This window comes from Photobacterium sp. ABD4_091 (genome assembly GCF_056160145.1).
The window spans coordinates 975630-1033101 of record NZ_JBSWWQ010000002.1 but is presented as its reverse complement, the minus strand read 5'-3'; the positions used below and the strand labels follow the sequence as shown (position 1 = coordinate 1033101).

Annotated in this window: 57 protein-coding genes and 1 riboswitch (2 of these 58 only partly in view); of the genes, 22 read left to right on the top strand and 35 right to left on the bottom strand. The window is 44.6% G+C overall.

Features of this window, described 5'->3' with window-relative positions; genetic code table 11:
* Positions 1 to 376: the end of an IS481 family transposase gene (locus ACXAGQ_RS19105; RefSeq protein WP_475250925.1), read on the top strand. 665 nt of this gene lie to the left of the window's left edge; the window shows 376 of its 1041 coding nt (coding positions 666-1041); its start codon lies off the left edge, out of view; its stop codon occupies positions 374 to 376.
* A 98-nt stretch (positions 377 to 474) separates the two neighbouring features.
* Here ACXAGQ_RS19105 and ACXAGQ_RS19100 read toward each other — a convergent pair.
* The 8 genes from ACXAGQ_RS19100 to ACXAGQ_RS19065 form a co-directional block, all read right to left on the bottom strand.
* Positions 475 to 1625 (bottom strand): IS3 family transposase gene (locus ACXAGQ_RS19100; protein WP_475250914.1). Its coding sequence is split into 2 segments (ribosomal slippage): positions 475 to 1388 and positions 1388 to 1625, totalling 1152 coding nucleotides; the frame shifts between segments, so codons are not numbered across the junction.
* Between the two features lie 272 nt (positions 1626 to 1897).
* Entirely contained in the window at positions 1898 to 2938 is a 1041-nt protein-coding gene (locus ACXAGQ_RS19095) for an IS481 family transposase (RefSeq protein ID WP_475251940.1), read from the bottom strand.
* 113 nt (positions 2939 to 3051) lie between these two features.
* Positions 3052 to 3585 carry a MaoC family dehydratase gene (locus ACXAGQ_RS19090; protein ID WP_475255968.1) on the bottom strand — a complete coding sequence of 178 codons (534 nt, stop codon included), beginning with the start codon at positions 3583 to 3585 and terminating at the stop codon, positions 3052 to 3054.
* A gap of 58 nt (positions 3586 to 3643) precedes the next feature.
* Complete coding sequence (locus ACXAGQ_RS19085) at positions 3644 to 4333, bottom strand: RraA family protein (RefSeq protein ID WP_475255967.1); 690 nt, start codon at positions 4331 to 4333, stop codon at positions 3644 to 3646.
* 11 nt (positions 4334 to 4344) lie between these two features.
* A complete protein-coding gene (locus ACXAGQ_RS19080; protein ID WP_475255966.1) occupies positions 4345 to 5613 on the bottom strand; it encodes a TRAP transporter large permease in 1269 nt (422 codons plus the stop codon).
* Positions 5610 to 6110: a TRAP transporter small permease gene (locus tag ACXAGQ_RS19075; protein WP_475255965.1), complete on the bottom strand. Its 501-nt coding sequence runs from the start codon at positions 6108 to 6110 to the stop codon at positions 5610 to 5612. Before ACXAGQ_RS19075 ends, ACXAGQ_RS19080 begins: the two co-directional genes overlap by 4 nt.
* 49 nt (positions 6111 to 6159) lie before the next feature.
* Complete coding sequence (locus ACXAGQ_RS19070) at positions 6160 to 7143, bottom strand: TRAP transporter substrate-binding protein (RefSeq protein ID WP_475255963.1); 984 nt, start codon at positions 7141 to 7143, stop codon at positions 6160 to 6162.
* 1268 nt (positions 7144 to 8411) lie between these two features.
* Positions 8412 to 10061: a P-loop domain-containing protein gene (locus ACXAGQ_RS19065; protein WP_475255961.1), complete on the bottom strand. Its 1650-nt coding sequence runs from the start codon at positions 10059 to 10061 to the stop codon at positions 8412 to 8414.
* Between the two features lie 203 nt (positions 10062 to 10264).
* Here ACXAGQ_RS19065 and ACXAGQ_RS19060 point away from each other — a divergent pair, with 203 nt between their 5' ends.
* The gene (locus tag ACXAGQ_RS19060; protein WP_475255960.1) at positions 10265 to 10504 is read left to right on the top strand and encodes a hypothetical protein; all 240 of its coding nucleotides are present in this window, start codon (positions 10265 to 10267) and stop codon (positions 10502 to 10504) included.
* A gap of 99 nt (positions 10505 to 10603) precedes the next feature.
* Here the strand turns inward: ACXAGQ_RS19060 and ACXAGQ_RS19055 are convergent, their stop codons facing one another.
* Genes ACXAGQ_RS19055 through ACXAGQ_RS19045 form a run of 3 tightly spaced genes read right to left on the bottom strand, consistent with a single transcriptional unit; the run spans position 10604 to position 12934 of the window.
* Entirely contained in the window at positions 10604 to 11941 is a 1338-nt protein-coding gene (locus ACXAGQ_RS19055; protein ID WP_475255959.1) for an ATP-binding protein, read from the bottom strand.
* Entirely contained in the window at positions 11931 to 12590 is a 660-nt protein-coding gene (locus ACXAGQ_RS19050) for a response regulator transcription factor (RefSeq protein WP_475255958.1), read from the bottom strand. Before ACXAGQ_RS19050 ends, ACXAGQ_RS19055 begins: the two co-directional genes overlap by 11 nt.
* Entirely contained in the window at positions 12587 to 12934 is a 348-nt protein-coding gene (locus ACXAGQ_RS19045) for a PepSY domain-containing protein (protein ID WP_475255956.1), read from the bottom strand. Before ACXAGQ_RS19045 ends, ACXAGQ_RS19050 begins: the two co-directional genes overlap by 4 nt.
* A gap of 270 nt (positions 12935 to 13204) precedes the next feature.
* Between ACXAGQ_RS19045 and ACXAGQ_RS19040 the strand changes: the two genes are divergently transcribed.
* Entirely contained in the window at positions 13205 to 15091 is a 1887-nt protein-coding gene (locus tag ACXAGQ_RS19040) for a methyl-accepting chemotaxis protein (protein WP_475255955.1), read from the top strand.
* Positions 15092 to 15166: 75 nt separating this feature from the next.
* Here ACXAGQ_RS19040 and ACXAGQ_RS19035 read toward each other — a convergent pair whose 3' ends face one another.
* Positions 15167 to 16819, bottom strand: a complete 1653-nt coding sequence (locus ACXAGQ_RS19035) for an AMP-binding protein (protein WP_475255953.1) — start codon at positions 16817 to 16819, stop codon at positions 15167 to 15169.
* 640 nt (positions 16820 to 17459) lie between these two features.
* On the opposite strand from ACXAGQ_RS19035, the gene ACXAGQ_RS19030 reads away from it, so the two are divergent.
* Both ACXAGQ_RS19030 and ACXAGQ_RS19025 read left to right on the top strand, forming a co-directional pair.
* Complete coding sequence (locus tag ACXAGQ_RS19030) at positions 17460 to 17921, top strand: TetR/AcrR family transcriptional regulator (protein WP_475255951.1); 462 nt, start codon at positions 17460 to 17462, stop codon at positions 17919 to 17921.
* Between the two features lie 114 nt (positions 17922 to 18035).
* Complete coding sequence (locus tag ACXAGQ_RS19025) at positions 18036 to 18227, top strand: YtxH domain-containing protein (protein WP_475255950.1); 192 nt, start codon at positions 18036 to 18038, stop codon at positions 18225 to 18227.
* A 62-nt stretch (positions 18228 to 18289) separates the two neighbouring features.
* Here the strand turns inward: ACXAGQ_RS19025 and ACXAGQ_RS19020 are convergent, their stop codons facing one another.
* From ACXAGQ_RS19020 to ACXAGQ_RS19005, 4 genes are all read right to left on the bottom strand, one after another.
* A complete protein-coding gene (locus tag ACXAGQ_RS19020) occupies positions 18290 to 19621 on the bottom strand; it encodes an NCS2 family permease (protein WP_475255949.1) in 1332 nt (443 codons plus the stop codon).
* Positions 19622 to 19660: 39 nt separating this feature from the next.
* Positions 19661 to 20761 (bottom strand): adenosine deaminase family protein, encoded by a 1101-nt coding sequence (locus tag ACXAGQ_RS19015; protein ID WP_475255947.1) that lies wholly within the window; start codon positions 20759 to 20761, stop codon positions 19661 to 19663.
* 153 nt (positions 20762 to 20914) lie between these two features.
* Positions 20915 to 21838, bottom strand: a complete 924-nt coding sequence (locus ACXAGQ_RS19010) for a LysR family transcriptional regulator (protein WP_475255946.1) — start codon at positions 21836 to 21838, stop codon at positions 20915 to 20917.
* A 72-nt stretch (positions 21839 to 21910) separates the two neighbouring features.
* Complete coding sequence (locus ACXAGQ_RS19005; protein ID WP_475255945.1) at positions 21911 to 22702, bottom strand: M48 family metallopeptidase; 792 nt, start codon at positions 22700 to 22702, stop codon at positions 21911 to 21913.
* Positions 22703 to 22795: 93 nt separating this feature from the next.
* Between ACXAGQ_RS19005 and ACXAGQ_RS19000 the strand changes: the two genes are divergently transcribed.
* From ACXAGQ_RS19000 to ACXAGQ_RS18985, 4 genes are all read left to right on the top strand, one after another.
* Entirely contained in the window at positions 22796 to 23230 is a 435-nt protein-coding gene (locus tag ACXAGQ_RS19000; RefSeq protein ID WP_475255943.1) for a hotdog fold thioesterase, read from the top strand.
* Positions 23230 to 23463, top strand: coding sequence for a DUF3389 domain-containing protein (locus ACXAGQ_RS18995; RefSeq protein ID WP_475255942.1), 234 nt, complete (start codon positions 23230 to 23232; stop codon positions 23461 to 23463). The genes ACXAGQ_RS19000 and ACXAGQ_RS18995 overlap by 1 nt, the downstream gene beginning before the upstream one ends.
* A gap of 219 nt (positions 23464 to 23682) precedes the next feature.
* Positions 23683 to 24591, top strand: a complete 909-nt coding sequence (locus tag ACXAGQ_RS18990; protein ID WP_475255940.1) for a phosphotransferase — start codon at positions 23683 to 23685, stop codon at positions 24589 to 24591.
* Between the two features lie 141 nt (positions 24592 to 24732).
* Complete coding sequence (locus tag ACXAGQ_RS18985; RefSeq protein WP_475255939.1) at positions 24733 to 25365, top strand: putative ATP-dependent zinc protease; 633 nt, start codon at positions 24733 to 24735, stop codon at positions 25363 to 25365.
* A 73-nt stretch (positions 25366 to 25438) separates the two neighbouring features.
* Here ACXAGQ_RS18985 and ACXAGQ_RS18980 read toward each other — a convergent pair whose 3' ends face one another.
* Positions 25439 to 26260 (bottom strand): DUF2797 domain-containing protein, encoded by an 822-nt coding sequence (locus tag ACXAGQ_RS18980; RefSeq protein WP_475255937.1) that lies wholly within the window; start codon positions 26258 to 26260, stop codon positions 25439 to 25441.
* Between the two features lie 87 nt (positions 26261 to 26347).
* Here ACXAGQ_RS18980 and ACXAGQ_RS18975 point away from each other — a divergent pair, with 87 nt between their 5' ends.
* Positions 26348 to 26854 carry a GNAT family N-acetyltransferase gene (locus tag ACXAGQ_RS18975; protein WP_475255936.1) on the top strand — a complete coding sequence of 169 codons (507 nt, stop codon included), beginning with the start codon at positions 26348 to 26350 and terminating at the stop codon, positions 26852 to 26854.
* Between the two features lie 137 nt (positions 26855 to 26991).
* Positions 26992 to 27438 carry a c-type cytochrome gene (locus tag ACXAGQ_RS18970; protein ID WP_475255935.1) on the top strand — a complete coding sequence of 149 codons (447 nt, stop codon included), beginning with the start codon at positions 26992 to 26994 and terminating at the stop codon, positions 27436 to 27438.
* Between the two features lie 63 nt (positions 27439 to 27501).
* Here the strand turns inward: ACXAGQ_RS18970 and ACXAGQ_RS18965 are convergent, their stop codons facing one another.
* Entirely contained in the window at positions 27502 to 28176 is a 675-nt protein-coding gene (locus ACXAGQ_RS18965) for a cytochrome b/b6 domain-containing protein (protein WP_475255934.1), read from the bottom strand.
* Between the two features lie 300 nt (positions 28177 to 28476).
* Between ACXAGQ_RS18965 and ACXAGQ_RS18960 the strand changes: the two genes are divergently transcribed.
* On the top strand, positions 28477 to 30138 hold the full coding sequence (locus ACXAGQ_RS18960) for a hypothetical protein (protein ID WP_475255932.1): 1662 nt from the start codon (positions 28477 to 28479) through the stop codon (positions 30136 to 30138).
* A gap of 73 nt (positions 30139 to 30211) precedes the next feature.
* Here ACXAGQ_RS18960 and ACXAGQ_RS18955 read toward each other — a convergent pair whose 3' ends face one another.
* From ACXAGQ_RS18955 to ACXAGQ_RS18945, 3 genes are all read right to left on the bottom strand, one after another.
* Entirely contained in the window at positions 30212 to 32590 is a 2379-nt protein-coding gene (locus ACXAGQ_RS18955) for a fatty acid cis/trans isomerase (protein ID WP_475255931.1), read from the bottom strand.
* A 937-nt stretch (positions 32591 to 33527) separates the two neighbouring features.
* Positions 33528 to 35024 carry a winged helix-turn-helix domain-containing protein gene (locus ACXAGQ_RS18950; RefSeq protein ID WP_475255930.1) on the bottom strand — a complete coding sequence of 499 codons (1497 nt, stop codon included), beginning with the start codon at positions 35022 to 35024 and terminating at the stop codon, positions 33528 to 33530.
* A 201-nt stretch (positions 35025 to 35225) separates the two neighbouring features.
* On the bottom strand, positions 35226 to 35678 hold the full coding sequence (locus ACXAGQ_RS18945; RefSeq protein ID WP_475255928.1) for a DUF3069 domain-containing protein: 453 nt from the start codon (positions 35676 to 35678) through the stop codon (positions 35226 to 35228).
* Between the two features lie 318 nt (positions 35679 to 35996).
* On the opposite strand from ACXAGQ_RS18945, the gene ACXAGQ_RS18940 reads away from it, so the two are divergent.
* From ACXAGQ_RS18940 to ACXAGQ_RS18920, 5 genes are all read left to right on the top strand, one after another.
* Complete coding sequence (locus ACXAGQ_RS18940) at positions 35997 to 36944, top strand: GGDEF domain-containing response regulator (protein WP_475255927.1); 948 nt, start codon at positions 35997 to 35999, stop codon at positions 36942 to 36944.
* A 250-nt stretch (positions 36945 to 37194) separates the two neighbouring features.
* A complete protein-coding gene (locus tag ACXAGQ_RS18935; protein WP_475255925.1) occupies positions 37195 to 37863 on the top strand; it encodes a YceH family protein in 669 nt (222 codons plus the stop codon).
* Positions 37864 to 37929: 66 nt separating this feature from the next.
* Positions 37930 to 38259, top strand: a complete 330-nt coding sequence (locus ACXAGQ_RS18930) for a GIY-YIG nuclease family protein (RefSeq protein WP_475255923.1) — start codon at positions 37930 to 37932, stop codon at positions 38257 to 38259.
* Positions 38260 to 38410: 151 nt separating this feature from the next.
* Positions 38411 to 38950: a YaeQ family protein gene (locus tag ACXAGQ_RS18925; protein ID WP_475255922.1), complete on the top strand. Its 540-nt coding sequence runs from the start codon at positions 38411 to 38413 to the stop codon at positions 38948 to 38950.
* A 144-nt stretch (positions 38951 to 39094) separates the two neighbouring features.
* Positions 39095 to 39739, top strand: coding sequence for a YdcF family protein (locus ACXAGQ_RS18920; RefSeq protein ID WP_475255920.1), 645 nt, complete (start codon positions 39095 to 39097; stop codon positions 39737 to 39739).
* Between the two features lie 64 nt (positions 39740 to 39803).
* On the opposite strand, the gene tenA is transcribed toward ACXAGQ_RS18920, so the two are convergent.
* The 6 genes from tenA to ACXAGQ_RS18890 all read right to left on the bottom strand — a co-directional run bounded on the left by tenA (position 39804) and on the right by ACXAGQ_RS18890 (position 44924).
* Positions 39804 to 40469 carry a thiaminase II gene (gene tenA / locus ACXAGQ_RS18915; RefSeq protein WP_475255919.1) on the bottom strand — a complete coding sequence of 222 codons (666 nt, stop codon included), beginning with the start codon at positions 40467 to 40469 and terminating at the stop codon, positions 39804 to 39806.
* 32 nt (positions 40470 to 40501) lie between these two features.
* Positions 40502 to 41461, bottom strand: coding sequence for an ABC transporter substrate-binding protein (locus tag ACXAGQ_RS18910; protein WP_475255917.1), 960 nt, complete (start codon positions 41459 to 41461; stop codon positions 40502 to 40504).
* A gap of 52 nt (positions 41462 to 41513) precedes the next feature.
* Positions 41514 to 42350 (bottom strand): ABC transporter permease, encoded by an 837-nt coding sequence (locus ACXAGQ_RS18905; RefSeq protein WP_475255915.1) that lies wholly within the window; start codon positions 42348 to 42350, stop codon positions 41514 to 41516.
* Entirely contained in the window at positions 42343 to 43077 is a 735-nt protein-coding gene (locus ACXAGQ_RS18900) for an ABC transporter ATP-binding protein (protein ID WP_475256637.1), read from the bottom strand. Before ACXAGQ_RS18900 ends, ACXAGQ_RS18905 begins: the two co-directional genes overlap by 8 nt.
* 74 nt (positions 43078 to 43151) lie before the next feature.
* Positions 43152 to 43979, bottom strand: coding sequence for a bifunctional hydroxymethylpyrimidine kinase/phosphomethylpyrimidine kinase (gene thiD / locus ACXAGQ_RS18895; RefSeq protein WP_475255914.1), 828 nt, complete (start codon positions 43977 to 43979; stop codon positions 43152 to 43154).
* A 75-nt stretch (positions 43980 to 44054) separates the two neighbouring features.
* A riboswitch (TPP riboswitch) is annotated at positions 44055 to 44153 on the bottom strand.
* 198 nt (positions 44154 to 44351) lie between these two features.
* On the bottom strand, positions 44352 to 44924 hold the full coding sequence (locus ACXAGQ_RS18890) for a PhnA domain-containing protein (RefSeq protein ID WP_475255912.1): 573 nt from the start codon (positions 44922 to 44924) through the stop codon (positions 44352 to 44354).
* Between the two features lie 244 nt (positions 44925 to 45168).
* Here ACXAGQ_RS18890 and ACXAGQ_RS18885 point away from each other — a divergent pair, with 244 nt between their 5' ends.
* The gene (locus ACXAGQ_RS18885) at positions 45169 to 45657 is read left to right on the top strand and encodes a hypothetical protein (protein ID WP_475255911.1); all 489 of its coding nucleotides are present in this window, start codon (positions 45169 to 45171) and stop codon (positions 45655 to 45657) included.
* A 205-nt stretch (positions 45658 to 45862) separates the two neighbouring features.
* Positions 45863 to 47083: a trypsin-like serine protease gene (locus ACXAGQ_RS18880; RefSeq protein WP_475255909.1), complete on the top strand. Its 1221-nt coding sequence runs from the start codon at positions 45863 to 45865 to the stop codon at positions 47081 to 47083.
* Between the two features lie 46 nt (positions 47084 to 47129).
* Here ACXAGQ_RS18880 and ACXAGQ_RS18875 read toward each other — a convergent pair whose 3' ends face one another.
* Both ACXAGQ_RS18875 and codB read right to left on the bottom strand, forming a co-directional pair.
* Complete coding sequence (locus ACXAGQ_RS18875) at positions 47130 to 48416, bottom strand: cytosine deaminase (protein ID WP_475255908.1); 1287 nt, start codon at positions 48414 to 48416, stop codon at positions 47130 to 47132.
* Between the two features lie 11 nt (positions 48417 to 48427).
* Complete coding sequence (gene codB / locus ACXAGQ_RS18870; protein WP_475255907.1) at positions 48428 to 49669, bottom strand: cytosine permease; 1242 nt, start codon at positions 49667 to 49669, stop codon at positions 48428 to 48430.
* An 804-nt stretch (positions 49670 to 50473) separates the two neighbouring features.
* Here codB and ACXAGQ_RS18865 point away from each other — a divergent pair.
* Positions 50474 to 51139: a response regulator transcription factor gene (locus ACXAGQ_RS18865; RefSeq protein WP_475255905.1), complete on the top strand. Its 666-nt coding sequence runs from the start codon at positions 50474 to 50476 to the stop codon at positions 51137 to 51139.
* Positions 51140 to 51176: 37 nt separating this feature from the next.
* Here ACXAGQ_RS18865 and ACXAGQ_RS18860 read toward each other — a convergent pair whose 3' ends face one another.
* The 3 genes from ACXAGQ_RS18860 to ACXAGQ_RS18850 all read right to left on the bottom strand — a co-directional run bounded on the left by ACXAGQ_RS18860 (position 51177) and on the right by ACXAGQ_RS18850 (position 52693).
* Positions 51177 to 51440 carry an Lpp/OprI family alanine-zipper lipoprotein gene (locus ACXAGQ_RS18860; RefSeq protein ID WP_036821101.1) on the bottom strand — a complete coding sequence of 88 codons (264 nt, stop codon included), beginning with the start codon at positions 51438 to 51440 and terminating at the stop codon, positions 51177 to 51179.
* Positions 51441 to 51617: 177 nt separating this feature from the next.
* Positions 51618 to 52211 (bottom strand): SCO family protein, encoded by a 594-nt coding sequence (locus ACXAGQ_RS18855; RefSeq protein WP_475255903.1) that lies wholly within the window; start codon positions 52209 to 52211, stop codon positions 51618 to 51620.
* Positions 52208 to 52693 (bottom strand): hypothetical protein, encoded by a 486-nt coding sequence (locus ACXAGQ_RS18850; RefSeq protein ID WP_475255902.1) that lies wholly within the window; start codon positions 52691 to 52693, stop codon positions 52208 to 52210. The genes ACXAGQ_RS18855 and ACXAGQ_RS18850 overlap by 4 nt, the downstream gene beginning before the upstream one ends.
* A gap of 331 nt (positions 52694 to 53024) precedes the next feature.
* Here ACXAGQ_RS18850 and ansB point away from each other — a divergent pair, with 331 nt between their 5' ends.
* Positions 53025 to 54086, top strand: coding sequence for an L-asparaginase 2 (gene ansB, locus ACXAGQ_RS18845; protein WP_475255900.1), 1062 nt, complete (start codon positions 53025 to 53027; stop codon positions 54084 to 54086).
* A 521-nt stretch (positions 54087 to 54607) separates the two neighbouring features.
* Here ansB and ACXAGQ_RS18840 read toward each other — a convergent pair.
* Positions 54608 to 55519, bottom strand: coding sequence for a polyprenyl-phosphate transporter (locus ACXAGQ_RS18840; protein WP_475255899.1), 912 nt, complete (start codon positions 55517 to 55519; stop codon positions 54608 to 54610).
* A gap of 158 nt (positions 55520 to 55677) precedes the next feature.
* On the opposite strand from ACXAGQ_RS18840, the gene ACXAGQ_RS18835 reads away from it, so the two are divergent.
* Positions 55678 to 56115, top strand: a complete 438-nt coding sequence (locus ACXAGQ_RS18835; protein ID WP_475255898.1) for a GtrA family protein — start codon at positions 55678 to 55680, stop codon at positions 56113 to 56115.
* On the opposite strand, the gene ACXAGQ_RS18830 is transcribed toward ACXAGQ_RS18835, so the two are convergent.
* Both ACXAGQ_RS18830 and ACXAGQ_RS18825 read right to left on the bottom strand, forming a co-directional pair.
* Positions 56063 to 57367 (bottom strand): sensor histidine kinase, encoded by a 1305-nt coding sequence (locus tag ACXAGQ_RS18830; RefSeq protein ID WP_475255897.1) that lies wholly within the window; start codon positions 57365 to 57367, stop codon positions 56063 to 56065. The genes ACXAGQ_RS18835 and ACXAGQ_RS18830 overlap by 53 nt on opposite strands.
* 2 nt (positions 57368 to 57369) lie before the next feature.
* Positions 57370 to 57472 carry the 3' portion of a response regulator transcription factor gene (locus tag ACXAGQ_RS18825; RefSeq protein WP_475255895.1) on the bottom strand. Its footprint extends 572 nt past the window's final position, so 103 of the gene's 675 nt are visible here — the last part of the coding sequence; the start codon falls outside the window, past its right edge — the gene reads right to left on this strand; its stop codon occupies positions 57370 to 57372.

Here is a 57472-nt window from a genome sequence, read left to right as displayed (position 1 = left end):
GACTCACGAGTTGCCAATGCTGCGAATCTTGACTGACCGGGGTACTGAATACTGCGGTCGAGTTGAGCAACATGACTACCAACTTTACTTAGCCATCAATGATATCGATCACACTAAAACTAAAGCCATGTCGCCACAGACAAACGGGATCTGCGAGCGCTTCCACAAGACCATATTGAATGAGTTCTACCAAGTGACGTTCAGAAAGAAACTGTATGGCTCAATGGATGAGTTGCAGAAAGATCTGGACGAATGGGTGGACTACTACAACAATCATCGTACCCATCAAGGAAAAATGTGCTGTGGCAGAACGCCCATAGAAACATTAGAGGATGGGAAATCAATCTGGGCCGAAAAGAATCTAGCCCAGATATAATCTGACAGGCACCAAGTCGAAAGTGGGTAACTGTCAGATCGGGTCTGAATTAGTACAATTACTCTCAGGGCCTGCCTTTACTTTGAATAGCCACTAATTCAGTAGACACTAGTTAGCCTCTCTTTGTACTGCTTTTCATACTCTACAGGCGACAACTGGTTATTGGAACCGTGTCTACGTTTAACGTTGTAGAACATCTCTATATATTCGAAGATATCCGTCCGAGCTTCTTCTCGAGTGGCGTATATCTTCCGCTTAATTCTTTCTCTTTTTAGCAGTTGGAAAAAGCTTTCGGCGACGGCATTATCATGGCAGTTGCCTCGGCGACTCATACTTGATTCAAGTCCATGTTGTTTTAAAAAACTATCCCAATCATGGCTCGTGTACTGGCTTCCTTGGTCTGAATGCACAAGTACATTTACTACCGGCGAGCGCCGCCATATAGCCATTAGAAGTGCATCCAGAGCTAACTCTTTAGTTATTCTGCTCTTCATTGACCAACCAATTACCCGTCGAGAGAAAAGGTCAACTACGACGGCTAGGTATAGCCAACCCTCGTGAGTTTTTATATACGTAATATCAGTGACCCAAGATTGATTCGGAGCGGAAGGGTTAAACTCTCTAGCCAATTTATTAGCAACCACAACATTTTCACCACCTGCTTTCGCTCTGGGTTTTCGGTAGCCTCTCTGCGACTGTATGCCTTCTCGTTTCATCAAGCGGTGAACCTGGTTAATTCCACAGAACTCACCTTCATCACGCAGATCACTGTATATCTTCCGGTAACCATAAACTCCGCCAGACTCCAGCCAAAACTGTTTGATCAGCCCGAGAAGGTATTTGCGCCGCTTTTCCTGTCTACTGTCGGGCTGCTTAAGCCAGGCATAATATCCGCTGGGATGTATGCCAAGCACTTTGCACATGCGCCGAACAGACCAAGTAGGTTGGTTGGCTTTAATAAAGGCGTACCTCAGTCGGACTGGCTTGCGAAGTACACCGCGGCTTTTTTTAATATGTCTCGCTCTTCAGTGACTCTTTGTAATTCCTTTTTGAGTCGGCGGATTTCTGCACTTTCATCAGACTGGGCTTGGTATTGGGAGGAGTCAGGACCGTAGCGCTTGATCCAAGCATAAAGGCTATGGGTCGTTGTCCCTAAACGATTCGCAACATCGGCCACGCTATGGCCTTTTTCTGTAACCTGTTTTACGGCTTCAATTTTGAATTCTTCTGGGTATCGTTTGCTGTTCATAAGCACCTCTTTATTAGTCATTTTGTCTAACTAAAAGGTGTCTATCAAGTCGGTGGCTATTCAGACTAACTCGTTAAAGTATACTGATAGGTAGTTGACTACACTCCCACTTGAAGGAGGGGGGATTTTCGCCGATTTTGGTAATAACTAAACAGGCTCGGCTTAGGTGAAAACTAAAGCCGAGCCTGTTATTCAGAGTCTTTAATGTGTTTAACTGTACTAATTCAGACCCGATCTGACAGTTACCCACTTTCGACTTGGTGCCTGTCAGATTATATCTGGGCTAGATTCTTTTCGGCCCAGATTGATTTCCCATCCTCTAATGTTTCTATGGGCGTTCTGCCACAGCACATTTTTCCTTGATGGGTACGATGATTGTTGTAGTAGTCCACCCATTCGTCCAGATCTTTCTGCAACTCATCCATTGAGCCATACAGTTTCTTTCTGAACGTCACTTGGTAGAACTCATTCAATATGGTCTTGTGGAAGCGCTCGCAGATCCCGTTTGTCTGTGGCGACATGGCTTTAGTTTTAGTGTGATCGATATCATTGATGGCTAAGTAAAGTTGGTAGTCATGTTGCTCAACTCGACCGCAGTATTCAGTACCCCGGTCAGTCAAGATTCGCAGCATTGGCAACTCGTGAGTCTCGAAGAACGGTAGAACCTTGTCATTCAACATATCTGCTGCGGTGATAGGTGTTTTTGTCGTATAGAGCTTAGCGAAAGCAACTTTGCTATAGGTATCAACGAACGTCTGCTGATAGATGCGTCCAACACCTTTCAGATTGCCAACATAGAACGTGTCTTGAGAGCCGAGATAACCTGGGTGTGCAGTTTCTATCTCACCACAGGCCTCATCATCATGCTTCTTGCGCTCAAGGGCAGCGACTTGCTCGTCCGTTAGGATTATACCGTCCTCTGCGACCTGTTTTTCCAGTGCGATAAGACGTTTCTTGAAGTTTTCTAGGTCATTGCGGAGCCAGATTGAGCGTACGCCACTTGGAGAGATAAACACGCCTAGTTTACGCAGTTCATTGCTTGTTCTGACTTGTCCATGCGCAGGGAAGTTGATGGCGTATTTGAGCACAGCCTGCTCAGTCTCACTATCGACACGATTCTTTAAGTTTGGTGTTCTGCGGCTTTGATTAATCAGAGCATCGATACCACCTGTTTCTACCAACTCTTGATAACGATAGAAAGTGTCTCTTGAGACACCCATGACTTTACAAGCTTTTGATACATTACCGAGTTCTTCTGCAAGATTGAGAAGCCCAGCTTTGTGTTTGATGATTGGATTGCTAGTATGAAGCATGAGAGTTACCTCTTATTGTCTTTGATTACGGATTCAGCACCTTTAATCAAAGTGGGTAACTCTCTTCATTTCAATTGAAGTGTCAGATCTAGTCGGAACTAATACAGTTTAACTTACCTTACCGCTAATTCATCGATAGACTTACTCTCTTTTACACCGCTTGGATCTCGATACTTCACTGTTTGTAAGTGCTCAGCGTATAGCACTAATTCACCATCGTTTTTGAAGATCTCGTAGCTCACAGTGATGATTCCCATTAAATCATTTTTCGGCTTTTTCTCTTTGTGTGTGCGAACCGTGTAGATGGTGTCACCGATAAACACTGGGCGGATAAATCTTAGCTTGTCGTAGCCGTAACTAAAGGTATTCACGTTATTATTTGCCATTAAGCCAAGGCCATAAGCAAACACCTGAGCACCAGCAACCAGTCGCTTACCAAACATGCCCTCATTTTCTGCAAACCCTTGGTCGCCAACGTAAGGGTGCATGTCTAGTACCAAAGAGTTGAATAACATAGCCTCACCTTCGGAGATGGTGCGGCTGATAGATTTTACTTTCTTACCAATTTCAAAGTCTTCATAGAGCCAGTCTTCAGTATTGTATTTTTCGAGTGTTGAGTGTTCTTCCTTTGGGGTTTTTACGACCATAGTTTGTTCCTCTGAGTATTTAATTAGTATGTTGAGATTAGTGGTTGAAAGTATGCGATCACATCACCCCAAACTTTTTGTATGCCTCGACGGTTGTCATGCCTTGTTGTAAGGCGAGTAGTACCTGGTTCTCTTTTGTTGCCTTCTCAAAGGCGCCTTGGAAAGCGTCAACCTCAATCTCTTTAGGTATGATCAGGATTCCGTCTCTATCTCCAAAAACAATGTCGCCATCCCTAACTAGGATGCCGTCGACTTCAATTGGTACACGCCAATCAATCACCTTGCCACGTACGCCTTGGTCTTGTGCGTAACTCCCAAACGAAGCAATGGGAAAGTTAAGGCGCTCAATTTCATTGGTGTCGCGGTGGAACCCATGTACAACGGCACCTGCCGCACCACATTGGATAGCTCGGGTAGACATTAATCCGCCCCAAAGAGCATATCGGTGAGAACTGCCTGAGCAGATATAGATTTCATTTGATTTAAGATCATCGAGCGCTTCAAACATGCGGCCGAACGGCATTTCACTGATCGATGATTGGCCAGGGTGATCACCAAAAAAGTCAGCTTCCAGAACCGTCATGGCACGGCCAATAATCACCATGTCAGATCGAATTGGTTTAAGGTTGGGAGAAAGAAACTGGTGTGTATAACCCAGCGAATCGAGAACATCGCCAACAAGAGCCACAAACAGATGCTCTTTTGCCAAAGCAAATAGCTCGTCATCGTTTTTCCATTTCATTTTCATTCAGAGGGCTCCTAGTTAGTAAATAGAGTGGAAAGTTGAGGGAATATGATGAGCAGTACACCCACGCACATAACCGTCAATATGTAGGGCATGATTGCTCTAATACATTTATCAATTCTGACACCTGTGACCGAACAGGCCGTGAACATCACAACACCTACTGGCGGACTGACACCGCCCAAATGAGTCATGAACACAAACACGATGCCATAGTGGATGAGGTCAACTCCCATAGCTTGCATTACCGGTATAAACATTGGGCCAAGAATCAATACCAAAGCGGTACCCTCAATGAACATCCCCAGTACCAAAAGCAGAAGTGCAAGCAGTGCCAAGGTTAAGGTAGGGCCTGCGTTTAGACTAATAAGGAAGTGGCTTATCTGTTGAGGGATTTGCTCGAACGTCACAACCCAACTGAACGCGGACGAAGCAACTAGAACCAATATAATTGCTGAAGTTGCGAAGGCTGTGTTCTGTAGGATCTTGTATAGGGGTTTAGCTTCAAGGGTGCCGTATCGCCAGCAAAGGTATAGGCAATATACGACTGCCACTGAGGCGGCTTCGGTGGGAGTGAACACACCAAACCGAATGCCAATTACGATAAAGACAGGCAACACAATAGCGGGCAGAGCCGCTACAAACGTACTTGCTAATCCCTGGCTGACTTCCTGCTCACATCCTACGAGTTTGAACTTTTTGATTTTAACGTAGAAGTGAGTGGTTACCATCAGACCGATAGCCAACAAGATTCCTGGGATGATTGCTGCGATAAACATTTGGCCTATTGAAACATTGGCCGCAAATCCAAACAGGATCAGACATATACCTGGGGGAATCATAGGCGAAATTAGTGCTGAAGCTGCCGTCAGTGCAGTTGCAAATTCCAGTGGATAGCCTCGTTTTACCATTTGAGGGACGAGGAACTTGGCTTGCATAGCGGCATCGGCATTGGATGAACCCGACATCCCAGCAAGAAGGCACGAAAGTAGAATATTGGTTTGGGCCAGTCCTCCTGTCATTTTTCGGGTAAGAACGGCGCAAAATGCCATTACTTTATTTGATATACCAGACAGGTTCATTAGCTCTCCCACTAGAATGAACAGTGGGACCGCCAGCAATGGAAAGGATTGAGCCCCCAGAATAATGCGCTGTGCCAGTACAAAATCCATTAAAGCCGGATTATTGACTACGCAATAGACGGAAAGTGCGAAAATAATGAAGGCTATAGGTACGCCGAGAAATAGCATTGAGAAAAAAATTGCAGGTAAGGCCATTGTCATAGGTTTGCTCCACTTTGTTTGGTGAGTGAAGCTGACTTTTTACCTTTTACGAGTTGGTAAAGTAGCTGCACAACAATCACGAAGGCTAGCAGTCCAAAGCCTATTGGTACTGCAAGATAGAGATATTTGGCTGATATACCCACCGAGTTCAGCTGTAAGCGAGTCCCCATTGCAACAGGCCACGAAATCCAGCTGATATACGAGCTGATGCCAGCCACGATAAGAGAGCGTAGTGTTTTGATGAACGAAAGTTGCTTTGGAGATAGGTAGTTGTCGATTACATCCAGCCCTAAGTGTCCGCCTTTGAGATATGTATGCGCCATACCGAGGAATACAATCCAAACAAAAAGCGCAGTCGTTACCTCAAATGAGAAAAGCAAAGGCTTGTTGAAGCCATAGCGATAAACCACAGCGATAAAAACTAACAAGGTCATCACTGTGGTTAGGGCAGCGAGGGCGGCATTGACGAGTTGTTTGGATAGCCGAAAAAAATTCATAAGACCTCCTAGAAGGAGGGTTATCAACCCTCCCTAGTTTTAGTGAAAACTAACCCCTAATTTCTGCGACTATTTGTTGTGCTTCTTTGTAAAGACCTTCGCGCCATTCAGGGAATGCTTTGTAGATCTCTTGAGAGTTCTTCTCGAAAGCGGCTCTATCTACATCTGTAATGATTTCAACCCCAGCCTCTCTTAATTCATCTAGTTCAGCTGCATAGCTGTTTTTTACGCTTTCGGTAATCCAGTTGCAGGTATTTTCGAACTCTTCATCCAGAATTTTCTGATCTGCCTTTGTAAGAGATGAGTAGACTGTTGCGGGCATTGAAAACGTAGATATGTCGTGAATATGGTTGGTAGTTGAGTAGTACTTGATATGCTCGTAGTGCTTTTGATCAAGCATCGCTGAAGGTGGTGCTTCGGCAGCGTCAATAATGCCGTAAGAAAGAGCATTGTATACGTCTGTCCAGGGCATTGGTGTTGGTACAGCTGTAAACGACTGTCTCGCTAGTTCCACGTATAGCGTTACAGGCTGCTCGCGAATCTTCATGTTACGCATATCTTCTGGAGAACGAATTGGGGTGTTGCGTGAGTAGACATCACGTACACCAAAAGCGAAATAGCACATAACCTTTAGGTTGTTTTCTTTTTCAACTTGTTCCTCCATTGATTTGACTAAGTCACTTCCCATAAAAACCATTGCTTCATCAAAGTCTTGAAACAGGAATGGGTAGGTAGTGACATGATAATCAGGTAAAAAGTCACCAACGTTTGGAGTACCAAAGTGACCTACTATTGGGCTTCCCATAGTAATGAGCTCTGCTACTTGAGCATTAGAGCCCAGTTGGCCGGATGGAAATAGGTTTATTGTCACTCGCCCCTCTGAGCGAGAGTTTACTGCTTGTTGTAATTTCTGCGCACCAAGATGAACTGAGTGGGTCTCAGAGTTCATGTGCGCGAGATTAAGACTTGTAGCATGTGACAAAGATGCAAGAACCAAAGTGGCTATCGCGACAGCAAGTTTTCTTAATTGCATAGCTAATCCCTATCTTGGTAGTACCACACTCCATGGTGCTACCATGGTAGGTGAATAGCTGTTTAGTTACTAGCCTAAAAGGTACTAATGTGCTCATTATCATCAATTTTGATTATGATTTAGCTGAAGCTAAGAGGTCTGTCACATATGTAATTGAGCCTGAAATTATACTGATTGTGAGCTATATCACTAAAAGTGGAGTTTAATAATCTTTGTTAATGGTTTTCTCAATACCATGATCTTTTTTGGCAAAATTCAATTTCCTGGTAGTACCACTGGTGAGGGTTATTGATTGGTATGATTTTGCGCATCACGATAATTCACAAAATAACAGAGCCCCAAAGGCCACCAAAGATTACGATGCCAGCAAGTGAGTCGGTGACTATGAGGGGGGGCCTAGCACTGGGCATAGGTCTGAGAAGGTGGTGGTAAGAGCACACCACCATATATATGATTCGCACCGATGCTACAAAGTGGATTTTTTCAAAGGGGAGTGTCCATGGCTTCGTTGATCTGATGGGCGCCTTATAGCTCCCATATTCGGGGTAAATTATGGCAACAATACAATACGCTTTAGCCAAAATGGCAATGAGAGTCGGAAAGAGGTTGGACATTACACTTTCGTGATCAGCGTACTCTTCGCACTATAGTGGGCATCTAAGTTGACATTTTACGCAACATACACCTGTATATCTCCCTATGGGAAAGCAGCCTGTGAAGGTTGCCAATAGGTATGCAGGTAAAGGAGGTTAGAAAAAGCGAATGCTACTTTGTAATGAAGTGGATACAGGTTTATATCTGGCGCGAAAGCGAGCTGACTTCTAACTGGTCTCCCGTTGCGAGGTAGCTTGAAGAACTTTATTAAAGAAGAAAAGCAAATGATGATTTCGAATGAAATTAGTGCGCCTTCTGACAACGAACCGTGGTTTCTTATTCACTGAGTGACCATTGGGGCAGTTTTAAAGCTTTAAGTGTGTATCGCAAAGGTAATTTAATTACTGGGTGCTTAACGGTGCCTTTGTGGAGGCTTGAGCCGTATGCTGTGAAAGTTGCACGTCGGTTCTGTGAAGGGAAGCACCTGGCAACAGGTGCCGCCTATCCGACACATATGAGTTCCACTACCAGTAAACTGGCTTAAGATTTAGTCGCACCAAATCAGCAGAAGTGCAAGCTTGGATAGCTAGCGCACCTCACGCTTTCTAGATATAAAAAGCCCACAACATTTTCATGTTGTGGGCTTTTTGACAAAGTCGAACTGAGTTTGAAACTTACTTAAATTCAGCTTTACGCATGCGGTTTAATACAGCCATAACCTCAATAACACGAGGTTTAGCGATATCACCATAGTTTGGCATGGTTCGGAACCATTCATCACTGGCTAGCATTTGGCTGAATGCCTTGCTAGGTGCTTTTTCCCAGCCTTTGCCTTGTGCAATCTGGAACCACAACCAACCGATAGCATGAAGCTGGCTTGAATCTGCAATCTGCTCCAAGGCTTGAAGATCGATGAACTCACGGCCAAAACGCATAGACGTTTTATCTTTGACCTGAATTCGGAACTTACCGTCTTCAAGCTGTGCTTTCAGTCCTGCGCGGTTTAGCTTACGCGTACGCGGGCGAGTGATCTCAGTGCTGCCTTCAAGCTGACGGCGGGTAGGGTGCGATGCAACGACTTCTTTCGCTTTTTTTGTAACGTCCAGTGCTTGGTAGTTGTGCATTTGAATGACGGTGTCTGCAACATCTAAGTAGTCACCAGAGCCGCCCATTACCAGCAGTACAGACACATCAAGCTGATCGCGAAGTAGAGAGATGCGATCGACCAGCGGCGTAATTGGCTCGTCATTTTTAGCAATCAAAGCCTGCATACGCTCATCACGGATCATAAAGTTCGATGCCGAGGTATCCTCATCGATCAGCAATGCATTGGAGCCTGACTCGATGGACTCTTGTAGCCATGATGCCTGAGAGGTTGAGCCCGATGCGTTCTGGGTAGAGAACATGCTGGTGTCCTTGCCCATAGGCAAGTTGCTGATGTATGGGGTCAGGTCGACATTGTGTACGCAACGACCGTCTTCAGCACGGATTTTTGATGCTGATTCATCAGTAACAATGTACTCGCGGCCATCACCTGGAATATGGTCATAAACAGAGTTCTCGATTGCATTCAGCAGCGTTGATTTACCATGGAAACCGCCACCGACAATCATGGTAATGCCTTTCGGCACACCCATACCACGGATCTTGCCACGGTGAGGCGCTTCAAGCTCAACGGCTAGGCTTTCAGGGCTGACAAACGGGATAGCATCAGCCATTGGCAAATCACTGTTACCCGCTAGACGCGGAAGAACGCTGTCGTCAGCAACAAATGCCATTAAGCCTTTATCTGCTAACTGCTTGCGTAGGGCAACCTGGTCTTCAACGGTTTCACAGTGGCGCTTCAGCTCATCCATTGGCAACTCACGAGCAATCGTGGCGCGGCGGATGATTTTAGGCATGGTGAATGTCAGTAGGTTTGCTGTTTTCTTGGCAATGATGGTGCGGCCGTCTGACGGCAGGTTCACACGGAAGCGAAGCTCTAGTGCATCGTCATCAAACACAACAGCAGTGCGGTCTAATACAGCCTGGCCCGGGCGGTCAATTTGAATCTCATTGATTTGCTGTGCTAATTCAGCGAAATGGCGGGCGATAAAGTCGCGGGCTGCTCGCTGGTAAACAGGAGACTGTTCTTTTAACCACTCAAGGTCGGTCAAAGACCATTTACGGCGAGCACGTACTCGTGATGCCGGGGCAAATGGATCAGATTGAGTGATATCAATGAAGAAATCGAAGTCAACGAAATGGTATTCACCGCGTAAGCTGGAGTAGCTACGGTAATTATGACGGTCAATTTTATGTAGTTTTGCTTCGAGTAATTGCATGTCGCCTCGATACCTTCGTTAGAAATTCCGGGGGCAGGATTCTACACTAAACGCCTTGAATAAGCATACAAACTTTGATGCTAACGGCTTTTTTTCTTCAATTTGGCGAGGTGGAGATAACGGGACCTCTACCATGGTCTAATTGAGTATTGTAAACATATGGCATTAAATCAGAGTGTAGATGATGAAAAAGGGAGTACACCATGCTGCAGGTATCAATGACAGTGGCTGAATATGTATTAATTTTGGCTGGCTTAGTCTTGGTCGGTAACGGAATTATTTTATATGGCCGCCGCACCAGTGATTGGACGGGGGTGTTGAAAATGTTTTACAACCGTATAGGAATGTCGGCCGCAGAGTTCAAATGGTATCGGCTTGGTGTAGCTGCGTTGGTGCTGGGAGTGATTGTCAGGATCGTTAACCTCACTTTTTGGCCTGCCTAGACAGATTGACTAGACAGATTGACTAACCAGATTGAAGTATGGGCAATTGGAGATAATTGCCCACTAGTACCGCAAATTATGTGTAGAAATGCTTAAAAGTTACTTCCTCGGTTTCGGCAGTGTGATAGCGGCTCTCAATCCACCTAGCTGGCTTCTACTGAGGCTAAGCTCACCGCGATAGCTATGAGCAAGCTCATTCACTATATTTAACCCCAAGCCTGTTCCCGGCGTCGTCTCATCGAGCCTGACACCGCGCTTTAGGGCACTTTGGTAGGCACCATCTTCAATCCCGGGGCCATCATCTTCAATCACTAGCACTACGGTATCATTGGTTTGTTCAAGCTGGTGAACCCTGATAAGACTTTTCGCCCACTTGTAACTGTTTTCAATCAAGTTACCAATAATCTCGTCGAGGTCGCGCTTTTCGATAGCAACCAGTAAGTCGCTCTCTAATTCATTTACCAGTACGACCCCTCGGTTTGCGTAGACTTTATCCATTGCCATAGAAATGGCATCAACGCGAGTAGATGGTGCTGTCTTGGCCGATAAAATGTTAGTTGCCCCTGCCATTCGCGCACGGCCAAGGTGGTAGTCAATGTGCTGCTGGAGTTGCTGAAGTGAAGGCTGCAGGCGTGACTGCTCTTGCTCGTTAAGATGGGCAACCTCGTTATTCAATATCGCTATCGGTGTCTTCAATGCATGCGACAAGTTGCCCGCATGGTTTCGGGCTCGTTCTAGCAGTTCTTGGTAGTGGAAGAGGAGGGCATTTAAATCATCAACCACTGGACGTATTTCTGCAGGATAGACCCCGCTTAATTCGGAGGTTTCACCCTCGCGTACTTGCTTGAGGTTTTTTTGTAGCTTGCGAAGAGGCCAGAGGGACCAACTGACTTGAAGCCATATCAAGCAAAGTATACCGCCTGCCATGATTAGTAGAATTAACCAAAGGCCGCTAGTGAGCTGCGTCAGGGTTTTTAGCAATCTTTCTTGGCTAATCGCCACGGTAAGGGTAACAGGATCATCGAGGTCAGGCAGGAGGATATCCCGCGTTAAAACGATCAGTGACTGTTTATCAGGGCCTACAAAACCAGACTCTTTATCCCCTGATATACGGGTATCCCATAGTGAGCGAGAACGAAGCTCTGTATTAGCAACATTCAGGCTCCAGTAAAGGCCACTATAAGGCTGCTGAAACCGGGGGTTAGAAAGAGGTTTGGGGGTAATAATATTGCCATCGCGGTCAGTATCAATTTGCGCTGTTAACTCATCGAGGTAAATATAAAGCTGGTGCTTTTCCTGATCGACCAGGTAGGTTTTAATAAACGATGGCATCAGGTAACCGGCGGCAAGGGTAATCCCCAATAACCAAACAGCCGCAGCAATAAGCAAGCGGCTGCGCAGGCTAGGCAGAGGTGTTTGTGGCGCTCTAATCTGCATTGATACGGTATCCAAGCCCTCTAACCGTTTTAATGACATCTCCACCAATTTTACGCCGTATACGGCCGATGAATACCTCGATGGTATTGGAGTCACGGTCAAAGTCTTGTTTGTAAATATGCTCAACCAATTCAGTACGAGAGATGACCTTGTCGGCATTGTGCATCATGTAAGAGAGCACTTTGAATTCAAGCGCGGTTAGATCGATACTTTCGCCGTTGTGCATTACCTTCGAAGTACGGGTATCTAAACTTAATCCACCAATTTGAATAACGGGTGAAGCATTGCCCGTTGAGCGCCGAACTTGTGCTCGAAGTCGGGCGACAAGTTCAATCATTTGGAACGGTTTTGTTAGATAGTCATCTGCACCGGCGTTGAGCCCTTCGACACGCTGGGTAAGTTCATTACGGGCACTGAGGATAATGACAGGACAAGTGACATTTTCATCACGAATGCCTTTCAAAACGGTAAGGCCATCTAATTTCGGTAAGCCCAAGTCGAGGACGATGCCATCCCAAGGTTCAGAGGTAGCGCGGTACAAGGCATCAATGCCATCACAGGAAAGCTCGGCTACCCAGCCACTTTGTTCTAAACCTTCAACAATTTGTTCGCCCAAGGTTTGTTCATCTTCAACGACGAGTATTTTCATTGTTCTACCTTGATAATATTTTCAAGACCCCGGCCTTTTATCTCAAGAATGGTTAACGTTTGGGCGTCATACTCCACTTTGACAATATTATTGTTGGGGTCAATAAGCTTTAATTCATAGATCCAAATGTCATCGTCTTCTTCTAGTTCGACGCGGATAATGCGTCCGTGGAGTTGTTCGCTAACTTTGGATTTTAAAGATGAGAAAGGCTGTACAAGCCCTTGTTGAACAGCTCGCATGACATCGTCGTGATCTTCTTCAATTTCCAGTTCAACGTTTGCCAGCGTTGAAGAAACCATGAAGAAAAGCGACAAAAGGATGATGGATTTGCTTTTTTTATTCATACATTGAATTGTAACTGATTGTACGTGAACCGAAAATGAATATAGCGGATAGATTTTTCTTTGTATGTGCGAAGACCAACAAAATGTTTTGAATTTCTTGAGTGTTAAGCTTTTTTGGTCGCTATAAGTAAAAATGGCCTATTGGGAATATCTATGCATAGAAGCATAGCAAGAGTTGAATAAACTACGAAATTTTAGTGGTAGATCATGAATTTAATTCGTGCCACACACTATAATCGCCCCAATTTTGTTTCGAGATAAAGGGAAGTCATGCAGTTATCCTTAAAAACAAAACTTTTACTGTCGAGTTTTGTCGCTATTTCAATTACCGCCATCGCCTTGGGCGGGTTCTCCTACCAATCAATGAAAAACCAAGCTTGGCAGTCAATTGAGAGTGAAAGCCGAAATACGTCGGTTGCCGTCACCAAAGGTATTGGGGACTGGCTTGAAAATAAACAAGCGGCAGTAAACGCTGTGGTCGCTACGATGGCAACCAATAGCACGCCTGATATTGTAGAGCATTTAAAGCAAATGCATGTGTCGGGAGATTTCAGCCTGAGCTTTTATGGTAACCAGCAGGGTGATATGCATCGCCAAGACCCATCACTGAACCGAGCGGGTTATGATCCTCGCGAAAGGGGCTGGTACAAAGAAGCGTCAGCAGCTAGAGATGCGGTAGTCACGGCTCCTTACATGAGCCATACCATGCAAACCTTGGTGGTGACTTTGGCTGAGCCAGTTATGCAAGGCGGTCAATTACAAGGTGTGGTTGGTGCCGATTTAGCACTTGGCGATTTGATGCGTGATGTATTGAATATTCCTGTGTTGGGTGACGGTTATGCCATGCTGCTGGATATGGGCAACCAGGTTGTCGTTGCTCACCCAAATACCGATATGCAGCTCAAACCCATTTCGGAGTTGGGGTTAAACGTTCAGTCACTTCGTAATGAAATGCATGGAAACGGTTTTTTCCTCAGTGACTTTGATGGCCGTGAGCGCGCGGTCGCGATTCACGATGTACCCAATTCAGGTTGGGCATTGGTTATGGTGATGGATAAGTCAGTACTTGAAGCGCCAATCCGTGACATGCTTTTTGATGAGCTATTGATCGGTTTGGTTATTCTTGTTGTTGTTTGTGGTTTGATTAGCTTGTTGCTGACAAAACAATTGAGTGAACTGAAAAAAGTATCTGCTGCATTAGCGGATATTGCGCATGGGGAAGGTGATCTGACTGCACGTATTCCGGTGAACAGCCAAGATGAAGTGGGGCAGTTGGCAGATAACTTCAACCAATTTGTTTCTCATCAGCACGTGATGGCAACAAAACTACGAGATATTGCGATTGAACTGAACCGTAATGCAGCTGATGCTGCCACGGCATCTACTCAGCGAAGCCACAATATTCGCCAGCAGCAGGATGAAATTACCATGGTTGCCACCGCTGTGACCGAGATGGCGAGTGCTACCCAAGAAATCGCAGGGAATGCCGAGAACACGGCGAAGACGGCTGAACAAGCCGTTACCTTGGCTGGTAGCGGCCACCGCCAAGTAGGGCAAAGCCAGCAGTCTATCGGTAATTTAGCTAATGAAGTCACGAATGCTGCATCCATTATTGAAGATCTTAATGAGCACGCCCTGAAGATCAGCACCATTCTATCGACTATTCGTGATATTGCAGAGCAGACTAACCTTCTTGCGCTCAATGCGGCCATTGAAGCGGCACGTGCTGGAGAGCAAGGACGTGGTTTTGCTGTCGTAGCCGATGAGGTCCGTGTACTTTCACAGCGTACACATACCTCAACGGAAGAAATTCAAACCATGATCGAGACACTTCAGTCGACGACGCATAATGCCGTGACGGTGATGAATGATAGTCATCAACTTGCAGATACTAGCGTACAGGATGTTGATGCGGCAGGTGAGAGCATTAACAGTATTGCGAGTGAAATTAATGTGATTAGCGATATGGCGACGCAGATTGCTTCTGCTGCCGAAGAGCAATCGAGTGTGACGGCTGAAATTAGTCGCAATACGGAAGGGGTGCAGGAAGTGGCAAACCAAATGGCTCAAGAAGCCATGGAAGCTGCTCGACAAGCTGAGTCATTGAAAGAGTTAGCGGGGCAACTAGAGAAAGAAGTCCAGCGCTACAAGCTTTAAGTCTTCTTGTAATTGACTCATAAAATGAAAGCCCCCGCAAATGCGGGGGCTAGTTTTATCTGAAGATAATGGAAATTACTCTTCCCATTGTACAAGCTGATCTTTCGGCCAGTTAGCGCCTACATCATGGTATTTCTTCTCAAGCAGGTGACGCTTGATCTTGAGGGTTGGTGTCAGGATGCCGTTCTCGATACTCCAAGGGTCTTTAATCATCAGCACACCTCTAATCTTGGCGTGGGACTCAAGCTCCATGTTCAGAGTATTGATGACTCTCTGTGCGGTACGTGCGTAACGTTCTCGGTCAAAGTTAGGGAAATCATGAGGAACCGCAAGCAAGATTGGTGCAGGCATGCCAGAGCCAACAACACACATCATTTCAATATTGGCCAGCTCGAAGATGCGTTTCTCAATAGGTACAGGAGAAACAAACTTACCTTTGGCAGTTTTGAAAGTATCGTTTTTACGGCCTTGGATAGTCAGGTAACCATCCTCATCCATGAAGCCGATGTCCCCAGTGTGAAGCCAACCTTCCTCATCGAACATCTCTTTGGTGGCGTCTTCGTTTTTGTAATAACCAGAGAATAGACCCATGCCACGGACAAGAATCTCTTCATCGGCGGAGATTTTAATTTCAACACCTGGTCCAGCATTACCTACCGAGCCGATTTTATCGCTGCGGAATGGGTGGTTTAGCGTGCTGTAGGCAAAACTTTCTGTCATCCCCCAGGCCTCAGTGATGTTGAGCCCGATGTTTTCGTACCATCGAAGCAGGGCAGGCGAGACAGGTGCCGAGCCACAACCCAAGACACGAGCTTTATTTAGGCCGAGGCCATCAGCAAGCTTGCGCTTGATAACACCGGAAATGAATGGGATTTTCAGTAACAGGTTAAGCTTCGCTTGTGGCAGTTTGTCCAAAATTCGTTGCTGGAACAGCGTCCATAAACGCGGAACCGAGATAAACAACGTTGGGCGGTGCATTTTGACGTCGTCGATAAAGGTATCAAGCGATTCTGGGAATGCCACCTGAATACCAGACATTACTGAAGAGCCAAAAATGTACACGCGTTCGGTAATATGCGCGAGAGGCAAGTAAGAGAACAGCCGCTCACCTTCTTGCATGCCAATGTGGTCAACTAGACGCTGAGCAGCCCAAGCAAATGAGCCATAACTCAGCATGGCGCCCTTAGGCAGCCCTGAAGTACCAGAGGTATACACGATGGACATTAGGTCATCTTGCTGGTGGTTAGGGCGTTCTTCAGAGGGTTCATGATGAGAAAGTAAGGTGTTGAATTCATGATCACACTTCGGAGCAGAAGGGTAGTCAAAGGAAATGGACAGGATTTCCGGGTGCTTCTCCATGACTGACAGTGCAGCCTTGCTGTCATCAAGCTTACCGATAAGCACGGCTTTTGATTCACTATGAGTTAGGCAGTGCTCAATAGTCTCTGGACCCGCAGTAGGGAAAATGGGCACACTAATATAACTACCTAACATCAATGCCAAATCGGTAATAAACCATTCGGCACAGTTTTTTGACATCAGAGCGATGCGATCACCTGGCTTGAAGCCTTGGGCACGCAGAGCACTTACAAGGCGGAGTGCTTTGTCAGCAACCTCTGCATAAGTAAAATCAACAAACTCTCGATTGATGATCTGGCGAAGATACACATCATCTGCGCGTTCTTCTGCCCATTTTAAAATCATTTCTGTTGGCAGTGGTTGAGTCATCAGTGTATCCCTTAAGCGATCCGATTGCAGAGGTAGAGTCATACTTCGATCCTTCCGTGTTATGTATTTGTTAAAATAATGCTGTTTTCACTGCTTGGTCAAGTAGTTATTTGCTTTAAAATGTTACTAAAAAATCTAGAAAATGAGGTGAGCATCAAAAAAATAATTAGTTTTCAAAGATTAAAATAGAACAAAATTCAAACAGGTGTACAATTTTTTTATCATCTATGTCCTGTTCTTAAATTCCTGTTTCTACTACAATAGTGCCAATTTTTTGCAGTCTTTCTAGATGGATACTGTGTTAATGAATTGTTGTGGTAGTCAAAAGTTCCAATTGTCGACACCAAGTGAATGGATAGTTCTGATATGTGCTTCATGTTTAGCCGTTCATAAAATGGGTTGATGGGAAGGCTGATGACTGAAGCATTAACTTTTCATTTCATGACATTTAATGACTTGAAACTGGCTGCTAAACAGTAATATTATCGATTAACGGAATGATATCCCGTATTGTGTAATTTGTTATCTGTTCAAAGTGTTACCAATGGGGATTCAATACATTTGCTTAAATGATTACATCGCCCTCTCTTGAATATAGTGGGCAGTTGGGTGATCAGAAGAATCATAGAGTCAACGCATTATGCCAAAGCGTAGTAAAGAAGATACTGAAATTACTATTCAGACGATTATGGATGCCGTGGTGGATCAAATTTTGACGTTAGGATACGACAAAATGTCTTACACCACGTTGAGTAAGCAAACAGGGATTTCTCGAACTGGTATCAGTCACCATTTCCCTAAGAAGCATGATTTTGCCACGGCCCTTGATGGTCGTATATTCAAGATATTTGTCGAGAAGCTGGATCTTGACAACGGCTTGGCCGGTTTTTCTTCGAGCTGGATTGCAGCATTGGATGATGAGAAATTCAAGGCGACGTTACGTTTGCTGTTTCATCATATCGCCTCTTCTGAAACAACCAGCGAGTTTGCCAAGCGTGGTATTGATAGGCTTTATGGCCTTTGCCTTGAGCGTTTTGGTGAAGAGAGCCAAAAAGAGCTTGAGTGGTTGCTAGGTAAATCCTTGATTTGCTTAGTGCGCTAATTTATTTCTCAGCTATTAAGCAGCTTCTTCGGAAGCTGTTTTTGTTTGAAGTTATACAATAATAACAAGAGGCCGGAATGTCTCAGTGGTTCAGTTTGCGAAGAGAATTATGAGATGTTGAAATATATTGTTCTGGCACTCGTTGGTTTTGGGATTTACATTGGCGTGACTTATAAAGATCAAATTGAAGATCTTACTGATTCACGTTCCTTTGAAGACGTTCAGGATGTCTTTGAAGATGTGTCTGACAAGGCATCAGATACTGCGGATCAGCTAAGTGAAAAGTTTGAAGAGCTAAAGAAATAGCTTTGACCTTGATGCATTAATTTGAAAAGACCGGCAGATTGCCGGTCTTTTTTTATCTTCATTTAGTGTGAAGAGATGATGTAGAAGTAGTAGATCATTGAAGATGCAATCACATAAACCGACCAGTGATCTTCTTTATAGCGTCCAGTCGCAAGCTTTAGGAATGCATACACCAGCATTGCGGCAGCAATACCATTGCCGGCATTGAAGCTGAATACACTCATGACAACGCAGACAAATGCTGGTAGGTATTCGGTAATGTCATCGTAGTTAATCTTTTTCATCGACCCCATCATGGCGATACCGATATACATTAACACTGGAGCCGTGGCGGCGGTTGGGATCATCCCAGCCAGAGGGGCAAGGAACAGTGTTAAGCAGAAACAAGCAGCAGTCACCAAGGCAGTAAAACCTGTTCGGCCCCCTGACTCAACCCCGGCTGAACTCTCGACGTAGGTTGTCATTACAGGGCAGGAGAATAGAGCACCAAAGGTAGTAGCACTGGAATCGACGTGGAAGTTTTTCTCGATACCCGGCAGGTTACCGTCTTTATCCAAATATCCCGCTTGTGCACCAATCCCTAACATAGCTCCCAGAGTTGAGAAGAAATCTGGAATGAAAAAGGCGAGCAAGAACGGCAGGTAAACAGGGCTCAGAGCACCAATGACATCGAGTTGGAAAGTCATGTCATCGATGCTGCCAGGCATGCTAAAAAAGTTATCAGGTATTGAGGTAATGCCCAAAGGCAGGCTCAGAAGCGTTGTAAGAATGACTGCTAGGATGATCCCACCTTGAATTTTCCGTGATACAAAAAACAGCACCATGAAAAAGCCCAAGATAGCCGTAATGACTTCTATAGAAGCCAGTTCACCGAATACCAATACATTCTTGCGTGGATCAGCAATAATAATACCTGCTTGTTTAAAACCAAGTAGGGCGATGAAAAGGCCAATACCTACGCCAACAGAAACTTTTACACTGTGTGGAATGATACGAACAACAAAGTCCCTGACACCCAGAAAAGACACCAACATAAACAGCACGCCACTGATAAAAACAATGCCGGCAGCAATACTCAGCGGTACATCGTTACCCAGTAGAGTGAAGGAAAAAATAGCGACACTACCTAGTCCTGGGCCCAGTACAAAAGGACGGTTGGTATATAACGCCATGGCAATCGTGGTGATAACCGTCATCAATACGGTGACTGTTAGCGCGCTTTCAAACGGAATGCCGCCTTTACTCATCATCCCTGGTACAACGGCCACCATGTACGCCATTGTGGCGAAGGTAGTCAAACCAGCGATGACTTCGGTTCTTAAATTGGTGTTGTTGCCTTTAAAATCAAACCACTTAGCAATGCTAAAAGCGGGTTTGTCAGCTGCAGTTTCCATGGATTCCCTCTACATGTCTTTTAATATTTGTGACCTGACTTAACGTCGGTAGCTAATTTTCATTTCTGGTGAGATAACGGGTTCAGCAACTAAGTGGGCTCTTAACATATCAAACTCGTCGCTCCACTCAGCTAGCCACTGCTGCTTTACCTTTGTAGGCATCCAGCAAGCTTCAATACTGTTGATCATCATTTGCTTCAAGCTACCTAGGTCGAATCCAAAATCTTCAACCATTACCCTGTAACAGTTAGCGCTGGTGGTATTATGGATATGCCAGTCATCAGTACAAGGGATGATGTTCATACCCGATTTTGCCATGGCTCTGATTGGGTGGTGTTTGCACCATTGCTGGTGTTCTGGCCATTGCTTGAAATAGTAGGTATTCGAAGGAATAACAGTAAATGGGATCCCTTTGTCTGCATACTCTTCAACCAGTGCAGGGTTATCGACAATGGTATAACCGTGATCGATACGATCAACCTCGATCAAATCGATGCCTGTCTCTACGTTGCGCCAATGCAAGCCGAACTCCGAGCAATGCGCTGTGAGCTTGTAACCATGTTGTTTGGCAATACGGTAAGCTTTCCAAAAGTGCTCTACTGGCGCATTATGCTCTTTATAGTCAATACCAATCCCCAGCACGTATGGATGAGGGTAGGCGACCATTTCATTGACCATGGCAACCGCTTCTTCTGGTGACTTCTCACGGTTGATTGAAGGAACTAGTCGGATGATGATGCCCAGATGCTGATAGGCTTCATCAATTGCTTCAGCTAATGCCTTTGTGACTGATGGGTAGTCCAATTCTGTATCTGATGGATTCCAGAAGGTCTCAATATATCTAACCCCACAGGCATGGGCATCCTCTGCGACTTCCTGTAATACACGTGCATAATCAATGGGTTCACGCATTAACTGGTAAAGAAAGGTTAGCGCTTCGATACCTCCTTTGACGATACCTGTCTCTTCCTGATGTGCCCGGTAGTAAGCCTTGGCATCATGTTCTGTCAGGTTGACTTGGTATTTATCGGCTAGTGACAACATGGTTTCAAGCCGCACGCCGCCAAGAAGGTGATAATGGATATCAGCTTTCGGAAAGCGGTGATAGAACTCAGTGAGTGTGATGGGGTTAGATTTCACAGATACCTCATTGACGCAACAATTTGCGCAAACGTTTGCTTTGGGTGTGAGTATCTACCTGATGCTAGCTAAAGTGAAATGCAAATATTGATATGTTAGTGCCGATTCGGCACTGAGCCTAAAGGAAGTATCGAAATCGGCTCTATAGAAAGGTTAGCGTGTAAGGTGCCAGGAACGGTTTATTTGCCAACCGTTTTTTATATGATGGTCGAGATAGTCCCAGAGGCGTTGAGCATCTTGGCGCAAAGGTGCAGAGTTCCGATATAACCGTATCTGGTATGGTAGCCTGAAACGTTCAGGGTCAATGGCGATTAGCTCTCCGGAATTAAGCTCTTTGCGGATCATGGTATCTGGCAACCAAGCTAAGCCTTTTCCCCTTAACGCCATGTCTTTATGTAACTGGCACATTGAACTTTCAAAAACCGGATAGGTATGGAGTCCATCAAGTTGCGGCTGGTATTGTTCGATAAGCCGTGCACTGTATGATTCAGCACTATATCGCAGGATAGGACATGGATTATCGAGCGGATTGAGCAAGGCTTTGCCATCATCTCCTGGGGTAGATACCAGTAAGAAATCACCATGACCAATACATAGATTCTTAAACGGAGGCTGGAGTAAAGACAGGATTTCGAAGCCCAACAAAAAATCACAATTTGATTGGGTTAGCGATTCCACCGCAAAATCGACCCGTAAGATATCAATAGCAAAATTTAAGTCGTTTTCTTTATTGATGTAATCAGTTAGGTCCAGCAAAGTCGGTGAGGAAAGGGAATGCGGGGTAGCAATACGAATAGGGTTTTGTAGAGGCTGCTCAATACCACTGAGCATTTTTACGCCTTCTTCCATCTGTGACACCATATTCCGCGCTATAGTTCTGAATTGCCTTCCTGCTGGCGTCAGGCTCACTGGTGTTGTTGTTCTATCAATGAGGGAGTGTCCGACTGCTTTTTCAAGCGCGCGGATATGACGTCCAAAAGCTGGCTGTGTAATGTGTCTGGCTTCTGCTGCTCGTGAAAAGTGTTGGGTCTCAGCAAGCATTAGAAAATCTTCTAGCCACTTTGTATCTAAATTCATTGAGGTATTTGCTCTTTGTTCTTCGCAGCGCATTGGGTTTGAACTATGAAAGCCCCACTAGGGGGCTAACTTTTAAATCTCACATTGTGGCTTAGGCGTATTGTAGCTAGGTAGCTTGGCAATCTCTGCCCTTAAATCATCAATACGGGTTGAATGAGAAGGGTGGGTCGATAGCAGCTCTGGAGGTTGACTCCCCCCAGCCGCTTTCGCCATGTTTTTCCACAAATTGATACTTTCATAAGGGTCAAAACCAGCCTCTGCCATTAATCTCAGGCCAATGATATCTGACTCCGATTCTTGCGCCCGACCATATGGCATCAATACACCATATTGTACGCCTAGTCCGAGGCCAGCCATGGCGGCATCATGGTACTCAGCACCTCCCATTGCAGCACTGGAAATCTGTAGCCCCATGTTCGCAAGCTGGGAACGTGACAGTCTTTCATTACTGTGCTGGGCGAGGACGTGGCCGATTTCATGACCGATCACGGTTGCCAGTTGATCTTGGTTAGTCGCGACATTCAATAACCCGGTATATACGCCTATTTTACCGCCGGGTAGGGCAAAGGCGTTCACTTGTTCGCTGTCAAATACGACCACTTCCCATTGGCCGACAGCCTGTTGACCGCCGAGCCGGGTTGTCAATGCATCAGTCACACACTGTACGTATTGGTTGGTTTTCTCTTTCGTGTGGATTTTCTCTTGTTCTTTTAGGGCCTCAAAGGATTGTGCGCCTAATTGGGACATATCCTGCTCAGAGAAAAGCAACACTTGCTGCCTGCCAGTCGGCGAGCTACTACAAGCTGAAAGTACTATTGTAGAGGCGATCAAGCCTGCTATAGCAATAGGTTGAAAGCGATCCATCAAAGACTCCTTTCATTTAATGTATAAACCGCAATAGCGGAATTATACAGTTGCTGTATCATTCTCTCCAAATAAGATTGTTTGGATAACGTGATGAGTATTTGGAAAAAATCCTTCACTCTTGAAAGTTTAAATGAGACTTCGGTAAATACGCTAGTTGAACACTTGGGTATTGAGTATTCGGCTTTTGATGACAATAGTTTGTCTGCAGTAATGCCTGTTGAATCAAAGACACACCAGCCGCTTGGGATGCTTCACGGCGGGGCATCTGTGGTGCTAGCTGAGACACTGGGCTCTCTGGCAGCCAATATGTGCGTCGACGACGGCAAATATTGCGTTGGTTTAGATATTAATGCCAATCACCTGCGTGCCATGCGTAGTGGCCATGTTGTTGGTACCGCAGTGCCGGTGCATTTAGGCGCGAAAACGCAAGTCTGGCAGATCGATATTAAGGATCCGCGGGGAAGGATGGTATGCACAAGCCGGCTGACGATTGCAGTTATGACACATAAGAAGGCGGTGGAGTAATGACGATAGTATTCTCAGCCGGGCGGATTATTGCCAATCAACATGAGATCGTTGTTCGGTTAGAAGGGGCTGCACGGGTGTCTTTGCAAGCTACCGTTGATGATATTACCTTGCTTGGCAAAGGGGCGAATGTCATTACGGCTGTCGGTTCCGGCGTGAACTGGTCACTTCGGCTTGATTCGGAACAGCAACTCCAAGAGTTGGCAGATGTCATTGGCGTCGCTATTCAGTAGGGTGTGATACCTGAGTCGCAGGAAGCTGCTTGGGTATTATTTATCAGGCTGTGTATAGCCAATTAGTAGTATTTGTGAGAGCTTGAACTCATTATTGACCATAACGAACCCAAAACTGCTTTTAAAAGGTTATGGTAATACAGGATGAAAATAATTAGGAATTATAGAAAATTCATCGCTTTAACCTGAGTATGTTAATGAGTGAGAAAGGAAGCCAGATTGAATAAATTGCAGCTAAAAAGGATTGCAGAGTTTAGCTATAAAACAATGTTCCGCCAGGCTCCACAAGTCAGTGAAATCCATGAAACATTTTATGGTTGGGTTGTTTTCTTGGCATCACCGGAGGCCAAGGTTGTAGTAAAGTTTTCGCGCGAAATAGGCAGGCTTTCAAAAGAAATTGAAGGTTTGGAACGTCTTAGGCAGGCTTTGCCTTGCCCGGTACCACAGGTTTTGTATTTTGGCCGAGAAGAAGGCTACGATTTTATCATGCTGGAGTGGTTACAAGGGATATCGGCACATCAAATCCCCAATGACCACAAAGCGATCAAGGCTTTCTCAACAAGCTACCTTGAGTTACTTCATTCCTTACACGATATTTCTGAACCGGAAGGGTTTGAAATGAAGAGTGGATGCTTTACGCCCACTTTACCTGAAGCATTTTCCTACTGGATGGAGTCGGTTTACCGGTATATTGTCAGTGAAGTTTCTCCTTTTACTGCCGTGCAAAAAACAGCGTATCAATCGTTGTGGGACAGGCGGAACGATATTTTGTCGACAGCTTCGCCGGAGTCGTCGCTGGTACATGATGATTGTCACGTAGGCAATATTCTTGTGGATCCCAAAACTTATGAAGTTTCCGCGATCCTAGATCCATGTGATGTTGGCTTTAAACACCGGGAAATGGATATTTTCCATTTGTACGATGTTAGGCCAGAGATGCAATTAGCGCAGCTATACCAGCAAGAAACTCCGTTACAACCTGGCTTTGAAGTACGTCGCTGGTACTTTAGTTTGTGGGATGATGCGAAACATAGCCGGAATATGGGGTGGTACGACGAAGCTTGGATCCAAAATAAGCTATCTCAATTTAACCAAACAGCTAATAGCGAGTTTGGGGCTATTGTATAGTGTGATCTTGATTTTGTGGTTGCACCTAATATTTTGAGGATGCCATTGATTGAGCATACTATGTTATAGGTATAAGGAATTATAAATTACCTTTAAGTAATTAATCGCATTGCGCATATTGATGTTGTAGGGATAAATTAAATGAGATTATCGGCTGTATTTATCGCTCTCCTGCTGCTGGCAGGCTGTGCTCAGCAGACTGGGCAGCAGACAGAGTCTTCTCCTGAACCAGACATTGGGGGAGGAACTGTGGAACAACCAGATACTCCGTCTATTGTAGAGCCTGAGCCTCCCGTTACGCCCGAGCCTTTACCCGAACCTGAAGTGAAACCACTTCCTGAAACAGAGGTAAAACCAGAGCCCAAACCTCAACCGGTAGTAACGAAGACCAATGACGGTAAGTTGATACTGGGTAGTGAAGAGTGGTTATGGATTTCGCAAGCCCAGCAACATATCCGTGCTAGGGTGGACGACGGCATGACCCTATCGTCTATTGGTGTCAGCAATGTACAAGCCTTTGAGCGTGATGGCAAAGACTGGGTGAAGTTTAAGGCTGGAGGGCAGGAAGTAGAGCTACCTGTAGAACGCTGGCTGAAGAAGAAAAGTGATTCGCCTCAGGCGGTGGTTAAATTACGTGCCAAACTGGGTGAGCTTAATGAGTTAACGGAGTTTGCACTGACAGCAGGCAAAGGCATTGTGTTGGGGGTGAACTTTATCCGGGATGTTGCCGTGGTAGATAGTAACCGCAAGTTTGTTCAACCTAAAGCGAAATAGCTTACTGCAAATACACGTAAAAACGGCTGAGTTTACTCAGCCGTTTTTCGTTGGGTCTTTTGAGTGAAGAGGATTAGCTCTCTGGTGTTTCTACACTGACCTCATAGCTGGTGAACTTGCGAATATTAATCACACCGGTATCAAAAATGAGGTATTGGCCTTTGATCCCGACTAGGGTGCCTTCAACCACAAGTTCTTTATCGAAGTTATGGGAGGCAATCTTTTTAGGATACTCAGTAACAGGGTACTGGATAGCAACAATCTCTTCATTTAGCTTCTCTACGGCGTCTTCACCGTAAAGTTCCAGCAACTCGTTGATGCGTTGCTCAATAGCCGGCAAAAGGCGCTCTGCTTCGTCTTGAAGAGCGATGTCAGTATTGTCACCTTTTAGCATGGCCCGCCAATTGGTTTTATCGGCGACTAACTCAGCCAAAGCAATTTCTGCAAGACCGGAAATTTGGCGAGTTTTGACCTTTAAAATAGGTAGCGCTTGCGTTGCACCTTGGTCAATCCAACGGGTCGGCAATTGAGTGTGCCTGGTAATGCCTACTTTTAAACCTGAGGTATTTGAAAGATAGACATAGTGGGGAACCATGCAGTTGGCATCACCCCATTCTGGTTCACGGCAAGTCCCTTTCGCGTAATGACAGGTCTCTGGCTTCATAATACACATATCACAGCGGGCCAACTTCTTCATACAAGGAAAGCAGTGGCCTTGGGAGTAACTTTTTTTGGTTTTCTTCCCACAAGAATCACAATAGATATTACCCGTATGGGTAAGCTTGAGGTGCTTGCCAATCAGTGGATTTAATGGGAGTAGCTCATCACCAACAGGGAGTTGGTACTCGACAACGTCGCCGAGTTGAGACTTCATTTTGCTCAGTGTTCCTAGCATGACTTTGCTCTTTGTTATGTTATGCCTCTATCATAACACTTGAGTGATGGTGGGCATATCCTTCGTAGTGCTGGAGTAGGAGTGAATATGGCTGGTAGGTTTGAGGTAGCACAATTATCTCCTGGTTTTATAGAGCCAAATGTATCCAATTTACTTGAATCCGACCGGCGTGAATTGTGGCGTGTTATCAATGAGGCTTTTGCTGAGTATGAAACATTTATTGGTAAGCCATATGAAAGGTTCCCGTCTTACGAACACTTTTTAGAAAGCCTAACGGATGCGAGTAATCACTATCTGTTCATAAAAGCCAATAATGCGTACCTTGCGGGTGTTTGTTATCGGGAGCCAACTGATCAATCCAGTTTGTTATATTTTGGGACTCTCTGGGTATCGGTTATGCACCGGAATAAAGGGCTAGCGTCTCAGCTGATTTATCAACTTGAGCGAGAAGCAAGAAAACGGGGCTTGACTGGCTTAAGTATTCAATTATATCGAATACCCGCACTTATTGATTTATACCGTAGACATCACGGATTTGTCTTTGCAATAGACGAAAACCACGGGAAAATGGTCAAACACTTCGTTTGTAAATAAATGTAATATTAGAGGGTTGAATGTTTACAATGTGTTGTCTGGCGGTATCATTTTATATGCTACTGAGCACCGCAGGTTCTGGCTATAAAACTCGCAGGTGCCTTTATAAATGGAATAATAACAAAGGGAAAGAAGTCATGAAAAAAGTTCTGATTGCAGGATGCGTAATGTTTGCAGCCAGTGTTTCTGCCAGCCCATTTGAAAAGCCTGAAGATGCCATTGAATACCGTCAAGCTGCATTCTCAATGATCGCGACTAACTTCGGTGATTTAGCCGAAATGGTTAAAGGGCGTAAGGATTGGGATCAGCAAACTTTCAGCCAGCGCGCGCAATTTATTTCTCAGTTAACCTATATGCCGGAAGAAGCTTTCAAAGTTGAAGGGTCTGACAAAGGCCAAACCAAAGCAAAACCTGAAATCTGGTCAGATTGGGATGGGTTCAGCGCTAAATTGGATAAGTTCCAGGGTGATATGGCTAATTTAGCGAAAGTATCACTGGATGGTGATGAGCGAGCAACCAAGCGTGCTTTCGGTGAAGCGGCCAAGAACTGCAAGTCATGCCATAGCGATTATAAATATCGCTAGGGATCCAAGCATACTGCGTTAAAAGAAATTGAAAAATGCCAGAGTAGAGTCTGGCATTTTTAGTTAGAACAGGTAAGCAATGACATCCTTGGCGAGGGTAAAATAAATAATTGCGCCAATAACCAAGAATATTACCCAGCCCCAGACGCCATTAACCACTTTAGGTAATGCGTTGCCATCAAGCAGCTTTTTCCCGGTTAGCATTGGTGTAATAAGGTTTTCTTTGCGCAGTAGGTAAACAGCAATAGCCGCTATATGAAGTCCAATAGCACCAAGGATAACATTAAAATTAATCGCGTGGATTTCGGTGAGTAAACTGCTGGTTTCGCCACTGACCAGGTATGCGAAAGGCCCTTCGGAAATAATATCGTCATTGGCAAACAGCCCCGTCGTTAGCTGGGTTGTCAGCAGGATCATAAAAGCGACAACCATATAGGCACCTGCTGGATTGTGGCCAGTTGAGTGTACGGTTTTATCACCCCGAATACTTGACGTTAAATATGAGATTACTGTTCGAGGTGAGCGAACGAAATGGCTGAATTGGGCCGTTTCACTTCCAAACACCCCCCAAATTAGTCGAGTCGCAATAAGTGCTAATAGAAAATAAGCCAAGCTAAAATGCCAATCCATTAACCCTTCTGTACCGGTATACCACAGCCCTGCAATGCTGAGTGCCTGAAGCCAGTGGTAGCCACGGATAAAACTGTCCCACACCGGGTGATGATGGGTATGAGTCATGATCTATTCCTTCGATGAAAAATGATGATGCCATTTTACTCTTTTGAAACATACTAGCTATAGTGTTTGTTGTTTCTTTTCATTTATTTACAAAAATACTTCTCCCTCATATTTGGTTACGTACGAAGCTCGAAAGGGAGCAGTCATCTGAGTGAGGTGTGGAGTTAAGATTAACCCATTATTATTTTTTGCTGATAATTCTTGTGTAGTCACCCGGTGAATTCAAACAATTTCATCCAGGGGCGAGTTTTTGCTTGTACTGTTGTTGGGTTGTTAATCCACACAAAGTAGGATGTTGTTATGAAGGTATGCAAGGTTGCACTAGCTATATCCACCGTTATTTTATTATCTGGGTGTGGTGGGGGCAGCGATGACTCACCAGGTACCAATTCCAATGCAGGTAATGATTCAGGTAATGTTGATAAACCAGAAGTTGAAGTCGATTTAAGTACGCTTAGCGGTTGCATGGATAGCCTTGAAGCGTATTCATTTGATGCTTCGACGGTAGTTAATTCGAGAAGTCATGCGCGTTTATATCAAGTCACTAGATTAAGTCATGGCGAGGAAGTAAAACAACAATTTAAGCAGTCTGAAATTGTTGTAGGGGATCGAGTAGGTTTACCAAATGGTTTATTGCCTGATACGAATGTGAAGGTTACACAAATTTCAATTGCAACTGAAGGTGCTGATGCAAACCCATGGAATCCAAGCTTTGAGCATTCTTATGTTAATGCAGACAGCTCTCAATATATAGGCATTCAGGATGTATTTAGTCGTTGGTGGTTCACGAATATTGATTCGAATAAACCAAATGACTTGAATATTGATGAAGTGACTCAGTTTTGGGTAGACAGGGTCGATCAATTTTCTCCAACAGAGCCGATAAGGCATGAAAACTTATATGCAACCTACAAAGGGAAGGAAACTATTGACACTCTATTAGGAGAAAGGGATGTTTGTGTCGTTGAGTATTCTTCTGAGCTAACGTTAATTGATAATACGGGCGAGGAACCTTCAGAAGTTCTTCATATTGTTGAAAGTAGCACAGAGTATCTTGACAAAGATAATATCGTTCAGCGAATCGTTAAAGATTATAGTGAATATGACCCAGCTGACCAAGATACAGTCATTGGAGGATATACAGGTTATACAAAAGAGCTTATTGGGCTTGTATATGAAGAACAGTTAGTTGGTGTTGATCCTGAAAATTACCTAGTACCTGAAGATGGTTTTGCATCTATGTCGCAATGCTTAGCGTCTCTGCCTGATAGTGATTATGTTGCTGATGCTGGTGTTCAGATAGAGTATTTGATGACGAGAGGTAAAGGTGAAGGCGATGAACTGGTAATACAGGATGCAACTTATACTTTAACTCCCAATAGTTCAGAAGGGATAAGCTGGAAAGGTCAAGAAAACCTCAATACCTCAACGTTGCATGGTGCCTTCATTGATTATTCTGATCTAGATGCTGAGCCTTATTATGAGTTTACAGAAACTTACTATGAAACCCCTGATACGGGTGTAATGGTTGGCTTTGAAGCGACAGAGAATGGTTTTGATTACACCGCTTGGGGAGCAATGCATGTTCTTTCTGAAAGCCAATCGGCAGTCAGTGGCTTCTATATGCCAGACGTCAGGCTGGCTCATGGGGAGTTGCTCAATGCCACACCGGAGCTGGATAACTTTATACAGGTGATGAGCACGGTCTTTGTTGGAACGGAAGCTATTTATGATGCTGTTACAGATGAAACAGTGCCAGCATGTAAAGAATATCGCCGCTGGGAAGCTGATTATTTTACTGAGTCTGGTGAAGTCGCATTAGATGATGAAGGTAAACCAGTGACAGAATTTAATGAGGAAGTCAGTTATTATGATAATCGAGGCTTGATTACCCGACATCGGGTTACTCATAACTGGGACAGTGAAATTTGGAACCGGGAACACATTCTTACTAAAGAATGATTTGAAAGCATTCTGCTCTAGAAAGAAAAAGGTCTAACTGATGAGTTAGACCTTTTTGTTTGATTAGCTCTATTTAGCGATTTTCAATCCGGTTATAGTCGAGCAACCCTGACTCAACAGGAAACATGTTTTGGTTTATTTCGTTGAGCTTATCGCTAAAGGACCAGAAATCTGGGCTAGTGCGGCGCACACCGTATTTATCCAAAAATAGGCGATAATCTTCTTCTGTCTGAATGGAACTGAACTGTTTTGCTGCAGTCGTCAATTCTGACTCTTGAAGGTGCCAGAAGGCCCTTGGATAACTACCGAGCAATCCGCGCACTAAGGTTACATCGTCCTGAGCAGGCAGTCGGTTAGACTCCTCGTCAAATAGGCTTGAGATGTTTTTATGGGCGCTATTTCGAATCAGGGTGAATAGCTCAGCTTCTTGGTTTGGCTCTGTCGGCTCGACCATAATGAAGGTGATTTCTGGCAGCAGGCTGGCTTGTTTACCGCTCAATCTGTTCAGCTTATACAAAGCAAGAGAACCGTTTTGAGCCATTCGTGACTGGGTGAAATCATAGCGGACAGGCAGTACGACTTTCAGTTTCTCTTGAAGCATACCGAACAGCTCATTTTTTGTATGCTGGGTGTGGAATTTGATTCCAGTGGGTTGATCAAATTCATTGATATCCCCCTGAAGGTAGTCGCTGAGGTGCTTATTTGAGCCTTGATACCAATAGGCAAGCTGTTCACGGCGTACATCGGCTGGGAGTAATGATAGGAAATTAGACTCACCCTCCATACGCAGGAAGTCCATATACATGCGAGTCACTAGCTGGTGGCCAAAGTTCCCGTATACGTCGAAGCCGGCAACCAATAGGTAGTGGATACGCTCTAATAGTGAGTAGTCGATAACCCATGCCGTCTTAGGCTGACTGCCTACGAGCCCCTTGGTAACGGTGGCGCTGTCGAAGTGGCGGAACACTGTTAGGCTGGCATTGTCGTTGTATCCATCACCATCCCAGATGAGCTCGCTCGTGAGGTGCTCACCATTCTTAAATGCATCATTAAGAAAAGCATTCTTTGCTTTGAGGAAACGGCCTTGCTGTTTGGAATAAGATATCCAATTAGCGACTGGCAGTGTGTTACTTTCATTTTCTGCCGGCAGCCTTAAATTATCTGCCTGTGTTTCGTAAAACGCATCAACAGCAGGGGTGTTGGCCAGTGCTGGGTCGACAAAGAATACCCAGAAATGGTCATTAATCACATTCAACGCCAACTGGCCTCGGCATACAGGGCCTTTGATGAACCCCATGATGGTATTCTGGGCGTTGTCTATCATAAAGCGATAACGGCTATCGACTGGGATTTGTTTGAATGCAATCAGTGGATTGGCGGCAATGTCCGGATGGTAGCTAGGCATTGACGATACCTTGTACTCCGGCTCGATAAACAACGTATTGAAACGGGCCAGTTTGGCTTTATTCAAGGCATAAGGCATATGGGTCTTATCGACGATGGTTTCCCTGACGGGTTGGAAGCGGTAGTACACCCTCTTTACACCAGGGTCGTCGTAAGGGCGTCTCGTTGCGATAAGATCGATTGGCTCTCCAGGCGCTGTGCGAGAGCGAACGAGATTAAAAAATGTAGGGTGTTGTTCGTCTGAAAAGTAAAGATGAGAGACAAACAAATGCTCGTAAATGTAACGACTGGCAAGTTGCTGCTTCAGGCTACTGCCGTTTAGGAAAGTTTCCCATTCAGTCACTTTAGCTAGGGTTGATATGCTTGGCTGAGGTGCCGTTGCCATCAGGGCGCCACTTGCCAGCCAGTCCATCAAAACTTGATTTTCTTTGTCACTAATTTGCGGCAGGCCATACGGCATACCCCATTGCGGGTAATTTTGCTCATATTTGGCCATTTCCTCAATGGTGGGGCACTGCTGATTTCGGTCTAAAGAGAAGTCCCATTCGTCATGGTTAAGGACTTTCTGCTCAGGGAGCGGGTGTGCCTGTTTCAACTGAAGCATACGCGCCATAACACCGGCTTGGGTATTAGCCTCTTCAGATTGGATTCGCTCATTAAGAACAGGGTTGAAGCCCTTATCCCGCCATTCTGCAGTGGACTGTGCATCAATAAACATACGTGTTGTATTTGCTGCCAGAAGCCGAGTGCCTTCATAGACTTTTTCTTTGCTGGCTCCGCGATCTATGCCTTCTGCCGACGACATTTTTAATTGGCAGGGCGCATCATAACAGGCATGGCAAACCACACAGCGATTTTCGATGATCGGCTTCACTGTGTCCAAGTAATGATTGGCAACGGGCGAGGGAGCAACAGCTAATCGTTCCTGGGGTTGGGGTTTCCCGTACCGTTGATCGAAATTAATCCCGGCATAGACAGCACAGCCGGAAAATATAAGCAGCAGAGAAAACAGCCACATTCGTTTAAAGGATTTGTGTTTTAGAATCATTTTTATTCTTTCTTAGTGCTAGCACGCTAATCAGTAAGCGTGGTATGAGCTAATGTCATGGGTAAGTTTATCAAAATTCGCGAATGCCGTGTAAAAGCTATACTACCTTGTTAGTACTCACCGACGACGGGGCGATGAAATGGGCTATGTGGCAAGGGTAGTATCATTTATATTCTTGGTTTTCTTTAATTCACAAATAATTGCAGCAGAGCCATTACCCAGTTGGAATGACACAGAGATCAAAAAAGACATAATCTCTTATATTGAAAGTGTCACAGAACAATCAAATGAAAGGTACCAGCCACCCGAAAAGCGTATCGCCGTGTTTGACAACGATGGCACCTTGTGGAATGAAAAACCGGTTTATATTCATCTTCAGGCTGTGTTCCATACATTAAAAGAGCAATTAGAAAATGACTCAACCCTGGCAAATAGGCAGCCATGGGCGACAATAGCCTCCGGAAAGTTGGATCCTTCGCATTACGTTCAGATGTTTTCTCAAGAGAGTTTTGGTTTGGACAGTGTTGTCGAGCAGTTGGTGGGGACGCCTTACGTGGGTATGACTAGCAAAGACTACCGGGCATCGAACAAAGCATTCCTATCTGGCTGGAAGCACCCAAAATATAACGTGGGCTACCAAAGCTTGACCTATCAGCCAATGAAAGAGCTGGTTGCCTACCTGCAAGAGCATCAGTTTAAAGTTTACATATACACGGCAGATGAAGGTGACTTCTTAAGACCGTTAGCCATGGAGCTCTATAATATCCCACCCGAAAATGTATTTGGCTCGGCTTTTAAGCATGATTTGACTTTCGAGGAGGGTAAAGGCGTGTTAACCCGATCATCCCGGTTAGTTTGGTTCAATAATTGGGCAAATAAAGTTGAGTTAATACAGCGTACGTTTGGTGATCAAATCCCCTTAATTGCAGTAGGCAATTCAAACGGAGATGAACATATGCTTCATTACACTGCGAGCTTTGGTGGACTGTCTCTCTGGTTGCATCATGATGATGAGGAAAGAGAAGACAAATATGATAAGCATACCGACAAACTCCAGCAACTTACTCAGCAAGGCGAGATTAAGCAAATTAACATGAGTAAGGATTGGAAGGCAGTTTTCTAATGCCTTAATTGTTACTTTGTAACACTGTGGGGGGGGGTTATCCCCTGCATGCCGCTTGTAATTAAAGATCTTTGCGTCTTTATCACTATTATGAACCCAGAAAATGCCAACTTCCTCATTCAAGACTAAATCTATGTAAGGTTGCTGATAGAGCAGGTAGGTGTAACTGACATTTTTGCTGATAAATTGATCTTTGAGTTTATGCTCAAGCGTGAGTGCCGTAGATAACTCTTCTGTAATGAACTCATTGGGTTGGTAAGCCCAATGGTACATGATTGGCTTTAGCTCTATGGTTGAAATAAACGGTGATTCATTTTCAACCACTGTCAACGTTGCAGAGCTGATTGACAAAGCATGGTGATAACCCGTTTTTTCCTCAGAAATAAAATTCAAATAGGAAAAATTAAATTTGTTTTCGTCATCCCTGGTGATGTAGTGGTAAACCACTTGTGAATCAATCCCCGATTGATCGATAAAGTTCATCAAAACTTGGGATGTCGGATCCCGAGCCAAATCTGTTTGAATAATCGGATAAGGGCGTGAAAGCGGGAGATCCACGAGTATATCGTTGGTAAACTGAGTCCAGCCATCTGTACTGACTTGATACGAGAAGTCAGTTTGCGGTGTGCAGTGTTTATTCTCATCCATACGACACCAAGCTAAGGAATAAGAGTCTGCTCCTTTGTAAGCATATAGCTTGAGGTCTGTTAAGTCCGGTGCTTCTTCTAGCTGAGAATAGACTTCATACAGTTCATCAAGTTTATTCTGAAGATCAGATATCCCAGCTTCGCTGGTGGATACCAGTGTAACTGTAATATTTTGCAGCATCGTCGTACGGACTATGTAATGCTCTTTATCCGGGTACTTATAGCCTGTGAACCATAGGTAGCCGCCAATGAGCAAAAAAACAGCGGCTAAAGCCGCAACCGAAAAATATGGCAAGAAAGGAGCGGTTTTCTTTATGACTGTTGTTGTCGATAAGTCGGTGTACTTTTCGGTTTTGACTTGAGTTATTTGGTAACCGACTCGGGGTAGGGTCTCGATGATCTCCCCTTTGGCTTTTTCCTGCAGTTTGACGCGCAGGCTTCGGATCGCTTGGAATAATGATGCTTCTGATACGACACGGTCAGGCCAACCAGCGTTGAGTAAATTTTCCTTAGTGACAGGGCTGTTAGCATGCTCGATAAGATAGAGCAGTATATATTGTTCTGAGAGGTTGAGTTTTTGACTGGTCGAGTCGGATTTAATCACCCCGAGAGCAGGAATAAAAGTAAGCTCATTGGAAAATGTAAACTGCTTTTGGCCAGGCATTGTTACCTCAGAAGCTATCTCTTATCGGATATTGTAGTGGCTGATTGGTGTTTAGGGACATTCAGCGGTGTGCTGATGATAGAAAGCGCTTATCTTATCATGAAAAAAAATAAATGGTATGTGAATGCAGTTTCTATAGAGAAGAAGGGAGGACACAATGGTCCTCCCTGTTACCTTGTATGACCAATAGCGGCTACTGGCTTATTTTTTGAAAATCTCTTGGAACTCACGCTTCATAGGTGGGTTACGGCGAGCTTTTTTCAACTGCTTGCACATGTCTTTAACACAGTTATGCAGCACTTTATCAAGCATTACTGCTTTATAATCAGTGTATTCTTCATCAGTCATGTCTGATGGCTTTTCTGATTCCTGCATTTCACCCAGGAAGTCGACGCCCGAGTAACTTTGGCTAAGGGCAATCAACGCATGGAACTGTTCAAAGTTATCAAGCACATTCTGTGCACTTGCAGGCAGCTGATCCCAAGCTTCACGTGAAGTTGGTTCAGATGCTTTGTAAACGTTAATTAGCATGTCAAGAAGCTCTTCAGGCACCTCTTCAAACTCGACTACTTGGCGTAGTTCTGGCGAACAATCGTCAAGAGTGAATTTCACTTCTTCAATTGTTTGATCTTCGTTTTTTTCAATATCAGACATAGCTAATTCCTAAAGCATGAATTTATTTAAGGGAGGGAATCCTATAGCCCTTTATTTAAATGTCAACTTATATACCAAAGTGACTGGGTAATAAGATAGCGGAATATCAACGATAATCACGTTAAATCGCTCACGTTTATACTCTGTAACCTTGGTTTGAACCGTGAGAGGAAACGTTTTTTGTTGTTTATTGGATGCGCGGTAGCCAAGAGGTGGTTGTTCAACAAGTTGCGTAAATTACCCAAGATGGCAAAATTACGTTTTATTCTGTGCTATAAATAGCTTAAGGAATAGTCAATATATCAATAGGATGCTTAGATGGAAGCGATGCGGATATTACTAGTTGACGATGTGCATCTAGAACGGATGCAGCTGGCTATGCGGTTACAGCGACTTGGGCATGTGGTTGAAGCTGTTGCTTCAGGCCAAGAAGCCATAGAGAAATATCCGCTGTTTGATCCAGATTTGTTGCTGCTAGATGTCAGTATGCCCGACATGAGCGGAACGGAAGTGGCTGAGCAGATCCGAATCAAACACCCTGACTGGGTGCCTATTATCTTTCTCAGTGGCCATGATGAGCCAGAAATGATTGCCAAAGCGATCGATATGGGAGGAGATGATTATATTGTCAAACCGGTGAACAAGATCGTTCTAGCCGCGAAGCTCAAAGCGATGCAGCGAATTGCCCATATGCGTCACCAGCTCAAAGATACCACCAAGAGCCTTGAGCAAGCGAATGAGAGATTGTCACAGCAAGTCAATGAGGACGGTTTGACTAAGTTGGCTAACCGCCGTTACTTGGATAGCAAGCTGGCGGAGTTTATCTCTTGGCATGGTCGTAATACTTTCCCACTAACGTTGATCATGCTAGATGTTGACCATTTCAAGCTATATAACGATCACTACGGCCATCTAGAGGGTGACCGTTGTTTGCAGGCGGTTGCCTCAGATTTGAAGAAAAACTTTAGTCGAGCTGGTGAACTTGCTGCCCGATATGGGGGCGAAGAATTTGTGATTGCATTGAGTAATTGCGATAAAACTCGTGCTGTACGAGAGTGTGAACGGCTAAAGGATTGCATTCAACAGCTTGAAATTCCCCATTCCAAGTCAACCACATCGGACATAGTTACTGTTAGCCAAGGTATGGTCTCTTGGGTTCCTACGGGCTTAGAAACGGTCGAAAACATGTACGAGATCGTCGACCGTGTACTTTACAAAGCAAAAGAGCAAGGTAGGAACCGATTTGTTGCGGCTGAATTTACCTAACGCCTCCCTCCGTTTGTTGATCTAGTTAACATTTTGTACTTTACCAAGCGACATTTGGCTGTTTTGCAGCCAAATGATCCGCCATGTGCTTGCCGTAACTATCTTCAGTGATAATCTGCTGTTAGGTTGAAATGCCTAGCGCAGTGTACATTCTTTTGAGCAGCAGCGATGCTTTGATACGAATGCAAGTTTGTTTTCAGCTATGCTCAATGGAATTTGTATTGTAAAAAGAAAAAGGTGAGGGAAGATCATGGATATTTGCTTTTCGCAGACAGAAGCGCGCGTGCTAGGTTGCTTACTTGAAAAAGAGGTAACCACGCCTGATCAATACCCATTAACACTGAATGCACTGACGACAGCCAGTAATCAGAAGAGTAACCGAGAACCTGTGATGTCGCTTACAGAAGCTGAAGTGCAAGATACTATTGAAGCGCTGAAGGCGAAAAGGTTTGTACAAGAAGTAACAGCTGGTTTAGGTAGTCGTGTGGCTAAATACCAGCATCGTTTCTGTAATACTGAATTCAGCACTTTCCAGTTTAGTGCGCAAGAAAAAGCGATTATCTGTGTGATGTTGCTGCGTGGCCCACAATCTCCTGGTGAACTGCGAACCCGTACTAATCGCCTGTGCAGTTTCTCCGATGTGAAAGAAGTCGAATCTGTACTGAGTACTTTGTCGGAACATCCGAAGGGCCCATTTGTTGTCCAGCTGCCTAAAGAATCAGGCAAACGTGATTATCGCTACATGCATCTATTTAGCGGCGAGATAGACCTCGAGGAGCTTCAACAACAGGCTGCATCTTCTGCAAGCTCACCGTCCTCTCCGACCTCTGAGCGCTTAACGGCCTTGGAAGAAGAAGTCGTAGAGCTTAAAAAAGAAGTGCAAGAGCTCAAAGCAATGCTTGAATCGTTAACTTCATAAGTGTCAAATAGCGTGAGTGTTGTTAGCCCAGCAAAAGCTGGGCTTTTTTGTAAGGTGTAAAGAAAAATGGCCTGTACTAACCCTGCTCAACCGACAGAAAGTGAAGGGCAAGAGAATAAAGTTAGCCATTGGTCGGTCTATTTAATTAGGACAGCGGATAACCAACTGTATTGCGGTGTAACAACAGATGTAGCGAGGCGCTTCAAAGAGCATACTTCCACAAAGCGTGGGGCAAAGTATTTAAAAGGCAAAGGGCCTCTGGTTTTAGCTTGGAGTGAGTGTGTGGGAGACAAACGCTTAGCCATGCAGCTTGAATATAAGATAAAGCGTCTGCCAAAACGTACTAAGGAGCAAATTGTTACAGGCAATGTAAATGTGTTGAGCTTGGTTGAATAAGGGTTAGCTCAGCGGATAGAAAGAAGGTTTCTGCCTTTTTTGAAGATCTTTTGGATGTTTGTTAGACAATTGAAATTGAACCTTCTTCCTGTACAAACTACACTGCATTTATTATTTCTATATCATTTTTTTATTTTTCTAGGAAAATTTTATGGCACTTAAAGCCACTATCTACAAAGCCCAGTTCAATGTTGCCGATCTTGACCGACATGTGTATCTCGATCAACAGCATACGTTGGCTTGCCATCCATCAGAGACGTTACAGCGACTGATGCTAAGGCTGATCGCATGGGGCTTTAATGCCGATGAAGATTTGCAGTTTACCAAAGGGCTTTGTGAAGCCGATGAGCCGGCACTATGGAAAAAAAGCCTGACGGATGACATCGAACTATGGATTGACTTAGGCCTACCTGATGAAAAGCGATTGAAGAAAGCTGCTCATAAGGCGAAAAAAGTGATTATTGTCGCTTATGGCGATCATGCTGCACCAGTATGGTGGAAACAGCACCAGGCGAAAGTAAGCCAATATGGCAACATTTCTGTTGTGTTCTTTAAAGATGAAACACTGGCTGAACTCGAGACTATGGTTGAGCGTTCGATGAACCTCCAGTTAACTATCGAAGCCGAACAGGGTTGGCTAATGCTCGGTGACAAGAGTTGCACCCTGTCACCAGAGTGGTGGCTTCGCTAACAGGGGGCGTAAGCCTTAATACCGTTGACGGCTGTCACTGAATAGTCATCTAAGCCCTTCATGATATTCTCCTGTATACCTAGATTGATACTGCTGCCCGAGCATCGGGCGGCGTTCGCCTTTTCAGCAACAAGGAGTTGTGCAATGCCATCGAATGTGCATGCTTTAGCATCAAAAGTGTGGAACTATCATCTTCTTAACCACACCCTTTCCCCCTCAGACTGCATCTTCGTGCTCGGCAGTAATGATATACGAGTCGCTGAGTATGCGGCGAAGTTGTTTCTCGAAGGATATGCACCATATATTGTCTTTTCTGGTGGGGAGGGAGAGCTAACTAGAGGTATGTTTAAGGGGTCAGAAGCTGAAGCGTTTGCAGAGATTGCTTTGGATATGGGGGTGCCGGAGGATGCGATTCTCCTTGAGCCACAATCCACTAATACGGGAGAGAATGTCCAGTTTACCCGGGCGTTACTTGAGATGAAGGGGCTGCAGCCAGAGAGCTTTATTATCGTTCAGAAGCCGTTTATGGAAAGAAGAGCCTATGCGACTTTCAAGCAGAACTGGCCTGGCAAACAAGTCCTTGTGACTTCACCCCCTATAGACTTTGATGAGTACCCGAATGAAGCCTTGTCATACAGTGATGTTATCAATGTCATGCTAGGTGATCTCCAGCGTATTAAAGTGTATCCGTCATATGGCTACTCTGTAGAGCAAGACATTCCTGATGAAGTATGGACAGCCTATAAAGAGTTGGTCGAGCTCGGTTTCAAGGAGCATCTGCTCATTTAACTGTGATTCTACAAAATGTAAAAAAGCCCTTTTTAAACAGGGCTTTGTATAAAGCGAACTGACCTTATTGTGCCGCGTTCATGCCTTGCTCCCAAAAAGCAACTTCCATTCTGGTCGCTGTTTTGAAAATCTCACATAGGCGCTGGCCGCGTCTGCTTTCCAGTGGAATTTCTTCAAGCATGGCATCTAGTCGACGAATGGTTTCTTCCACCCCTGACTGGAAATCTTCACCACTGTATAGCTCAATCCAACTACGGTAGGGGTTACCCTCAAGTTTTGTTTCAGACCATTTCTCCAGGCGCTGACCCACAACGGCATAGCCAATGGCACAAGGTGCTAGAGCAGTGAAAAGATCAATGCGGTCACCAGCCATGCCGGTATCCAACACATAACGGGTGTAGGATACGGTACCAAAATCTTCTGGCTCAGCTTCCATTTCTTCTGCAGATAGACCCCAAGTCTGACAGTACTCGATGTGGTGGTTCATTTCTGACTCTAGCAAAGCCGTTAGCCCTGGAAGTGGCTCCCGCATCTCAGCAAGTGTTGTTGACTTGAAGATAGCCAGTGCATAAGCACGGGCATAGTGCTTTAGGAACAAGTAATCTTGCTTTAGGTAGTGGAAGAAAGCGTATTTGTTCAAATCACCGGTAGCCAATTGGTTAACAAAGTCATGCTCGGTGTAGTCTTCCCAATCTTGCTGGCAGTAGCGGATCAGATCTTGGTATTCCATGGTGTATCCTTAAAAACGGGTTGTCTAATGACTTAATAGGTCAGCACGTAATCTTTGGCTTTTGGCAGCGACTTAATAATGCCGTGCTGTTTCATGAACTCAGCGTATTCATCGTAACGTTTCAGTTCTACAGCGCCTGGTCGCAAAGCGAAGCGTGTCAATGTATCTTCCCAGGCTCTACGGTTGAGGTCGTTGTCCAAGGTATCTGGCGAGTAGGCGACGAACTCTTTCCAAGCCTGTTCCGGATGGTTAATTAGGTATACTGTTGCTTTTTCAATAGCGGTGTTAAAACGATTAATCGTTTCCGGATCATACTTGTGTTTGTTGGCAACGAAGATCAGCTCATCATAAGGCGGTACGCCGTGTTCTTCTGGGAAGAAAGCTGTTGCGTTATAACCTTCAATCGCGAGTTGGTTAAGCTCAAAATTTCTTAACCCGCCCCAAATCGCATCAACTTGCCCTGATGCCAGTGAGGAGGATAGTGCCCAGCCAACATTGATAATCTTGACGCTATCCATCTCGACACCTTCTGAGGCCAACATTGTGCCAATGCTGGCACCCTCGTTACCACTGATGGCGACACCTATGTTTTTCCCTTTTAAATCTGCCAGCGACTTGATACCGGATTTATCCAGCACGATGAGAGAGTTCAATGGTCCTGAAATAAGAGTGGCAGAACGAACCAGAGGAAGTTTTGCTGCCGTACTTGAGATAAGCGTACTCTGGTAGGAAACGGCGAGGTCGATACGGCCTGCGGCAACTAATTTATCCGGAACGCTTGGGTCCGCAGGCTCTTGAATTTGAACGTCTAGGCCTTGCTTAGCAAACCAGCCTTTTTCTTTGGCAAGAATGATTGGGCCGTGGTTTGGATTGACGAACCAGTCCAGCATGAGAGTGACTTTTTCTTGTGCCGAAGCGCCAAAAGAGGCCAGAATTAACGCGGCAGCGGTGACAATTTTTGGTTTTACCGCTTTCAAAATATTGAATTTCATTAAATTTCCTTGGTGTTGAGCGAAGTAGAGCATTCCGTGTTGTATTGATGGATCATTGGTTTTGCCATGGAATGGCTTTTTTCAATAAAAGATCAGTGATGAAATACAGGCTGATTGAGAAAAATGCCAGGATGAATAAAGCGGCAAACATCTCGTCGACAAACATTCGGGCGTTGGCTTGAAGCATCAGGTACCCCAGTCCTTCACTGGAGCCAACCCATTCACCGATAACGGCACCAATAGGGGCAACAACAACGGCTACACGAATGCCGGACGCTAAAGCCGGAAGCGCTGCAGGCAGGCGAACCCGCCATAACTGCTGCCAGGGCGTAGCCCCCATGGTTGTAGTTAAGTCAAGGTAACCTTTGGGTGTATGACGAAGGCCGTCATAACAGCAGGTGGTCACTGGGAAGAAGATGATCAAGGCCGCCATGACTATTTTTGATGCCATCCCATACCCAAGCCATAGCATGAGGATGGGGGCGATAGCAAAAACCGGTATCGCCTGGCTGGTTATCAAAATTGGCAGGAGCCAGCGACGAAGCGGTTCGAAAACCAGCATCTGAAGAGCAAAAAAGAGCCCCATAGCTAAACCAAGGAGCAGGCCAAACAATACTTCAGTGCCCGTCACCACAGTGTGATGCCAGAGTACGTCAGCACGTTCTACGAGTTTAGAAAGCACAGCGACTGGCCCGGGAAGAATAAACGGAGGCAAGTCAAAGATGACAACACTGGCTTGCCAAAGCCCGAATATTATCGCGATGCTGATGATAAATCGGGTTATATTTTGCGACAGCTGTGACTTGCTGCCAGCGGTGGCCTGTTGGCTAACATCATGCTGTTCGAGCAGTGGGTTTTGTAGCTTTGAAGATATGGATTGATCAGACATAGTCACACTCCAGCTCGTTGATAATAGCTTGCTGGTGTTCGGCTAGCTCCCCGTTAAAAGAGCGGGGTGGCAAACATGAAGGGACAGGCAGAGCTTTAAGCGAGGCTGGTGCGCCTGCCATCATGTAAATCTTGTGCCCAAGCCGCAGTGCTTCCTGTGGGTCATGAGTGATCAACAAAACTGTTTTTCCTTCAAGCAATTTTGCCGAAAGGGATTGAAGCTTATGGCGAGTGACAGCATCGAGTGCCGAGAACGGTTCATCCATCAACACCAGAGGCTTGTCTTGCATGAGAGTACGAGCCAGAGCAACACGCTGGCGCATACCGCCAGAGAGTTGATTAGGCATTACATCTGATTTATCGGCCAGCCCGACGGCATTCAGCAATGCCAAACCGCGTTGTTTGTCTGCTTTCTGTGCTTTACCAAAACGTGCACTCAAGCACACATTGTCAATGACATTCAGCCAAGGGAACAGCAAATCCTGCTGGGCCATGTATGCGATATTGCCGCTTAACGGTAATGTGCTGCTAGTAGAGATGGAGCCACTCCATGTTACATTATCTTCTAGCAGCCCAGCGAGATGACGGAGCAGGGTTGTCTTGCCGCAACCGCTCTTACCTAGCAGGCAAGTCCATTTTCCTGCTGGTAGATCAAGGTTCAAGCGGTTAAACAAAGGAATATTGGCATCGTTATACTGAAGCATTAAATCTTCAATAGTCACGTCCATTCCTCTGGCAACGTATGAATTATTAACGGTGTTTGATGAAGGATTGCTATTCATCTGTTGTGTAGCTTCCATGCTTATTCTGGTTTGAAATGGCCTGCAAAGAAATGGTTCACTGGGCCGTGGCCTGAACCAATTTCTAACTCATCGGCATGCTCTATGGCTTTGGTGATGTAAGATTTGGCATGTTTTACAGCGTCTTGTAGTGGGTAATCCTGGGCGAGGAAAGAGGCCGTTGCTGCAGATAAGGTACAACCGGTTCCGTGGGTATTGCGGGTTGCAATCCGAGGCGTGCTCATGCGGATAACGTCACTTTCAAGGATCAGCAAGTCGGTGCTGAAGTCGTCTTTTTCCAGGTGCCCGCCTTTTAGCAAAATTGAGCGTGAGCCAACTTCACGCAATGCAGCAATCATATCTGTCATTTGCTGTTCAGTCTCAGGAAGAGCTGAGCCAATCAAAGCGGCCGCTTCAGGTAAGTTAGGGGTGATCACATCAGCAAGTGGCAATAGCTCTGACTTAAGCGTTGAGATAGCCTCTTGTTCAAGCAACAAATCACCACTGGTTGCCACCATTACGGGATCAATGACCAAGAACTTTGGCTGATATTGGCGAAGCTTTTTAGCCACCATGCGGATAATATTGGCATCGCTTAGCATTCCAATTTTGACGGCTTTTACATCTAGGTCAGTAAAAACAGCATCAAGTTGCAGTTCGACAAAAGCAGGGTCGATACCTAGGATACCAGTCACACCCTGGGTATTTTGTGCGGTTAGCGCTGTGATAACAGAACACGCATAGCCACCGGTTGCCGAAATGGCTTTGATATCGGCTTGGATACCTGCACCGCCACCGCTATCGGAGCCAGCAATAGTGAGGGTAATTGGAGTTATTGAAGAAATTGGCATAGCTACCTCTATGAAAGACGTAAGGTAGCCAATGTCATTGAACCTACTTCATCAAACCTATGGAGGGTGCGAGATAGGGCAATGCAGCTAGTTCCCTACGCCATTATTAAATGGATCAGGTTCAACGGGTCCCACTACATGTGGTCTCAGCACTAGGCTCCCCGACTAACGGACAAAATGTTGCTTATCTGGCCTATATTGCATATAGACCTAAAAAAATTGGTTTTCTGGCTTAAATGCCTGAAGATGAGGCTAATCTAAACATGTTTTTTTCGTTAGGGCAAACATGTTAGGAATAAAGTGAGGTGATGGATTAAGAAAAAAGCAGAACTTGAAGAATTGGCAGCCACAGGAGTGTGGCTGCCAGAAAAGTTACATCTTTTTGCAGTAAGCAGCAATAATAACCATGTTAGTACCAGCGGCTTTACCTGAAATATGCAGTGGGTTATCAGTTAGTCGGATACCACGAACCGCAGTGCCTTGTTTGATAACCAAGTTTGAGCCTTTCACAGGAAGGTCTTTGATGATTGTGACATTGTCACCGGCTTCAAGTGCTGTACCGTTGACATCAACAGTTTTAACAGCATCCAGTTCGGCAAGAGCGATGCCTTTTTCAGCCCACTCGATCATGTCATCTTCCATGTACATCATATCAAGTAGATCTTGTGCCCAAGTCTCAGAAGATAGGCGCTTAAGCAGGCGGTAAGCCATAACTTGAACTGCTGGCTCCTGGCTCCACATGCTGTCATTTAGGCAACGCCAATGGTTTTGATCCAATGCTTCAGCGTCTTCGATCTCTGTACGACAAGTGCCACATACCATTACACAGCTACCCGCTGTTTGGTCAGGAGAAGCAGGGACTTCGTAAACACTCAGACTGTCTTCTGATCCACATAGTTCACATTTTGCGCCAGAGCGCTCTTTAACGATTGATTCAATGCTCATAGGAATATTCCAAGGAAGTGTAATGCTGTACTCAATCATACAGGTAATTGTTCGGTTTATTATGCCATTTAATTCTGAGAAGAAAAGTAATGAAGATCAAGATCACATTATTATCACCATATGATGGCTAAAAAATATTCCAACTCACAATTTAAGTAAAAAATATGCAACAAAAATGTAGGATAAGTTGGTGGGTTGGGACTAAGCTCAAAGAGCCTAAGTCAGTACTTAGATAGGAATTAATATGAAAAAGGCACTTTTTTTACTCACCGCTTTAGCACTAATTGGTTGTGATGATGATGACGTCATAAATACCGTTTCAGGTAATGCTGAAGTGTTCGCGGTTACTGGAGCAGAAGTCGGTGAAGCACAAGGCTACACTAGTATCGATAGTCTTGAAAATGAATACCCAATTATCTTGCCCGATGAATTTCCAGCAGGCTCAGAAGAAACATTAGATAGCAAGCTGGGCTCGTTAGGGATCGGGATTGAAGAAACGAGCTGTGGTGTTATTGATACCAGTGGTGATGTTTGCTTTGGTGCTGGCAGTGATACAGTTTGTGTGCCAGATGAAGTTAAGAAGTTGGGGATTAAGCTTTATACGATCGATATCGATGAAGTAAAACGTGCCTATGACAACGGCTTCTATCCAAAGCTAGCTGCTGATTTGCTGGGTGATGCCTATGCCAATTTCGATATTGAGCGAGTGAGTTGCTCAAGTATTGGTTTGTAGTAGGTCAATATGAATAAGAGTAAATCTTACGATGATTCTATTAGGTTTACTCATTTCCTTTCCGCTTAAAATAAACTGTATATACGTTTCATTCCTATAGTTATGTTTCATTAAATGCCTCGCATTTTACTTCTTCTCGTGCTCTTTGCTTTTGCCATTTTTGCTATCTTAACAAACGCCTATAGGGAAGAGATGGTGAAAATCGATGAAAATGAAACGTATTGGTGTCCTTGCGGGTATATTGTCCATTATGCCAACAATTTTGCATGCTGCTGATGTCGAAAGCTATGTGGTTGGTGGTACGCCGGTCAGGCCTGGTGATGATTTTACTTGGATGGCTTCATTAAGAAATACGACTGATGAAACATCACACTTTTGTGGTGGTAGCATTATAAATGATAGGTGGATCCTCACAGCAGCTCATTGTGTGGTACAAGGTGAAGTGGGCGGAGAGTTTACCGTCCCTCCAAACAAGCTTGCCGTGATGGTTGGTGCCTTGGATACTGAAGTAATTGACCCTTCAGATTTATATCAAGTTAGTCATGTTGTTGTTCATCCAGATTACTCTCCGAATGCAGAAATCAATGTATCTCTAGATGAAGATGGCAAAGTATCAACTGAAGTACTTACGCTAGCATTAGATAACGATGTTGCACTTCTTAGGGTAAATCGATCCTTTCCATTTCCTCGAGTAAAACCTATAAAAATGGCTAGCAGCCAGACAGCAGATACCTTAGAGGCTATTTTAACTAGTGAGTGGATTGAAGAACAACGTCCAGAGAATGTCATGGTCACTGGCTGGGGATCTACCAATAGTGATGGTACTGGTGTATCAAACACATTAATGGCTGCTGACTTATCATACTTACCGATAGCAGAATGCTTCAATTTGCTTGAAAGAGGCAATGATGAGCATGTCGTTATCGATGGACCTCAGAATAAAACGAAAGTATGCGCTTTGCCTCCTGACGTTATATTTGATGAAGAGGGAGAATCGCTTGGTTATGGACCTGACTCTTGTAAAGGGGATAGCGGAGGTCCATTGGTAACTAAAGACTCTGATGGCAACTGGATACAATTAGGTATTGTAAGTGGAGGACCTATTGGGAGCCCACTTTGCGGAGCATACTTGCGGCCAGGCTTCTACGCGAGAGTTGGAACGTACTATGACTGGATTGTGGAAAGAGTTGGTGCTATTCCCGACAAACCTATCACTAACCCAGACTTTATTGATGAATCAGCCACAGATAGTGGTAGTGACAGTGAGACAGGTGACGGAAAGACTGACCAAGAATGTGATCCTGACGTTTCAGGTATTAGCCCAAATAACTGTGCGCTTGATTCTGACGGAGGCGGTGGAGCGGTAAGCTTTTTGGGCTTAGTAAGCTTGCTATCTATATTGTTGTTTCGGCGCCGTTACACTTAAGGATTATTAAAGTAAAGTAGCCACCCCTGAGGGTGGCTGTTTTTTGCTAGCGTCGGAAAGAAACGGCTTCTTTACCTTCTGCCAGATCAATATGCGTAATAGCAGGCTGAGTTTCGGCAATGACCTTACCAGCACGAACAGAGTAACGCACAGGAACCTGGCGGCGAACCGCATCAAACCCATTTTCTGCTGGTAAGATGATAAGGTTACCAGGCTTGCCAAGCTCAATACCGTAATGGTTTTGAATGTTAAGCGTATAGGCTGAATTAGTACTAATCAAATCAAGTGATTGGTTGATTTGTTCATAACCCATTACTTGGCATACATGCAGACCCATATGCAATACTTGCATCATGTTGGCTGTACCCAGCGGATACCATGGGTCAAACACATCATCATGGCCAAAACACACGTTGATATCGGAAGCGAGCATCTCTTTCACGCGGGTTACACCACGACGTTTCGGATAATCGTCGAAGCGGCCTTGCAAGTGAATATTCACCAAAGGATTTGCCACGAAGCTAATACCGGACATTTTCAATAGGCGGAATAGGCGGGAAGCATACGCGCCATTGTATGAGTGCATCGCCGTTGTGTGGCTAGCTGTTACCTTGTCACCCATTTCATATTTATGGGCAAGTGCAGCAAGGGTTTCTACAAAGCGTGATTGCTCATCGTCAATTTCATCACAGTGAACATCGATGAGGCGATCATATTTACGCGCTAGCTCAAAAACGTAATGAAGAGATTCAACACCGTATTCACGCGTAAACTCAAAGTGAGGAATGGCACCGATAACGTCGGCACCCAGTTTAACGGCTTCTTCAAGAAGTTCCTTACCGTTTGGATAAGACAAAATCCCTTCTTGTGGGAATGCCACAATCTGGATATCAACCCATTGTTTCATCTCCTCACGCACTTCAAGCATTGCCTTCAGGGCAATAAGGGTTGGGTCGGATACGTCGACATGGGTTCGCACGTGTTGTACACCATTGGCAATTTGCCATTTTAGTGTTTGCTTCGCACGAGATTTGACATCTTCAATTGAGAGCATTGACTTACGTTCAGCCCAGCGCTCGATCCCTTCAAACAAGGTGCCGGAAATATTCCAACTTGGCTCACCCGCTGTTTGCGTTGTATCTAGGTGAATATGTGGCTCACAGAAAGGAGGTACAGCCATACCTCCTTCACCATCAAGCACAGGACCGTTGAAGTCAACCTGCTCGTCCATTGGCTTGATAGAATGGAACTTACCTTCGTTAATCAGTATCTGATGCAGGCCATCCTTGCCTTTGATGGTGACGTTTTTTATTAGCATATTTGAGGTTTGCATCTTAGTTGTCCTTACGCGTTACTTGCACAAGTTTCTGTTTCGCGGTTTAGCATCGGGTTAAGGATAAGGTAGCTGATGGCACCGCCAAGCACGGCATTGATTGGCACAACACCTGGCAAGAAATGGCCGGCAGCAACACCTACAGCAACACCGATGATTGCAGCCCAGTTAACTGTTTTGAATTCGGCGTTTGCGAAATCTTTGTAACGATGACGGTTTTTCACGAAATCTGCAATGATAATACCACCGATTGGAGGAATCGCCGCCGACAAGAAGGTTAACCAACCAACGAAATTGTTATAGAGCCATAGTGCACATAGGGTACCGATCAGACCATTAGCCATAGCAAGGTATTTACTTGGCAGGCCGGTAACATTTGAGAAACCGAGGCCAGATGCGTAAAGCGCATTGTCATTGGTCGTCCAAATGTTCAGACCAAGTACAATAATCGCTGGGATAAGAAGCCCTTGGGCAATCATAACTTCAGATATATCCGATTGGCCAGTTGCAGCGGCACCCGCGGCACCAAAGATGAACATGAGCGAGTTGCCAATGAAGAAGGCGATCATAGTGACCATGACTGCGCCCATTGGCTTTTTGCCGAAGCGGACAAAGTCAGCGGTTAACGTACCGGCTGACACGAAAGAGCCTACAACTAAGGCAAGGGCGGTTGAAAACTCAATTGGGTTTTCAGGTGTAATGGCTTTAATACCGTCAATGCCACCAGTACTACCAACGGCTTCGAATACCGAGTAGCCACCCAGCAGAGCAATAGCCGGTACAGCAATGGCTGATAAAACCATTAGCGCTGAAATACCAAAGTACACGGTCGCAGTCATAAGCAAGCCTGATACCAAGATAAGGATGTTGGTATCTATGCCAGTGGCTTTATGAACGGGGATGGCAAACATTGCAACCCCAACACCAAACCAGCCGACTTGTGTACCGCCAAGCAGTAAAGAAGGAAGCCAAGAGCCTTTGGAACCAAAAGAGAATCGTGCGAGGAGGTGAGTAGAGAGGCCAGAGGAGGCACCGATGTAGCCGAGGAAGGAAGTGTAGATACCGAGGATGAGGTTACCGATAAGAACTGCGAGGAAGAAGTCATCATAAGAGAGCCCAGTTCCTAATGTTCCACCTGTCCACATACTGGCTGAAAAGAAGGTCAGTCCTAGCATCACCATTGTAAGTGAAACTACCCCTTTACGCGCCGACTGTGGCACGGGCCCTAGACTGTAGTTGTTGTCGCCAGCCATTGAAACACCTCAAACGTCATTTAAATAATAGTTGTGATTTCTAGATAAACGGCGCGTATTTTAGTGAATAAAAAAATGCTGTCAATCTCAAATTTTGCTTTGTGGTGTTATTTTCCCTTGGTGTGTTAATATGTGGTTGATTTTAATAATTAAATATTTATTTCTTTGTGTAAATTCAATAAAAAGAAAACGTTTTTATGGCTGGTTGTGGCAGTTAAAATTGTAAAAATATGGGTGCTGGTCTGGTTTCTTTGTAGATTGGCGCTTAGTAGGCAGAAATGAAATGGGCTTGAATATGAAAACGATTTCTTTTTGTGCTTAATAACTATAAACATTTGCTTGGCCAGCTTTATGTGCTTGTTTCTGTTTTTTGGTTATGGAAGTGGGCTTTATGCCTGCATATTTGATTATGATTTCTGTTTTTACTATTTAAGTGTGAGTTTTTCACGGTTTTACTCTTGCCTTAATTGAATGTGGTTTGTGGTATACAGTTATAGATGAGGGTTGTGGATAACTTTATTATCCACAAAAGTTGTGAGTAACTCTGTGGGAAATGGTGGGAAGCTAACAGTCATGCTGGCTACAGTAAAGTCAAGATGTTCGTTCATAAAAACGATATAAAAACATCATGAAAAACAGAGGTTTTTGACATAACTCAATTTAGCTTTTCGCCATGTGGCGTGCCCCTTTTGGTTGAATAGACTGCAATTGGAATAGGGAGACATGATTATACGCTTGATAGGATGGGGTAGAGGCAGGATAATGCTGCCTAAATGATAATGATTTAAGCTAGTGTAGTGTATTTTGTCTAAAATCCTTGTAGTTGATGATGATGTAGTTCTGTGTGAATTACTCCAAAAGGTGCTTGAAGAAGAGGGATATGATGTTCATTGTGAACATTGTGGAAAAGCTGGCCTTGCTTATTTACAGGAGCAAGCAGTCGATCTTGTGCTTTTGGATGTGATGTTGCCGCATATTGACGGTATGCAAATGGCTCGTAGAATATGCCAGCGTTTTGCAACACCGATTATAATGCTAACGGCCTTGGGTGATGAATCCTCATTACTTGATGGACTGCAAGCTGGCGCTGATCATTATATGGCCAAGCCATTTAAAGTTCCTGAGTTGCTAGCCCGAATAAAATCAACCATGCGACGTGTGGGCTTAGAAAAGCAACGTGGTACTAATTGTTGTACTGATATTGGCATAGCGGAGCACCTAAGGCGAATACCATTTACAGGCACTGAAAGTGAACTACTAGAATACTTGGTTAAGCATAATGGGATAGTTGTCTCTAAAGCCGAACTTCAGAAATCTGTTTTGAAGAAAGATTTAAGCCCGTTTGATCGAAACCTTGACATGCATATTAGTAATATCCGCCGCAAAATAGTGCAATCAGGCTTACCAAAACAACATATAAAAACGGTTAGAGGAAAGGGGTATAGCTTCTTGGAAGTCGTCGGAAGTTAAGAAATATAAGAGTGGCGCGTTAGCGCCACTCTTTAGCTTACTTACTATATGAACTAGCAATATTGTCAATACGCTGGTTAGCTCGCATAGCTTCTTGGTAAGCAGCGTCAGATGCTGCACGAGCATCATTAACTGCACCAGCCATTTGATCTTGCTGGCTTTGAAGTGCGCCTACCTGATCAGAGAGCATATCAACTTTATTGGTTAGTTGCTGCATTTGGTCAACTTCATCCGAGCTTGAACAACCGATAAGTGTTGCACTCAGAATAATACCGGTAAGGATAGATAATGAACGGTTCATTTTTCTTTCTTCTCCTTTGTTTGCCACTACAGACTGTTTGTTAAAAGTTCCAGTCGGCAAATTCATTATGGCAGAAGTTGCGCAAATTGCTGCTTAAAGTGAAGAAACAGGCAGATTTTTTTCTCTCAAAGATGAGAAAACCCGCTCAAGCGGGTTTATTTATGCGGAGTGCAGAATTTACGCTGCCGTCTTTTCTTCCGTCAATATTCGATTTATCGCATCGACTAAAATATTCGGATTCAGGGTATGTTGCACTTTTTCTACTAAGGTGCCATCAGCGCGTAGGAAATAAAAGTACGAACTATGGTCAACGGCATATTCTAATGCTGAGTTTTCCAGTTCTGTTCGCATGTATAACACGCCATACTTTTCCGCGAGGGCTTTTGTTTGCATGGCGTTTCCTGTCATACCTATAATTTTTTTATGGAAGTACTGGGCATATTGCGCACTTTTCTCAGGTGTGTCACGTTCAGGATCTAAGGTGATAAAAATAGGCCACAGTTTATTTATTTGCTGATCATCGATTTTTTTTAAGGCTGCAGATAGCACGGCTAGCGAGGTTGGGCAGACATCAGGGCAGTGGGTATAGCCAAAATAGATCACCCGGATACGCTGATCCTCTGGATTGTACAAGTCGACGTTATCTTTGCCACTTTTTAAGAGGCTAATCGCTTCATTACTTTGTGCGACTGGGGCTTGGCGATCAACAATGACGCTGGTAATTAGGCCAGCTGTTAAGGCTAGTGCGAGTATAATCCATTGATATTTCACTTGATCATCCTTATTGAAACATAAACTGGTTGTTGTGGATAATTGTCTTCCGGGGTGATCTTCCCTTGCCAGGTCATCTCATCTGACACACAGAAAGGTAATACCAAATGACCAGAAAACGAACCTGTCCCGGCTTGGCGAACAAGCGTCTGCCGGTATACCCCCATCATCATTTCCTCTCCCTCAAGGGTAAGTTGTAATGTCTTGGTTTCAGGTGGCAAAGAGGGCCATTCAATTTGAATTTTAGCCGCTTCCATTGGCCTTATAAGGTCTCGATCTAATTTTACCAGCTTCCCCCTCGTTTCACATTCAACTGAGCTCAGCAGGCAATGTTCTTCAGGAAAAACACTTGTATGGTCAGATAGGTAGTTATCTTCAATCAAAGTTCGAAAGGCGGGGTACCCGTATTGGAATATGCTGTAGCTCACGGCAAAGGCGAGCAGGTAGAGAAAAACAACTCTATAACGTTTCAGGTGTACCACAGTCTGTACTAACTCTAATAATTACAAGGAATTGTGAATTATATCACTGACTAGGTTAATGGAATTGAATTCATGTTGTTTTTTGTGAGGAGGATAATGGTTGCGGCAGTATATGGCAGAGGATGATTGTTAATCATGTGATGGAGTGTCGGTAACTGTATGGAGGGTTGAGGGTTTCAGTTAACGCTTTGAGTTCAGTCTCATATTCTGTAATTAGGATCACTTTTTTAATATTATAAAAGGTGATGTATACCACAAAAGTATTATGCGTTTGGAATAGTATTTCATTCATTGAGTTTATGTTGAAATTAATCACTATTAGGAAATGATAATGAAGAAGAATGCTGTTTCTGTAGGTATGTTTTTAGCGGGTATGTGCTTTAGTTCGCTTAGCTTTGCGAGCGAGTTACCGAACATCAAAATTTTAGCAACAGGTGGTACCATCGCTGGTGCGGGACAATCTAGTACTGAGTCTAATTACACTTCAGGTAAAGTCGGCGTTGATGCGCTGATTGAAGCAGTGCCTGAAATGACCAAAATCGCAGATATTTCCGGCGAGCAAGTTGTGAGCATCGGTTCGCAAGACATGAACGATGAGGTGTGGTTAAAGCTAGCAAAGCGCGTTAACGAGCTACTGGCTAAAGATGATGTTGATGGTGTTGTCATTACTCACGGTACAGACACCATGGAAGAAACAGCTTACTTCCTTGATCTGACGGTTAAGAGTGATAAGCCTGTTGTGCTTGTTGGTGCAATGCGCCCATCAACGGCAATGAGTGCTGATGGCCCGGTAAACTTGTATAACGCTGTTGTAACTGCAACTGATACTGAATCGACAGGCCGCGGCGTGTTAGTTGCCATGAATGACACGGTCTTTGATGCGCGTGATGTCACCAAGACCAACACAACTGCAGTGAATACCTTCAAGTCGCCGAACACTGGCGCATTAGGTTATATCCACAACGGTGATGTGAAATACCAGCGCAGCCCAGAACGCAAACATACAACAGAAACAGTATTTGATCTGTCCAAAGTAGATAGCCTGCCTAAAGTTGGTATTGTTTATAATTATGCAAATGCGACAGCTTTGCCTGTTACTGCGATGATGGAAGCGAACTATGACGGTATTGTTAGCGCGGGCGTGGGTAACGGTAATATGTACCATACCATTTTTGATGAGCTAGCTAAGGCGAGCAAAGAGGGCACAATGGTCGTTCGTAGTTCTCGTACTGCTTCTGGCTCAACAACATTGGATGCGGAAGTTGATGATGACAAATACGGTTTTGTTGCCGCGGGCTCTTTGAACCCTCAGAAAGCACGAATCCTCCTTATGCTGTCTCTTACTCAGACCCAGGATTATCAAGACGTCCAGAAGATGTTCCAGTATTACTAATTGGAGCCACAGAGTAACGGAAATAGTCTTGATTTAGTGAGTAGACGATAGAGCTGCCAAAATTCTTTGGCGGCTTTTTCTTTACTTATCAGTAGAGTGATAATGGAAATCAAAGACAGATTCAGAGCTATTGCTTGGCAGGCTCTGGATAACATGGCCTGCAGTACTATTCTTGTCACCAGAGGTTGTTAGTTGCATCGCTAATGGGTCATGCACGCCTGTTTGTGATTGTTAAGCAAGAGACTAGAGGCCGAAGACTTTTCACCGGCTGTATGAAGGTGAAAGTCTAATACGCTGTTAGCAAAAGTAGATGCCGAAGACAGAATTACGGCTAAGTAAAGGATGTATGTTCTTTTCATAGTGACACTCACGGAAGATTTCGGGTAACTAGCTGATGGAAGTAATACTAACTATCCGAATGAAAATGAGTGTTTAGTTGTGTAAAGCTGAGCAAATGAAAAAGCACCTTTAGCCAAATTAGGCGAAAGGTGCTTCATATACAGGTATTAGAAAGGTGATGACTATTTGTCAGCGACTCTCTCTAGACCCCAGACAAGCAAAATACCAAACAGCATAGCGATAACAGCGTAGCCAAGCAGGGCTGGCTGGCCAGTCACATGCTCGAAACTGAATGGTGAAAGGTTCTGCTCAATTAAAGGTACTTGTTCACCGCTAGAGTTGGTTCTCCAAGTCAATGTTTCTTTCCAAGGCCAAATTTTGCTTAATGTGCCAATCATCAAACCTGTCAAGAAAGTCAGAGCAATATCACGGTAGTTTCTCAGCACCCAAGACAAGATGTGCGAGAAAGTCAGAAGGCCAATGACACAGCCACAAGCGAATAAGCCTAGTGTTATGATATCCAAAGACTTTGCAGCACCTAGAATTGGCGCGTACATACCTAGCAGAAGGAGGATGAAGCTTCCGGAAATACCTGGCAAAATCATCGCGCAGATAGCGATAGAGCCTGCAAGCAAGATATTAAAGTAAGTAGGCTCAAGCGTAAGTGGGTGTAATACAGTAATTCCATAAGCGAAAATTGCACCGGCGATCACTGCAATAATTCGAGATGGCCCCCAGTGAGTGATCTGTTTGAACATGTGGATCACTGAAATAATGATCAAACCAAAGAAGAATGACCATAGTGGGATAGGATGGGTGTGAAGCATCCAGGTAATAACCCGAGCAAGGGTAAAGATACTGGTCAGGATCCCCGACAGCAATAAGATCAAGAAGGTACCATTGACATGGTTGAAGGCCGCTTTGAATCCTTCTTTACGCCAAAGCCCAATCAAGCTAGGGTTAACCCGCCGGATACTCTCAAGTAATGTGTCGTAAATACCTGTTATAAATGCGATTGTTCCACCAGAGACACCCGGTACGACATCTGCCGCCCCCATGGCCATCCCTTTCAGGAAAGTAAAGACTTTGCTCATAGATTTCCGTAAGTTACCAATGCGAAAAAAACTGACGCTATTATACCTACAATGAGTGAAAAAAAAGTGTTTTCCTGCTTACGGGAATGAAAATGGACATTTTTTTGACCACGGCCTTGCTAACTTAACTGCGTAAACAGTGAATTGAGTCAGCTGGAGTGAAATATCTGAAAAATATGCGCTTTTTTAAGTTTGCCATAGTCGGGGCTGGAGGATTCCTGGTTGATGTCTTGGTGACATACATGCTTTCACAGCTAGTATTTGTTGAGTTAGCCAGGGGAATGGCGTTTTGGGTTGCTGCAAGCTCGAATTGGTGGCTAAATAGGCAGTTTACATTCTGTTCAAGTCAACAAGGACAGCCCTTCAAGCAATGGGTGCAGTTTTTGAGCGCGTCGGTCATTGGCTTTTTGCCAAATATGGGGTGCTATTGGTTCTTGATAAATAGCGGTATTGGGCAGGCCACCTCATCAATATTACCGATAGAGATATCAATTTGGTGGCCTTATATGGCAATGGTGCCAGGTATACTGCTAGGGATGGGGGTTAACTTTTTGCTTGCTGAACGCTGGGTTTTTCGTTTGGCTGCAACAAGATAGTTGCAGTACACCCTTGATACGCATTGGTATGGTGACTGAGTTGCCAGTTGTATTTGCGACAAATATCAGCGGCAATTAGCAGCCCCAACCCATAACCTTTGCTTCTGTTAGTACTACTTTCAAGACCAATGCCAGTGTCTTCAACCGTGATTGCTGATGGTGTTATTCTTATAATGACATGACCTTGTTCAGTATAAGCAAATGCATTTTTGATGAGGTTGCCGAGCAAAATCTTAAATGCATTTTCAGGCATTTTTACTTCTATAGGCTCAGATTGCTCCACGCTCCAACGGACAGGCTTTTCATTTAACAGTGAAGAGTGGGCTGAGGCGATATCCTGCAGCTCCTCAACGCCGACTTTCCTAACCGTCACCTTATCCATATCCTCTTCGCGTGTTAGAGATAGTAACGTTGTGACAAAATCATTCATCTCATTACTCGCATGCTGTAGGCGTTTTTGTTGCTTGGCAATAAAGTTAGGATCATTGGATTGCCCGAGAAGAGATATCGCTCCCTTCATGACCATTAATGGCGTGCGTAGCTCATGACTGGCATAGCGGTTAAATGATCGCTCGCGATCGAGCAATGCTTGGATTTGGGTGACATATATATTGAAGCTATCGACCAGTTGAAGCACTTCTCGAGAGGTGATCCCTTGAGGAGGTGTAATCGGTGACAGGTCGTCTGCTTTACGAGAATCGATATCATTAGCCAGCTGCGTTAAAGGGTTTGTAAGTCTGTCTGATACTTTGAATACCACCACAAAACTGACAAACAACAACAGAATGGAAATGCTAAGTTGTTTCAATTGGCTGTTAAATACCTGTTCTTCACTGATCTCATAGATATCATCGAAATAGAGCAGGTATAAGTCTTTTTTCACCCCATCAACTTGTAGGCTGGTTACCATGGCAAAATATTCAGTTTCGTTTGATGTTGTTTTTATCTCGAATGCTTTGTCCCTTGGTGAGCCCTCTGAGAGCCCCAAATTTGAAGGGATCAATGCAGGGTCAAGGTAGGCTTGAGTAAAGGGGGGAATTGAAAACTGGGTTATGTCTTTTTGCTCTTGCAGTACTTCGGCAGCAACGGCTTTAGCGTGGAGTAACCTGTTGTTCGCATTGATATGTTCAAAGTCTTCCAGCGTCGCATCAAGTAGTGAGAAATGTAGCATGATGATTGCAAAGGCGATTATTGAGAAATAGGTTACCGTCAGTTGCTTAGCGCTTTTTACCTTAGACAGTTCTTGTTTCACGTTTAGTCCTCATCGACAAGCTGGTAGCCAACTTTAGGTACATTCTTTATGTACGCTCGCTTGAAAGGCTTGTCTATTTGGTGGCGAAGTTGGTAGATGTGACTT

Coding starts and splice junctions, on each gene's coding strand:
- ACXAGQ_RS19095 (WP_475251940.1), bottom strand. CDS start 2,938: ATGCTTCATACTAGCAATCCAATCATCAAACACAAAGCTGGGCTTCTC.
- ACXAGQ_RS19090 (WP_475255968.1), bottom strand. CDS start 3,585: ATGGTCGTAAAAACCCCAAAGGAAGAACACTCAACACTCGAAAAATAC.
- ACXAGQ_RS19085 (WP_475255967.1), bottom strand. CDS start 4,333: ATGAAAATGAAATGGAAAAACGATGACGAGCTATTTGCTTTGGCAAAA.
- ACXAGQ_RS19080 (WP_475255966.1), bottom strand. CDS start 5,613: ATGACAATGGCCTTACCTGCAATTTTTTTCTCAATGCTATTTCTCGGC.
- ACXAGQ_RS19075 (WP_475255965.1), bottom strand. CDS start 6,110: ATGAATTTTTTTCGGCTATCCAAACAACTCGTCAATGCCGCCCTCGCT.
- ACXAGQ_RS19070 (WP_475255963.1), bottom strand. CDS start 7,143: ATGCAATTAAGAAAACTTGCTGTCGCGATAGCCACTTTGGTTCTTGCA.
- ACXAGQ_RS19065 (WP_475255961.1), bottom strand. CDS start 10,061: ATGCAATTACTCGAAGCAAAACTACATAAAATTGACCGTCATAATTAC.
- ACXAGQ_RS19060 (WP_475255960.1), top strand. CDS start 10,265: ATGCTGCAGGTATCAATGACAGTGGCTGAATATGTATTAATTTTGGCT.
- ACXAGQ_RS19055 (WP_475255959.1), bottom strand. CDS start 11,941: ATGCAGATTAGAGCGCCACAAACACCTCTGCCTAGCCTGCGCAGCCGC.
- ACXAGQ_RS19050 (WP_475255958.1), bottom strand. CDS start 12,590: ATGAAAATACTCGTCGTTGAAGATGAACAAACCTTGGGCGAACAAATT.
- ACXAGQ_RS19045 (WP_475255956.1), bottom strand. CDS start 12,934: ATGAATAAAAAAAGCAAATCCATCATCCTTTTGTCGCTTTTCTTCATG.
- ACXAGQ_RS19040 (WP_475255955.1), top strand. CDS start 13,205: ATGCAGTTATCCTTAAAAACAAAACTTTTACTGTCGAGTTTTGTCGCT.
- ACXAGQ_RS19035 (WP_475255953.1), bottom strand. CDS start 16,819: ATGACTCAACCACTGCCAACAGAAATGATTTTAAAATGGGCAGAAGAA.
- ACXAGQ_RS19030 (WP_475255951.1), top strand. CDS start 17,460: ATGCCAAAGCGTAGTAAAGAAGATACTGAAATTACTATTCAGACGATT.
- ACXAGQ_RS19025 (WP_475255950.1), top strand. CDS start 18,036: ATGTTGAAATATATTGTTCTGGCACTCGTTGGTTTTGGGATTTACATT.
- ACXAGQ_RS19020 (WP_475255949.1), bottom strand. CDS start 19,621: ATGGAAACTGCAGCTGACAAACCCGCTTTTAGCATTGCTAAGTGGTTT.
- ACXAGQ_RS19010 (WP_475255946.1), bottom strand. CDS start 21,838: ATGAATTTAGATACAAAGTGGCTAGAAGATTTTCTAATGCTTGCTGAG.
- ACXAGQ_RS19005 (WP_475255945.1), bottom strand. CDS start 22,702: ATGGATCGCTTTCAACCTATTGCTATAGCAGGCTTGATCGCCTCTACA.
- ACXAGQ_RS19000 (WP_475255943.1), top strand. CDS start 22,796: ATGAGTATTTGGAAAAAATCCTTCACTCTTGAAAGTTTAAATGAGACT.
- ACXAGQ_RS18995 (WP_475255942.1), top strand. CDS start 23,230: ATGACGATAGTATTCTCAGCCGGGCGGATTATTGCCAATCAACATGAG.
- ACXAGQ_RS18985 (WP_475255939.1), top strand. CDS start 24,733: ATGAGATTATCGGCTGTATTTATCGCTCTCCTGCTGCTGGCAGGCTGT.
- ACXAGQ_RS18980 (WP_475255937.1), bottom strand. CDS start 26,260: ATGCTAGGAACACTGAGCAAAATGAAGTCTCAACTCGGCGACGTTGTC.
- ACXAGQ_RS18975 (WP_475255936.1), top strand. CDS start 26,348: ATGGCTGGTAGGTTTGAGGTAGCACAATTATCTCCTGGTTTTATAGAG.
- ACXAGQ_RS18970 (WP_475255935.1), top strand. CDS start 26,992: ATGAAAAAAGTTCTGATTGCAGGATGCGTAATGTTTGCAGCCAGTGTT.
- ACXAGQ_RS18965 (WP_475255934.1), bottom strand. CDS start 28,176: ATGACTCATACCCATCATCACCCGGTGTGGGACAGTTTTATCCGTGGC.
- ACXAGQ_RS18960 (WP_475255932.1), top strand. CDS start 28,477: ATGAAGGTATGCAAGGTTGCACTAGCTATATCCACCGTTATTTTATTA.
- ACXAGQ_RS18955 (WP_475255931.1), bottom strand. CDS start 32,590: ATGATTCTAAAACACAAATCCTTTAAACGAATGTGGCTGTTTTCTCTG.
- ACXAGQ_RS18950 (WP_475255930.1), bottom strand. CDS start 35,024: ATGCCTGGCCAAAAGCAGTTTACATTTTCCAATGAGCTTACTTTTATT.
- ACXAGQ_RS18945 (WP_475255928.1), bottom strand. CDS start 35,678: ATGTCTGATATTGAAAAAAACGAAGATCAAACAATTGAAGAAGTGAAA.
- ACXAGQ_RS18940 (WP_475255927.1), top strand. CDS start 35,997: ATGGAAGCGATGCGGATATTACTAGTTGACGATGTGCATCTAGAACGG.
- ACXAGQ_RS18935 (WP_475255925.1), top strand. CDS start 37,195: ATGGATATTTGCTTTTCGCAGACAGAAGCGCGCGTGCTAGGTTGCTTA.
- ACXAGQ_RS18930 (WP_475255923.1), top strand. CDS start 37,930: ATGGCCTGTACTAACCCTGCTCAACCGACAGAAAGTGAAGGGCAAGAG.
- ACXAGQ_RS18925 (WP_475255922.1), top strand. CDS start 38,411: ATGGCACTTAAAGCCACTATCTACAAAGCCCAGTTCAATGTTGCCGAT.
- ACXAGQ_RS18920 (WP_475255920.1), top strand. CDS start 39,095: ATGCCATCGAATGTGCATGCTTTAGCATCAAAAGTGTGGAACTATCAT.
- tenA (WP_475255919.1), bottom strand. CDS start 40,469: ATGGAATACCAAGATCTGATCCGCTACTGCCAGCAAGATTGGGAAGAC.
- ACXAGQ_RS18910 (WP_475255917.1), bottom strand. CDS start 41,461: ATGAAATTCAATATTTTGAAAGCGGTAAAACCAAAAATTGTCACCGCT.
- ACXAGQ_RS18905 (WP_475255915.1), bottom strand. CDS start 42,350: ATGTCTGATCAATCCATATCTTCAAAGCTACAAAACCCACTGCTCGAA.
- ACXAGQ_RS18900 (WP_475256637.1), bottom strand. CDS start 43,077: ATGGACGTGACTATTGAAGATTTAATGCTTCAGTATAACGATGCCAAT.
- thiD (WP_475255914.1), bottom strand. CDS start 43,979: ATGCCAATTTCTTCAATAACTCCAATTACCCTCACTATTGCTGGCTCC.
- ACXAGQ_RS18890 (WP_475255912.1), bottom strand. CDS start 44,924: ATGAGCATTGAATCAATCGTTAAAGAGCGCTCTGGCGCAAAATGTGAA.
- ACXAGQ_RS18885 (WP_475255911.1), top strand. CDS start 45,169: ATGAAAAAGGCACTTTTTTTACTCACCGCTTTAGCACTAATTGGTTGT.
- ACXAGQ_RS18880 (WP_475255909.1), top strand. CDS start 45,863: ATGAAAATGAAACGTATTGGTGTCCTTGCGGGTATATTGTCCATTATG.
- ACXAGQ_RS18875 (WP_475255908.1), bottom strand. CDS start 48,416: ATGCAAACCTCAAATATGCTAATAAAAAACGTCACCATCAAAGGCAAG.
- codB (WP_475255907.1), bottom strand. CDS start 49,669: ATGGCTGGCGACAACAACTACAGTCTAGGGCCCGTGCCACAGTCGGCG.
- ACXAGQ_RS18860 (WP_036821101.1), bottom strand. CDS start 51,440: ATGAACCGTTCATTATCTATCCTTACCGGTATTATTCTGAGTGCAACA.
- ansB (WP_475255900.1), top strand. CDS start 53,025: ATGAAGAAGAATGCTGTTTCTGTAGGTATGTTTTTAGCGGGTATGTGC.
- ACXAGQ_RS18840 (WP_475255899.1), bottom strand. CDS start 55,519: ATGAGCAAAGTCTTTACTTTCCTGAAAGGGATGGCCATGGGGGCGGCA.